The sequence below is a fragment of the Aliiroseovarius sp. M344 genome (assembly GCF_025140835.1).
Classification (GTDB): Bacteria; Pseudomonadota; Alphaproteobacteria; order Rhodobacterales; family Rhodobacteraceae; genus Aliiroseovarius.
The window spans coordinates 2508665-2564952 of sequence record NZ_CP081153.1; the positions used below are offsets into that span (position 1 = coordinate 2508665).

Annotated in this window: 60 protein-coding genes (2 of these 60 running past the window's edge); 20 read left to right on the forward strand and 40 right to left on the reverse strand. The window is 57.5% G+C overall.

Annotation, left to right across the window (positions count from 1 at the left end):
* On the reverse strand, positions 1 to 427 hold the start of the coding sequence (locus K3556_RS12265; protein ID WP_260517063.1) for an ABC transporter permease. It extends 2096 nt beyond the left edge of the window; the window shows 427 of its 2523 coding nt (coding positions 1-427); its start codon is at positions 425 to 427; the stop codon falls past the left edge of the window.
* Positions 427 to 1095, reverse strand: a complete 669-nt coding sequence (locus tag K3556_RS12270; RefSeq protein ID WP_260517064.1) for an ABC transporter ATP-binding protein — start codon at positions 1093 to 1095, stop codon at positions 427 to 429. Before K3556_RS12270 ends, K3556_RS12265 begins: the two co-directional genes overlap by 1 nt.
* Positions 1096 to 1176: 81 nt before the next feature.
* On the opposite strand from K3556_RS12270, the gene K3556_RS12275 reads away from it, so the two are divergent.
* Both K3556_RS12275 and K3556_RS12280 read left to right on the forward strand, forming a co-directional pair.
* Positions 1177 to 1776 (forward strand): arylesterase, encoded by a 600-nt coding sequence (locus K3556_RS12275; protein WP_260517065.1) that lies wholly within the window; start codon positions 1177 to 1179, stop codon positions 1774 to 1776.
* A gap of 209 nt (positions 1777 to 1985) precedes the next feature.
* Complete coding sequence (locus K3556_RS12280) at positions 1986 to 2588, forward strand: response regulator transcription factor (protein ID WP_260517066.1); 603 nt, start codon at positions 1986 to 1988, stop codon at positions 2586 to 2588.
* Positions 2589 to 2595: 7 nt separating this feature from the next.
* Here the strand turns inward: K3556_RS12280 and ccoS are convergent, their stop codons facing one another.
* From ccoS to ccoN, 8 genes are all read right to left on the reverse strand, one after another.
* The gene (gene ccoS, locus K3556_RS12285) at positions 2596 to 2757 is read right to left on the reverse strand and encodes a cbb3-type cytochrome oxidase assembly protein CcoS (protein WP_091428644.1); all 162 of its coding nucleotides are present in this window, start codon (positions 2755 to 2757) and stop codon (positions 2596 to 2598) included.
* Between the two features lie 3 nt (positions 2758 to 2760).
* The gene (locus tag K3556_RS12290) at positions 2761 to 4956 is read right to left on the reverse strand and encodes a heavy metal translocating P-type ATPase (RefSeq protein ID WP_260517067.1); all 2196 of its coding nucleotides are present in this window, start codon (positions 4954 to 4956) and stop codon (positions 2761 to 2763) included.
* Between the two features lie 32 nt (positions 4957 to 4988).
* Positions 4989 to 5474: a FixH family protein gene (locus tag K3556_RS12295; protein WP_260517068.1), complete on the reverse strand. Its 486-nt coding sequence runs from the start codon at positions 5472 to 5474 to the stop codon at positions 4989 to 4991.
* A gap of 4 nt (positions 5475 to 5478) precedes the next feature.
* Positions 5479 to 6891 (reverse strand): cytochrome c oxidase accessory protein CcoG, encoded by a 1413-nt coding sequence (gene ccoG, locus K3556_RS12300; protein WP_260517069.1) that lies wholly within the window; start codon positions 6889 to 6891, stop codon positions 5479 to 5481.
* 369 nt (positions 6892 to 7260) lie between these two features.
* Positions 7261 to 8133, reverse strand: coding sequence for a cytochrome-c oxidase, cbb3-type subunit III (gene ccoP, locus K3556_RS12305; RefSeq protein WP_260517070.1), 873 nt, complete (start codon positions 8131 to 8133; stop codon positions 7261 to 7263).
* Positions 8134 to 8166: 33 nt separating this feature from the next.
* Positions 8167 to 8343 (reverse strand): cbb3-type cytochrome c oxidase subunit 3, encoded by a 177-nt coding sequence (locus tag K3556_RS12310; protein ID WP_260517071.1) that lies wholly within the window; start codon positions 8341 to 8343, stop codon positions 8167 to 8169.
* Between the two features lie 12 nt (positions 8344 to 8355).
* A complete protein-coding gene (gene ccoO, locus K3556_RS12315; RefSeq protein WP_260517072.1) occupies positions 8356 to 9081 on the reverse strand; it encodes a cytochrome-c oxidase, cbb3-type subunit II in 726 nt (241 codons plus the stop codon).
* A gap of 14 nt (positions 9082 to 9095) precedes the next feature.
* Complete coding sequence (ccoN, locus tag K3556_RS12320) at positions 9096 to 10697, reverse strand: cytochrome-c oxidase, cbb3-type subunit I (protein WP_260517073.1); 1602 nt, start codon at positions 10695 to 10697, stop codon at positions 9096 to 9098.
* Between the two features lie 216 nt (positions 10698 to 10913).
* Between ccoN and K3556_RS12325 the strand changes: the two genes are divergently transcribed.
* Positions 10914 to 11753 (forward strand): universal stress protein, encoded by an 840-nt coding sequence (locus K3556_RS12325; RefSeq protein WP_260519250.1) that lies wholly within the window; start codon positions 10914 to 10916, stop codon positions 11751 to 11753.
* An 80-nt stretch (positions 11754 to 11833) separates the two neighbouring features.
* Here the strand turns inward: K3556_RS12325 and fnrL are convergent, their stop codons facing one another.
* A complete protein-coding gene (gene fnrL / locus K3556_RS12330; RefSeq protein ID WP_260517074.1) occupies positions 11834 to 12574 on the reverse strand; it encodes a transcriptional regulator FnrL in 741 nt (246 codons plus the stop codon).
* Positions 12575 to 12650: 76 nt separating this feature from the next.
* Here fnrL and hemN point away from each other — a divergent pair, with 76 nt between their 5' ends.
* Positions 12651 to 14006: an oxygen-independent coproporphyrinogen III oxidase gene (hemN, locus tag K3556_RS12335; RefSeq protein ID WP_260517075.1), complete on the forward strand. Its 1356-nt coding sequence runs from the start codon at positions 12651 to 12653 to the stop codon at positions 14004 to 14006.
* 12 nt (positions 14007 to 14018) lie between these two features.
* On the opposite strand, the gene K3556_RS12340 is transcribed toward hemN, so the two are convergent.
* The gene (locus tag K3556_RS12340; RefSeq protein ID WP_260517076.1) at positions 14019 to 14789 is read right to left on the reverse strand and encodes a triacylglycerol lipase; all 771 of its coding nucleotides are present in this window, start codon (positions 14787 to 14789) and stop codon (positions 14019 to 14021) included.
* A 78-nt stretch (positions 14790 to 14867) separates the two neighbouring features.
* Between K3556_RS12340 and K3556_RS12345 the strand changes: the two genes are divergently transcribed.
* Positions 14868 to 15329, forward strand: coding sequence for an NUDIX domain-containing protein (locus K3556_RS12345; RefSeq protein WP_260517077.1), 462 nt, complete (start codon positions 14868 to 14870; stop codon positions 15327 to 15329).
* A gap of 52 nt (positions 15330 to 15381) precedes the next feature.
* Here K3556_RS12345 and K3556_RS12350 read toward each other — a convergent pair whose 3' ends face one another.
* The 4 genes from K3556_RS12350 to K3556_RS12365 form a co-directional block, all read right to left on the reverse strand.
* Complete coding sequence (locus K3556_RS12350) at positions 15382 to 16518, reverse strand: hypothetical protein (protein WP_260517078.1); 1137 nt, start codon at positions 16516 to 16518, stop codon at positions 15382 to 15384.
* A 188-nt stretch (positions 16519 to 16706) separates the two neighbouring features.
* Positions 16707 to 18350 carry a chaperonin GroEL gene (gene groL, locus K3556_RS12355; protein WP_260517079.1) on the reverse strand — a complete coding sequence of 548 codons (1644 nt, stop codon included), beginning with the start codon at positions 18348 to 18350 and terminating at the stop codon, positions 16707 to 16709.
* Between the two features lie 40 nt (positions 18351 to 18390).
* On the reverse strand, positions 18391 to 18678 hold the full coding sequence (locus K3556_RS12360; protein WP_260517080.1) for a co-chaperone GroES: 288 nt from the start codon (positions 18676 to 18678) through the stop codon (positions 18391 to 18393).
* 315 nt (positions 18679 to 18993) lie between these two features.
* Entirely contained in the window at positions 18994 to 19647 is a 654-nt protein-coding gene (locus K3556_RS12365; protein WP_260517081.1) for a DUF2161 domain-containing phosphodiesterase, read from the reverse strand.
* A gap of 196 nt (positions 19648 to 19843) precedes the next feature.
* Here K3556_RS12365 and K3556_RS12370 point away from each other — a divergent pair, with 196 nt between their 5' ends.
* Positions 19844 to 20764 (forward strand): manganese-dependent inorganic pyrophosphatase, encoded by a 921-nt coding sequence (locus K3556_RS12370; RefSeq protein ID WP_260517082.1) that lies wholly within the window; start codon positions 19844 to 19846, stop codon positions 20762 to 20764.
* Positions 20765 to 20856: 92 nt separating this feature from the next.
* Here K3556_RS12370 and K3556_RS12375 read toward each other — a convergent pair whose 3' ends face one another.
* On the reverse strand, positions 20857 to 21504 hold the full coding sequence (locus K3556_RS12375) for a DUF924 family protein (RefSeq protein ID WP_260517083.1): 648 nt from the start codon (positions 21502 to 21504) through the stop codon (positions 20857 to 20859).
* A gap of 172 nt (positions 21505 to 21676) precedes the next feature.
* Here K3556_RS12375 and K3556_RS12380 point away from each other — a divergent pair, with 172 nt between their 5' ends.
* From K3556_RS12380 to K3556_RS12405, 6 genes are all read left to right on the forward strand, one after another.
* Entirely contained in the window at positions 21677 to 22549 is an 873-nt protein-coding gene (locus tag K3556_RS12380) for a TIGR01459 family HAD-type hydrolase (RefSeq protein WP_260517084.1), read from the forward strand.
* 197 nt (positions 22550 to 22746) lie between these two features.
* Positions 22747 to 23190 carry a MaoC family dehydratase gene (locus K3556_RS12385; protein WP_260517085.1) on the forward strand — a complete coding sequence of 148 codons (444 nt, stop codon included), beginning with the start codon at positions 22747 to 22749 and terminating at the stop codon, positions 23188 to 23190.
* Between the two features lie 76 nt (positions 23191 to 23266).
* A complete protein-coding gene (locus tag K3556_RS12390; RefSeq protein WP_260517086.1) occupies positions 23267 to 24205 on the forward strand; it encodes a bifunctional riboflavin kinase/FAD synthetase in 939 nt (312 codons plus the stop codon).
* A 9-nt stretch (positions 24206 to 24214) separates the two neighbouring features.
* Positions 24215 to 24508, forward strand: a complete 294-nt coding sequence (locus K3556_RS12395; RefSeq protein ID WP_260517087.1) for a Dabb family protein — start codon at positions 24215 to 24217, stop codon at positions 24506 to 24508.
* Positions 24505 to 24957 carry a YcgN family cysteine cluster protein gene (locus tag K3556_RS12400; RefSeq protein ID WP_260517088.1) on the forward strand — a complete coding sequence of 151 codons (453 nt, stop codon included), beginning with the start codon at positions 24505 to 24507 and terminating at the stop codon, positions 24955 to 24957. The genes K3556_RS12395 and K3556_RS12400 overlap by 4 nt, the downstream gene beginning before the upstream one ends.
* Complete coding sequence (locus K3556_RS12405) at positions 24957 to 26006, forward strand: threonine aldolase family protein (protein ID WP_260517089.1); 1050 nt, start codon at positions 24957 to 24959, stop codon at positions 26004 to 26006. Before K3556_RS12400 ends, K3556_RS12405 begins: the two co-directional genes overlap by 1 nt.
* Here K3556_RS12405 and K3556_RS12410 read toward each other — a convergent pair.
* Both K3556_RS12410 and K3556_RS12415 read right to left on the reverse strand, forming a co-directional pair.
* Entirely contained in the window at positions 26003 to 26833 is an 831-nt protein-coding gene (locus K3556_RS12410; protein ID WP_260517090.1) for an alpha/beta fold hydrolase, read from the reverse strand. The genes K3556_RS12405 and K3556_RS12410 overlap by 4 nt on opposite strands.
* Before the next feature lie 2 nt (positions 26834 to 26835).
* Entirely contained in the window at positions 26836 to 27432 is a 597-nt protein-coding gene (locus K3556_RS12415) for a 2-hydroxychromene-2-carboxylate isomerase (protein ID WP_260517091.1), read from the reverse strand.
* A gap of 105 nt (positions 27433 to 27537) precedes the next feature.
* Here K3556_RS12415 and K3556_RS12420 point away from each other — a divergent pair, with 105 nt between their 5' ends.
* Positions 27538 to 28551 (forward strand): ribose-phosphate pyrophosphokinase, encoded by a 1014-nt coding sequence (locus tag K3556_RS12420; RefSeq protein ID WP_260517092.1) that lies wholly within the window; start codon positions 27538 to 27540, stop codon positions 28549 to 28551.
* Between the two features lie 68 nt (positions 28552 to 28619).
* Here K3556_RS12420 and K3556_RS12425 read toward each other — a convergent pair whose 3' ends face one another.
* The 9 genes from K3556_RS12425 to K3556_RS12465 all read right to left on the reverse strand — a co-directional run bounded on the left by K3556_RS12425 (position 28620) and on the right by K3556_RS12465 (position 37252).
* On the reverse strand, positions 28620 to 28967 hold the full coding sequence (locus tag K3556_RS12425; protein WP_260517093.1) for an H-type lectin domain-containing protein: 348 nt from the start codon (positions 28965 to 28967) through the stop codon (positions 28620 to 28622).
* A 68-nt stretch (positions 28968 to 29035) separates the two neighbouring features.
* Positions 29036 to 30250 carry an MFS transporter gene (locus tag K3556_RS12430; protein ID WP_260517094.1) on the reverse strand — a complete coding sequence of 405 codons (1215 nt, stop codon included), beginning with the start codon at positions 30248 to 30250 and terminating at the stop codon, positions 29036 to 29038.
* Between the two features lie 91 nt (positions 30251 to 30341).
* Positions 30342 to 30752, reverse strand: a complete 411-nt coding sequence (locus K3556_RS12435) for a F0F1 ATP synthase subunit epsilon (RefSeq protein WP_260517095.1) — start codon at positions 30750 to 30752, stop codon at positions 30342 to 30344.
* 58 nt (positions 30753 to 30810) lie between these two features.
* Positions 30811 to 32235 (reverse strand): F0F1 ATP synthase subunit beta, encoded by a 1425-nt coding sequence (atpD, locus tag K3556_RS12440; protein ID WP_260517096.1) that lies wholly within the window; start codon positions 32233 to 32235, stop codon positions 30811 to 30813.
* Between the two features lie 18 nt (positions 32236 to 32253).
* Entirely contained in the window at positions 32254 to 33132 is an 879-nt protein-coding gene (locus tag K3556_RS12445; protein WP_260517097.1) for a F0F1 ATP synthase subunit gamma, read from the reverse strand.
* Between the two features lie 14 nt (positions 33133 to 33146).
* Entirely contained in the window at positions 33147 to 34685 is a 1539-nt protein-coding gene (gene atpA, locus K3556_RS12450) for a F0F1 ATP synthase subunit alpha (RefSeq protein WP_260517098.1), read from the reverse strand.
* Positions 34685 to 35245, reverse strand: a complete 561-nt coding sequence (locus tag K3556_RS12455; RefSeq protein WP_260517099.1) for a F0F1 ATP synthase subunit delta — start codon at positions 35243 to 35245, stop codon at positions 34685 to 34687. Before K3556_RS12455 ends, atpA begins: the two co-directional genes overlap by 1 nt.
* A gap of 489 nt (positions 35246 to 35734) precedes the next feature.
* Entirely contained in the window at positions 35735 to 36511 is a 777-nt protein-coding gene (locus tag K3556_RS12460) for a class I SAM-dependent methyltransferase (protein WP_260519251.1), read from the reverse strand.
* 96 nt (positions 36512 to 36607) lie between these two features.
* On the reverse strand, positions 36608 to 37252 hold the full coding sequence (locus K3556_RS12465) for a class I SAM-dependent methyltransferase (RefSeq protein WP_260517100.1): 645 nt from the start codon (positions 37250 to 37252) through the stop codon (positions 36608 to 36610).
* A gap of 78 nt (positions 37253 to 37330) precedes the next feature.
* Between K3556_RS12465 and gloB the strand changes: the two genes are divergently transcribed.
* Both gloB and clpA read left to right on the forward strand, forming a co-directional pair.
* Complete coding sequence (gene gloB, locus K3556_RS12470; protein WP_260517101.1) at positions 37331 to 38095, forward strand: hydroxyacylglutathione hydrolase; 765 nt, start codon at positions 37331 to 37333, stop codon at positions 38093 to 38095.
* 158 nt (positions 38096 to 38253) lie between these two features.
* Entirely contained in the window at positions 38254 to 40578 is a 2325-nt protein-coding gene (gene clpA, locus K3556_RS12475; RefSeq protein ID WP_260519252.1) for an ATP-dependent Clp protease ATP-binding subunit ClpA, read from the forward strand.
* A gap of 77 nt (positions 40579 to 40655) precedes the next feature.
* Here clpA and K3556_RS12480 read toward each other — a convergent pair whose 3' ends face one another.
* The 3 genes from K3556_RS12480 to K3556_RS12490 form a co-directional block, all read right to left on the reverse strand.
* Entirely contained in the window at positions 40656 to 42392 is a 1737-nt protein-coding gene (locus K3556_RS12480; protein WP_260517102.1) for a peptidoglycan -binding protein, read from the reverse strand.
* 3 nt (positions 42393 to 42395) lie between these two features.
* A complete protein-coding gene (locus tag K3556_RS12485; protein WP_260517103.1) occupies positions 42396 to 43595 on the reverse strand; it encodes a biopolymer transporter ExbB in 1200 nt (399 codons plus the stop codon).
* Positions 43596 to 43673: 78 nt separating this feature from the next.
* Positions 43674 to 44213: a gamma-glutamylcyclotransferase gene (locus K3556_RS12490; protein ID WP_260517104.1), complete on the reverse strand. Its 540-nt coding sequence runs from the start codon at positions 44211 to 44213 to the stop codon at positions 43674 to 43676.
* A 71-nt stretch (positions 44214 to 44284) separates the two neighbouring features.
* Here K3556_RS12490 and K3556_RS12495 point away from each other — a divergent pair, with 71 nt between their 5' ends.
* The gene (locus tag K3556_RS12495) at positions 44285 to 45286 is read left to right on the forward strand and encodes a DUF2125 domain-containing protein (RefSeq protein ID WP_260517105.1); all 1002 of its coding nucleotides are present in this window, start codon (positions 44285 to 44287) and stop codon (positions 45284 to 45286) included.
* Between the two features lie 3 nt (positions 45287 to 45289).
* Here the strand turns inward: K3556_RS12495 and K3556_RS16450 are convergent, their stop codons facing one another.
* From K3556_RS16450 to K3556_RS12520, 5 genes are all read right to left on the reverse strand, one after another.
* Positions 45290 to 45796, reverse strand: coding sequence for an extensin family protein (locus tag K3556_RS16450; RefSeq protein WP_312847262.1), 507 nt, complete (start codon positions 45794 to 45796; stop codon positions 45290 to 45292).
* A gap of 406 nt (positions 45797 to 46202) precedes the next feature.
* Positions 46203 to 47120, reverse strand: coding sequence for a prephenate/arogenate dehydrogenase family protein (locus K3556_RS12505; RefSeq protein ID WP_260517106.1), 918 nt, complete (start codon positions 47118 to 47120; stop codon positions 46203 to 46205).
* On the reverse strand, positions 47117 to 48256 hold the full coding sequence (gene hisC / locus K3556_RS12510; protein ID WP_260517107.1) for a histidinol-phosphate transaminase: 1140 nt from the start codon (positions 48254 to 48256) through the stop codon (positions 47117 to 47119). Before hisC ends, K3556_RS12505 begins: the two co-directional genes overlap by 4 nt.
* 184 nt (positions 48257 to 48440) lie before the next feature.
* On the reverse strand, positions 48441 to 49061 hold the full coding sequence (gene rpsD / locus K3556_RS12515) for a 30S ribosomal protein S4 (protein WP_260517108.1): 621 nt from the start codon (positions 49059 to 49061) through the stop codon (positions 48441 to 48443).
* 166 nt (positions 49062 to 49227) lie between these two features.
* Positions 49228 to 50289: a Hint domain-containing protein gene (locus K3556_RS12520; protein ID WP_260517109.1), complete on the reverse strand. Its 1062-nt coding sequence runs from the start codon at positions 50287 to 50289 to the stop codon at positions 49228 to 49230.
* A 227-nt stretch (positions 50290 to 50516) separates the two neighbouring features.
* Here K3556_RS12520 and K3556_RS12525 point away from each other — a divergent pair, with 227 nt between their 5' ends.
* Positions 50517 to 51683: an alpha-hydroxy acid oxidase gene (locus K3556_RS12525; RefSeq protein ID WP_260517110.1), complete on the forward strand. Its 1167-nt coding sequence runs from the start codon at positions 50517 to 50519 to the stop codon at positions 51681 to 51683.
* Between the two features lie 15 nt (positions 51684 to 51698).
* On the opposite strand, the gene fliP is transcribed toward K3556_RS12525, so the two are convergent.
* From fliP to fliF, 4 genes are read right to left on the reverse strand one after another with little or no spacing between them, the layout of a single operon-like run.
* Positions 51699 to 52460 (reverse strand): flagellar type III secretion system pore protein FliP, encoded by a 762-nt coding sequence (gene fliP, locus K3556_RS12530; RefSeq protein WP_260517111.1) that lies wholly within the window; start codon positions 52458 to 52460, stop codon positions 51699 to 51701.
* Positions 52457 to 52747 (reverse strand): FliM/FliN family flagellar motor C-terminal domain-containing protein, encoded by a 291-nt coding sequence (locus K3556_RS12535; RefSeq protein ID WP_260517112.1) that lies wholly within the window; start codon positions 52745 to 52747, stop codon positions 52457 to 52459. The genes fliP and K3556_RS12535 overlap by 4 nt, the downstream gene beginning before the upstream one ends.
* Entirely contained in the window at positions 52740 to 53345 is a 606-nt protein-coding gene (locus K3556_RS12540) for a flagellar biosynthesis protein (RefSeq protein ID WP_260517113.1), read from the reverse strand. The genes K3556_RS12535 and K3556_RS12540 overlap by 8 nt, the downstream gene beginning before the upstream one ends.
* Positions 53342 to 54970 carry a flagellar basal-body MS-ring/collar protein FliF gene (gene fliF, locus K3556_RS12545; RefSeq protein ID WP_260517114.1) on the reverse strand — a complete coding sequence of 543 codons (1629 nt, stop codon included), beginning with the start codon at positions 54968 to 54970 and terminating at the stop codon, positions 53342 to 53344. The genes K3556_RS12540 and fliF overlap by 4 nt, the downstream gene beginning before the upstream one ends.
* Before the next feature lie 127 nt (positions 54971 to 55097).
* Here fliF and fliL point away from each other — a divergent pair, with 127 nt between their 5' ends.
* The 3 genes in view from fliL to K3556_RS12560 are tightly spaced (at most 15 nt apart) and all read left to right on the forward strand, a layout consistent with a single transcriptional unit that may run on beyond the window.
* A complete protein-coding gene (gene fliL / locus K3556_RS12550) occupies positions 55098 to 55595 on the forward strand; it encodes a flagellar basal body-associated protein FliL (protein WP_260517115.1) in 498 nt (165 codons plus the stop codon).
* A 15-nt stretch (positions 55596 to 55610) separates the two neighbouring features.
* The gene (locus tag K3556_RS12555) at positions 55611 to 56030 is read left to right on the forward strand and encodes a hypothetical protein (RefSeq protein ID WP_260517116.1); all 420 of its coding nucleotides are present in this window, start codon (positions 55611 to 55613) and stop codon (positions 56028 to 56030) included.
* Positions 56027 to 56288: the 5' end (the start) of a MotE family protein gene (locus K3556_RS12560; RefSeq protein WP_260517117.1), read on the forward strand. Its footprint extends 347 nt past the window's final position; only the first 262 of its 609 coding nucleotides appear in the window; it begins with the start codon at positions 56027 to 56029; its stop codon lies beyond the right edge, outside the window. Before K3556_RS12555 ends, K3556_RS12560 begins: the two co-directional genes overlap by 4 nt.

Here is a 56288-nt window from a genome sequence, read left to right on the forward strand (position 1 = left end):
TAACTGCGCCCGGCACGCCACCCTGCCCCTCCAGCGCGGCAGCCAAGTCAATCGGCGGGTCCAACACGACTTCGCCAACAAGCGGATAGGCATCGTCGACGGCTTTGACCTGTGTCAGCCCGCGGTCGTCCCCCGTCACGACCATGGACCGGAAATCCGCGAGCATCGACATTTCCGCTTCAAGCGAGGCCAGCAAATCCGCTTCGGCGTCATCTGCAAACCGATAGGTGAACGACACGGACGCATCACCGCCAAGCAAAACGGCGCCCTGAGACGCTAGCCCGGCACGCAGCCCTTCGCGCACGCTGCCCACGCCCGCGATGGCCGCGACACCCAAAACGAGGCAGGCTAGAAAGATGCGAAACCCACGTGTGCCGCCGCGCATCTCGCGTCGTGCCAGACGCAACGCCATATTCAGCGTTTGCATCATACGAGCACCCCATCCTGAATCTGGATGATCCGATCACAGCGTTCTGCAAGCTCTGGCGCGTGGGTGACAAGGATCAGCGTCGCGCCGTGACGGTCCCGCAGCCCGAACAACAAATCCATGATCGCCGTGCCGGTTTCACCGTCCAGATTTCCCGTCGGCTCATCCGCCAACAGGATTTCAGGGCGTGGCGCAGCTGCGCGCGCCAGCGCCACGCGTTGCTGTTCGCCCCCCGACATCTGGCTCGGGTAATGATCCAGCCGATGCGACAGTCCAACCGCATCTAATTCCAAGGCCGCGCGCTCAAATGCGTCCGACGCGCCCGCCAGTTCCAGCGGTGTCGCGACGTTTTCCAGTGCCGTCATTGTCGGAATAAGGTGGAAAGATTGGAACACCACCCCCATATGATCCCTGCGAAAGCGGGCAAGGTTGTCTTCGTCCATAGTACTTAGATTATGCCCCAAGACGTTAACAGTTCCTCCGGTGGCTTGTTCAAGCCCCCCCAACAACATCAGGAGAGATGATTTGCCAGATCCAGACGGCCCCGTCAGCCCCAACGTCTCGCCTGCCAGCACAGACATGTCTATCCCCTTGAGGATCTCGGTCCGACCGGCATTATGGCCAAGGGTCAGGCGGGCGTCGGTCAGGGCAATGATCGGCTCGGGCATGGGACATCCTGTAGGGGGCAAAGCATTATGATATCATGTGGATATGGGGTTTTGACCCGACTTCTCAAGAGCTTGGGCATAATGGTTTTGTTGACAGGTGCGGCGCGCGCCGAAGCCGTGACAATCCTTGCATTGGGTGACAGCCTGACGGCGGGCTACGGATTGCCGCAAGATGACGGCTATGTACCCCAGCTTGAGGCTTGGTTAAACAAGAATAATGTCGAGGCGACCGTGATTAATGGCGGCGTTTCAGGCGACACCACCGCAGGCGGAGCAGCCCGGTTAGGCTGGGTTTTGAACGACGATATCGACGTTGTGTTGGTCGCGCTGGGAGCGAATGACATGTTGCGAGGCGTCGATCCACAGGAGACCTTTGACAACCTTGACCGCATTCTGTCCGAGTTATCTGCCCGCAATTTGCCCACGCTGCTAATCGGCATTCCCGGCCCCACCAATTTCGGACCGGATTACAAACAAGCTTTCGATGAAGGTTTCGTGAAACTTGCCGCAGCGCATGGTATCGCGCTGTACCCAAGTTTTCTGACCGGCCTGACAGATGTTGCCGGAACCGCAAACGGGGCGCTTCGATATTTGCAACCCGACGGGCTGCACCCCACAGCAGAGGGGGTTTCTCTGATTGTCGAAGCGATAGGTCCAGCCGTGCTGGACGTTTTGCCGTGATCGCGGACAGCGCGCGCGAGGCCTTTCAACAGCTATATGTTGCACTTTGCGTCGATCAATCTCGCCCACCTCACTTTTGGACAGGTTTAACAGCCCAAAACCTATCCCTAGTGACACCTGTTCCTGCCTCTTGGGCTGTGCGAATGTAACGCTCCATAAAAAATTAGCTCGGTCAAAACCGGGCAAAACACGCGATGCGGAGCGCTCCTGTGACAATCCTGTTGGTGACAGAGGATCTTGCGGTCCAGAACAGGTTCAAATCTGTTTTGGAACACGACAAGGATGCCTCGTTGCATGTCTGCGCGGCGGTGCAAGATGCCGAAAGCCTGCTGAACCAGCACGCTGGCACCAAAGTGATCGCCGTGGATTTCAGCACACCGGGCCTGGGCGGGTTGAAGACTATAGATCGCTTGGTCAAGGCTCGGCCCGCCGCACGGGTCGTGTTGTTGTTTCAGGTGCCGTCTTTCGAGCTTGCACGCCAAGCATTACGGCTTGGCGTGGCGGCTTGCGTTTCCGCCGAACTGCCGCCGGGCGATTTATCCACGGTTCTGTCACTGGCAATGGGCCCCAATGAATTGATCTTACTGCCTAGGGGAACATCGACCGTAAAGACCAAAGACCATTTGCTGTCTCGGCGCGAATTGCAGATCTTAGCGCTGCTTTGCGATGGTCAGCAAAACAAAGAAATCGCCCATAGCTTCGGCATTCAAGAAGTCACGGTGAAAATGCATATGCGGTCTGTGATCCGCAAACTGGGTGCCCGAAACCGGACCCATGCCGCGATGATCGCCCGAGACCTTGGGCTGGTCTGACGCGCCCTCAATCCTCGGGCGGAGCGTCATCCCAGCGGTCACTTAAGATGCGATGACTGTCCCCATCCGGATCCTCGTATTGCTCGCTTTTCAGCGTCCAGAAGAACGCGGCCAACCCAAGGCCACCCAGCAGAAGCGAGACAGGGATCAAATAGACAAGCACGTTCATAGATCAGCCTTTCTTCAGCCGCAGAGCGTTCAGCGATACGGTCACTGACGAGGTCGACATCGCAAGTGCCGCAGCCAGTGGCGTCGCCAGACCGATCAGAGCAATCGGGATCGCGATGGCGTTATAACCCGCTGCGATGGCAAAGTTTTCCTTGATACGACGTGTGGCTGCTTTCGACATGTCGATTGCACCTGCCAGTGGCTCCATCGACTTACCCAAAAGCACAATGTCGGACACCACCCGTGCAGCCTCAAGCGCCGAGGCGGGTGAGATCGAGACATGCGCAGCCGCCAGCGCCGCCGTGTCGTTCAACCCATCCCCAACCATCAAAACCTTCTTGCCGGCCTTGCCAAGCCGGGCGACATATTCGGCCTTATCTTCGGGCAACGTATCGGCTTGCCATTCGGAGATGCCGACACGTCCGGCAATATCCGCGACGGCGGCAGGCACGTCGCCTGAAATCAGGGTGATCCCCATGCCCTTGGCCTTCAGCGCGGTGATCGCTTCTTCAACCCCCGGACGCAGCGCGTCGGTAAATGTGAAGGCCACGGGTCGCGCGCCGGACACCGATAAATAGGTTGCGGTTTGCCCAACCGAGTTGGCCCCCAGCCATTCAGCGCGACCCAGCCGCACGATCTTGCCTTGCCAGTTTCCTTCGATGCCGCGCCCCGGCACCTCGTGAACCAGAATAACCACGGCGGGTTGCACACCTGCCGCGCGGGCGGTTTGCGTCAGGGATTGCGCCAAAGGGTGGCTGGACCCCGCGGCCAGTGCCAGCGCAACTTCAAGATCGCGGGGTTTGTGACGGGACAATTCGTCCAAAGCCGGCTTGCCCTCGGTTAGCGTGCCGGTTTTGTCAAACACCACGTGATCGACTTCGGCCAGCCGTTCCATCGCGGTGGCGGATTTCAAAAGCATCCCTTGTTTAAAAAGGCGCCCGGACGCAGCGGTGGTCACGGCGGGTACTGCAAGACCCAAGGCACACGGGCAGGTGATGATCAGGGTCGCCACAGCGATGTTCATCGCCACACGCCAGTCGCCGGAATACCAGAACCAGAACAAAAACGCTGCCAACGCCAACAGATGCACCACCGGCGCATAGACAGCTGCGGCCTTGTCAGCCAACGAGGTATATCGGTTGCGGGCAGTTTCCGCGATGGCCACCAGATCGGCCATGCGGTGCAACGAGCTGTCACGTCCAGCCGCCGTCACCCGCACGGTCAGCGGGCCTGTCAGGTTCACTTCGCCTGCTGAGACGATGCTTTCGGGCGCGGCTGCAACCGGCAGGCTTTCCCCCGTCAACAGCGAGCGGTCCAGTTCGCTTGCCCCGGTGACGACGATCCCGTCCACCGGCACACGCGCACCTGGCACGACGCGCACAATGTCGCCGGGCGTAAGGTCGGACACGGCCACATGCTCGTCCGCTTGCCCGTCAATCACACGCGCAGCCCGCGGAACTTCAAGCGCCGCCAACTCTTCGGCCGCAGACCGCGCCACGGCACGGGTCCGATAATCAAGGTAGCGACCCGCCAGAAGGAAGAAGGTCAGCGACAGAGCCGCGTCGAAATAGGCGTGTTCGCCAGAATGCATCGTCTCATAAAGGGACATGCCCAGTGCCAGCAGGATCGCGAGCGAAATCGGCACGTCCATGTTCAGACGCCCAACCCTGAGGGCAGACCAAGCCGACCGGAAGAAAACCTGACTGGAGAAGGCGATTGTTGGAATGGCAATACCGGCGCTGATCCAGTGGAACAGGTCACGTGTCGCATCCGTTGCGCCGGACCAGACCGCGACGCTCAGCAGCATCACGTTCATCATGGCAAAACCGGCGACGCCCAATCGCATCAGCAGGTCTTTGCCCTGCTTGTTGGTCGCGGTCGATGTCAGTTGACCCGGATCCAGCTCATACGCCTCGAACCCGATCCCGGTCAGATAGTCGGCAAGCGTTTGCGCTTCGACGCCCGGGTCAACATCCACGGTGGCGCGTTTCAGCGTCAGGTTCACCCGCGCTGCCCGCACACCGTCTTGCTTGGCCAAGCCCCGCTCGACCCCCGAAATGCACGCGGCACAATAGATTTGCGGCAGCGACAGAAGCACCCGCTCTGCCTCCATCCCGTTGCCGCGATAGCCTTCGCCCGCGTGCTCTTCCGCAAGCGGGGCCGCGGCACAAGCCGGGCAGGCAGAGATCGGGGTGGCCATAGGTGCGTTCCTTGTCGGCTGTTGGTCCGGCCTTATCTGGCCGAAATATAGATCGGAATGCGGCGTTGAAAGCTGGTGCCGTCTTCGGCAATCACGTTCAGCCGCAGGTTCCAGTTGCCTTCTCCAAGCGCACCGACCTGTGCCAGATAGACGCCGTTTGATCCCTGATCAAAGGTTGGCTCCTGATCTTCTTTCACATGGGTCGCGCGCCCCAGCAGACCATAGACGGATTTGACCACGACAGGGTCGCCGGCCTGATCCTTGATGTCCAACACAAGTATTTCGCCGTCCACATCAGCTGCGACCTCCCAGCCCAACGCATCTTGTGCTGCCTTCTGCACATCAAATTGCTGGCTGGCGACATAGGAGTTCTTGGTCTCGAGCCCCGGAAAGGTGCCGATTGCGGAATACGCCATGAAGAGGTTCACACCGATAATGACAGCAAAAGCCGAGACCACGATGGCCAGAACATGTTTGCCCGTCAGTTCGAACTCTTCTTTGTCGGTTGGATTGTTCATAATCCTAACGTCCTCTGCCGTTGAATACGGTGTCCAAGTGGACACGGTCCCCTGTTACACCATCCACGACCCAAAGGCGCAGCTCTGTGCGATCAGTGCGCGCTGCCTCGGACCCCGCCGGGGCAATGACATACACCCGCTGCTTTGCTTCAGTATCAGGTGGCGCGACCAGAACAAGCTTGTCGCTGCCTTCAAGCTCGATCACCATATCACTGCCATCGGACAGCGAAAAATAATAGGGCCATTCTTCGCCATGGCGGTTACGTACACCTACGTCATAGGTATTGCGGATCGCCCCGTCAGACAGCGTCACATAGGTCGGGTTACGCACCGGGCGCACCGTGACATCGACGCTCGGCCGGACAAACAACGCCACCGTCAAGGCAACGCCGACCAAAGCCCAAAGCGCGGTATACAGGATCGTGCGCGGGCGCAGCAGGTGTTTGATAACGGGTATCTTCTCGTTCCCGGCGCGTTCATACGCTTCGTCTTTCAAAGCCAGATAATCGATCAGGCCACGCGGCTTGCCGACTTTCTCCATCATCTCGTCGCAGGCGTCGATACACAGGCCGCAGGTGATGCATTCCAGCTGCTGACCGTCACGGATGTCGATCCCCATCGGACAGACGTTCACGCAGGCGTTGCAGTCAATGCAATCGCCCAGATCATCACGAGCCTTGCCTTTCCCACGTGGCTCACCCCGCCAATCGCGATAGGCAATGGTGATGGTGTCCTCATCCATCATAGCGGCCTGAATACGAGGCCACGGGCAGGCATAAATACAAATTTGTTCGCGGGCGAGCCCGCCAAAGATGAACGTCGTCAGCGTCAGCACCAAAATGGTCGAATAGGCCAGCGGATGTGCATTGCCCGTCACCAAATCAACCAGCAATGTGGGCGCGTCGGCAAAATAGAACACCCACGCCCCGCCGGTCGCGACCGCGATCACGATCCAGAGGACAAACTTAACTAGCCGCTTGCGGACTTTTTCGGCGTTCCAATTCTGTCGATGCAGGCGCAACCGCGCGTTTCGATCGCCTTCGACCCACCGTTCCACCAATATGAAAAGGTCGGTCCAGACGGTTTGCGGGCACGCATACCCACACCAGACACGTCCAGCCGCCGAGGTGAACAGAAACAACCCAAGCCCGGCCATGATCAGCAGACCCGCAATGAAATAGAACTCGTGCGGCCAGATCTCGATCCAGAAGAAATAGAAACGGCGGTTGGCCATATCCACCAGCACCGCCTGATCAGGCAGATTTGGACCGCGATCCCAACGGATCCAAGGGGTAAGGTAATAAATACCAAGGGCAATGCCCATGATCCACCACTTCAGGCTTCGAAACGTGCCCTTCACCCGTTTGGGGAAAACCGGCTCGCGTGCGGCATAAAGTTGTTCGGGGGCGTCAGACATGGACAGATTCCGATCCTGCGTTTCGAGTTGAACTTCGAATTAAGAACTATTCTACATTGCAGCCTTGATGTGGATCAAAGATTTTGCCACCGCTGCGAAACCCTTTTCGCGTTAGTCATTGATAATTATCAAGCTTTCAATATGTCGCAGTGCCATCGCGTCGCAGCATGTCAATTGGCCGCACCTATCCTAGCCCGTATGCCTTAGCTGCTTGGCGCATTTGTCGCAAATCACAAAGCCCCGAAACGCCTGGCGTCCGGGGCTTTTAAGAAGGTGGCACCGACCCCGGAGAAACGCGCGAACAGGATCAGGGGTCGGTGCCGTTGACCGGGGAGTGAGGCCCCGGAACTTTGTCAGTTGGCCGGTGGCTTATTCGCCGCCGCCCAACTGGTGGACATATGCCGAAACGGCATTGATCTGGCTGTCGCTCAGCTTGCCGCTCCAGGCTGGCATCACGCCGAAGGGGCCTTCCGCAACGATCTCGGTGATCGCGTCGGCAGTGTCGCCATAAAGCCAGATGGCATCCGTCAGGTTCGGTGCACCTTGGGTGCGGTCGCCTGTACCGTCTTCCATGTGACAAGACGTGCAGTTGTCGGCAAAGACGGTTGCGCCAGCTGCTGCCAGTTCCATATTGGCCTCTGCTTTGGTGACCGGTGAGAGTGACATCGCATAGGCCACGACCTGTGCAATTTCTTCGTCGCTCAGATAGTCATCCCCAAAGGCGGGCATTTCTGAATACCGGGTGTCGTCATCATCTTCCGACCGGATTCCGTGTCGAAGGGTCAGCTGGATATCTTCCATGGTGCCGCCCCACAGCCAGTCATTGTCCAGCAGGTTGGGATAACCAACGTTACCGGCAGCCCCTGATCCGTGACACTGCGAACAGAAGGTCGCAAATGTCGCGCGGCCCGACTGGATCGCATAGTTGTGCAGATCGCTACCGGGTTCCAGCGCTGTCAGATCAGCCGATGCCAGCTGGGTTTCCAACTCGCCATTCATGGCAGTAAAGCGATCAATCTCAGCGGCGACTTCAGCGCGGGTTGAATACCCAAGGTAGCCAGCCGTTGCACCTTTGATCAGTGGCCATGCGGGATAGGCGATGGTGTACCACACGCCCCAGATGATGGTCAGATAGAAGACCCACACCCACCAACGTGGCAGCGGGTTATTGAACTCCTGAATACCGTCCCATTCATGGCCGGTCGTTTCGGGCTCTTTCTTTTCAACAGGTTTTTTACTCATTGCCGCAACTCCTCTTGAGCTGAGCGCCCGGGGTCATTCCCGGTCACCGGCAGGTTTGTCTTCATGGCGGAAGGGAATGCTGGCCGTCTCTTCGTGGACCTTGCGGCTGCCCGGGCGAAAGGCCCAGGCAACAACTGCAAGAAAGAAGATAAACATGGCCAGAAGCACCCAGCTGTCTGCGATCTCGCGAAGCAGTGAATAGGTGTCCATCATCCCGTCTCCTTACCGGCTCGGGTCGGGCGTAAAGGTCGAGAAGTCGACCAAAGTACCCAACATCTGCATGTAGGCGATCAGTGCGTCCATTTCCGAAACACCCGGCGCGCCGTCGAAGTTGCGCACTTGCGCTTTCGGATAGCGTGCCAGAAGCCCATCATAGTCGCTGTCAGGATCTGCCTGTGCCAGCCAGTCGGCTGCGGCGTTTTCCATCTGCTCGTCGGTGTAAGGCACACCGACCATCTGATTGGCTTTCAACAGGTCTTCGATATATGTCGGCTCGATCAGGCGATCCGCCAGGAAGGCATATTTCGGCATCACCGATTCCGGCACGACCGACTGCGGATCTTTCAGGTGATCCACATGCCATTCATCCGAATACCGGCCACCGACGCGGGCAAGGTCGGGCCCGGTCCGCTTCGATCCCCACTGGAACGGATGGTCATACTGACTTTCCGCGGCCAGCGAGTAATGGCCGTAACGCTCCACCTCGTCGCGCATCGGGCGGATCATCTGCGAGTGACAGACATAGCAGCCTTCACGCACATAGATGTTCCGACCCTCAAGCTCGAGCGGCGAATAGGGGCGCATGCCTTCTACATCCTCGATCGTATTTTCGAGGTAGAAGAGCGGTGCGATCTCTACGATACCACCCACGGTGACAACCAGAAGGCTACCGACCAGAAGAAGCGTTGCGTTCTTTTCAAGAACAACGTGTTTGTCGAGAATTCCCATTGGTCCTTCCCTCCTTATTCAGCCGGAGCCGCTTGGGCGTCATCGGCAGTTTCAACTGCCGGCGAACGCTTAACGGTCATCCAAAGGTTGTAGCACATGATCAAGGCACCCGTGAGGAACAGAACCCCACCCATACCGCGCACCACATACATCGGGAACTTGGCGGCAACGGTGTCAGCGAACGAGTTCACCAGGAAGCCTTGCGCGTCAACTTCACGCCACATCAGGCCTTCCATGATCCCGGTCACCCACATCGACGCGGCGTAAAGCACGATACCGATGGTGGCGAGCCAGAAGTGCCAGCTGACCAGTTTGTTGCTATAAAGGCCCGCGCGGTTCCACAGTTTGGGGACCAGGAAGTAGAGCATCCCGAAGGTGATCATACCGTTCCAGCCCAGCGCACCCGAGTGCACGTGACCAATAGTCCAGTCAGTATAGTGCGACAGCGAGTTCACGGCGCGGATCGACATCATCGGACCTTCAAAGGTCGACATGCCGTAAAAGCCGATCGACACAACCATCATCCGGATGACCGGATCGGTGCGCAGTTTGTCCCAGGCGCCAGACAAGGTCATCAGACCGTTGATCATGCCGCCCCAGCTCGGCATCCACAGGATGATCGAGAACACCATGCCCAAGGTCCCAGCCCAGTCAGGCAGAGCGGTATAGTGCAAGTGGTGCGGACCAGCCCAGATATACAGGAAGATCAGCGCCCAGAAGTGAATGATTGACAGTTTGTAGGAGAACACAGGGCGTTCAGCCTGTTTCGGCACGAAGTAGTACATCATACCAAGGAAGCCAGCCGTCAGGAAGAAGCCAACCGCGTTGTGGCCGTACCACCACTGCGTCATGGCATCCTGCACACCCGAGAAGAGTTGCACAGATTTCGAACCGAACAACGACACCGGCATGGCCAGATTGTTGATCACATGCAGCATCGCGATGGTGATGATGAACGACAGATAGAACCAGTTGGCGACATAGATATGCGGCTCTTTCCGCTTCATGAGCGTGCCCATGAACAACAGCAGATAGGCCACCCAAACGATGGTCAGCCACAGGTCAGTATACCATTCTGGTTCGGCGTATTCTTTTGACTGGGTCGCGCCCAGCAGATAGCCGGTAGCGGCCAAAAGGATCACGATCTGGTAACCCCAGAACACGAACCATGCCAAGTTGCCGCCCCAAAGGCGTGCGCCCGAGGTGCGTTGTACAACATACATCGAGGACGTAATCAGCGCGGTACCGCCAAATGCAAAAATCACCGCAGAGGTATGCAGCGGGCGCAAGCGTCCAAAGTTTAGATATCCCTCGGCCCAGCCAAAGTTAAGGCTTGGAAACGCCAGCTGAAACGCGATGAACGTCCCAACCAGAAACCCAACTGCGCCCCAAAAGGCGGTCAGAGCAACGCCCACGCGCACGGGGCCATCCATATAGCCGGTTTCCACGACCTTCTCTTCACCCACACGGCGGAGTGAAAAGACAAACAGGCCGGCCGCGATCAACGTCACCAGGAGAGCGTGCACCTGATACGCGATGTCGCGGGCATAACTTGCGGCGATTGCGGCCATCACTGCGATGAGGCCGTAGATCGCCAATTTGAGGTAATCCCACATTTTTGCGTCCCTTCGTCTTATGCCATTCGCCCCCCTCCCACGACCGGATGGGGGCACTTCTTGACTTTTGTCGGTTTCTACCTATCTCCCCAAGCCCGCTTTGATCCATATCAAAACCGTGCCGTTGGGCTTGAAAAACCGGGATTGACCCATGTCAAAGCGTCGCAGGCGCGTCAGATGCACGCTGGTTGGCAGGCCAACCCGGAGGGCAATTCGATGAACTATCGCACCATCACCACAATCGTTACCGACACCAATTACAGCAAAGGCGCGCTTGAGGCCGCAAAAGTCATTGCAACACAGCACGATGCGCATCTGGAAGTGCTGTGTCTTGGCGTAGACCGATCTCAGCAGGGTTTTTACTATGCTGGCGCCTCGGCCATGGTCGTTCAGGACAATTTAGCGCAGGCGCGCGAAGAAGCCATCGAACTTGAGACATTTGCGCGTCAATCGCTCGCCGCTCACGCGCTGCCTTGGTCAAGCGCGGCCCTGACCGCGCAAATTGTCGCACTAAACGGCGTCGTTGCGCACCGCACACGGTTTGCAGATCTAACGGTTCTGCCGCGTCCTTATGGCGAAGGCCGCGGCCATGACGCCGAGGCTATTGTTGAAGCCGCACTGTTTGACGGCAACGTGCCGGTTCTGGTGATGCCAGACGGTGCCAGCTATCCACAATCGGTTGGCAACGTTGTGGTGGCATGGAACGAAAGTCCCGAAGCGCTGCGTGCTGTGCGTCAGGCTTTGCCGTTCCTGAAGCAGGCCGACACAGTGTCGATTGCAGTGATTGATCCGCCCCAGCATGGCCCAGAACGGTCGGATCCCGGGGGCGCGCTCAGCCAGCTGCTTGCCCGTCACGGCGTGCGCGCCGAAGTATCTGTTTTGGCGAAAACAATGCCCCGCATCTCTGACATCCTGAACCGGCACGCCCGCGATCGGGATGCCGATATGATTGTCATGGGGGCCTATGGGCATTCGCGGTTCCGCGAATCCATTTTAGGTGGGGCGACACGGCACATGCTGGAAGTGGCCGAAGTGCCGATCGTGCTTGCCCATTGAGCTTAGCTAAGAACGAAAACAAAGGGCGCCGTATTGGCGCCCTTGGACTTTTTGGTCACTTCTAGCTTAAGGCACGCCGATCAGGTGATTGGTGCACCATCAACATCGTCACCGGCTTCGGACACAAGCGCTTCAAGGTCCGGGATCAAAACACGGCGTTTGCCCTGAAGCTCGATCACACCCGACTTTTTCAAAGCTGACACCTGACGGCTAACCGTTTCCAGCGTCAGACCAAGATAATCCGCCATGGATTCGCGCGTCAGCGGCAGTTCGAAGCTCATCCCATCGCGCGGCGGTCGCTTATGAAGGGATGCATCGCGGCGTGCCAGAATGGTCAGCAAGCTGGCGATCTTCTCGCGAGCGGTTTTGCGGCCAAGCACAAGCATCCATTCCCGCGCACTGTCGAGTTCATCCAATGTCATCTGCAAAAGCCGCGTGCCGATCGCAGGCGTCTTTTCCATCATGTCTTCAAAGGGTTTTTTCCGAAAACAGCACAATGTCAGGTCGGACACAGCCACCACATCGAAAGGTGCGGTATTGCGCCCCGGTCGACCGATAAAATCGGACGGCAGCAGCAATCCGACCATCTGGGTGCGCCCGTCTTCCATTGTTTGGCTCAGCGTTGCAATGCCACTGACAACGCTGGATACGAATTCCATCGGGTCGCCAGACCAAATCACAGGCTGCCCCGCTTCAAAGGTGCGATAGTATTTGATCGCGTCCAACTGTTCCAATTCGTCAGGTTCGCAACGCGAGCACACGGCACGGTGGCGAATCGGGCATGTGCCGCAATCACGGGTGTTAAAACTGATGTCGTTCATTTTTTTATAACAAGAGAAGTATCTTGTTTGATCCTGATCAAGGTTGCGCGCGCAATACTGCGTAAACCCTATTCGAATGCAAACCTCTTCGCAACTTAAACGCCTTGGTCTTTTTGACGCGCGCGTGCCCCGCTACACCAGTTATCCAACCGCGCCTCATTTCAAGCCGGGCATCGGTGCTGAACTGTTGCCGGATTGGATAAGAGCCATCCCCGAGAATGAAGCGGTATCGCTCTACGTGCATATCCCGTTCTGCCGTCGGCTGTGTTGGTTTTGCGCGTGCCGCACCCAAGGCACCGCGACAGCCGAGCCGGTTGCCGCCTATCTGGACAGCCTGAAACAAGAGCTCGCCACGATCAAAGGCCTTCTGGCTCCGGGCATAAAAATTGAGCATTTGCACTGGGGCGGAGGTACACCAACGCTTCTGCAACCAGACATGATCACAGATTTGACCCACAGCATCTTGAATGCCGTGCCACTTGCTGATGCCGCCCAGTTCTCGGTCGAAATCGACCCGTCCGAGATCGATGAGGCCCGTCTTGATGCCCTGGCCGCTGCCGGTATGAACCGTGCCTCGATCGGGGTTCAGGATTTTGACCCAATGATCCAAGAGGTCATCGGTCGCCCACAAAGCTATGAGATTACAAAGCAAGCGGTCGATGGCCTGCGCGCGCGTGGGATCAACAGCCTGAACATGGATATTCTGTATGGGCTGCCTCATCAAAACACAGCGCGAATCATAGATTCGGTCGAAAAGCTGATCAGCCTTGGCCCGGACCGGGTCGCGCTGTTTGGCTACGCACATGTGCCATGGGTCGCGCGTCGCCAAACCCTGATCCCGACCGAAGCGCTCCCATCCGCAGAAGAACGGCTTGGGCTTTATTACACGGCCCGCGACCTGTTCCTTGCCGCCGGGTATGACGAGATCGGGATCGACCACTTCGCCCTACCCTCAGATGGTCTGGCCAAGGCTCACAAGGCTGGCACCATGAAGCGCAACTTCCAGGGTTACACCGAGGATGTTTCGAAGGTGATGATCGGCGTCGGCGCCAGCTCGATCGCGCGCTATCCGCAAGGGTATGCACAGAACGAGCCCGCAACGTCGAAATACCAAGCCGCAGCCCGTGACGGTCGCCTTGCAGGTGCGAAAGGCCATGTTTTCACAGATGAAGATATTGCGCGCGGCCGGGTGATCGAAGAGCTTCTGTGTTATTTTCGGGTGGATTTCTCGAAGCTGGCGGACGAGCTGTCGCGACCGATCGAATACTTCTTTACCATGGTCGACGGGCTGGAGTTGGCAATGCCCGGCACAACGGACCTGTCAGGCACCGTTCTTTCGATTCGGCCCGAAGCGCGGCCCGTGGCGCGCATGATCGCGCGGCACTTCGATGATTACGAGATGAATGAAAGCGGACACAGTCAGGCAGTGTAGTCGCTGTCTGACCTAACGGTCCTTGCGCAGGGTGCGGTTACGATATCCTGCTTCGGTGGCGATATCGTCCAGAACTGTCGCCAGCGTCATTTCGTGATCGAACTTACCGGTTTGCAGGAATTCCGTGACTTCAGCGATGACCAACGGGTTCACCATCATGAACGTGTGGGTCACAGGCAAAACAATGTGATCGTTCATCCCGCTAATCCGGGTGCTGCTCACCGATACTTTTCCGTCGTCTTCCCCTTCGATCACGGCCGAATAAATTGGGTTCAACGAGCGATTTCCCGCAATCACACCCAACTCAAAATTGGCACGATCAGTTTGGTTGGGGATCGAATCTTCGCCGGTCCCAAGTTGCAGTCCCGCCGGCCCATTCAGCCATTCAAAAGGCTCCAATTCACCAAACGCGTCAACAAGCTGCGAACCTTGGTTTGGGGGGGCGAGCATGACCACACGCCCCATGTCAGCAGGGCGATTGTCCTGCAACCACACCCGCGCAAGGATGCCGCCCATCGAATGGGTTACGAAATGCACCTTCTGATCTCCGCACAAGGCGAGCGCGGGGGGAATGGCCGCTTCGACCAACACGTCAATCCTTGCCTTGGTCGACGGGTATCCCAGATTGGCCACATCATAGCCGGCAGCGCGCAGGCTTTCTTCCATCACCCACATAGATGACGGCGATCGGGCGAGCCCGTGCAGAAGCACAACGCATTCCGCGCGCGCAGGCACCGACACGGCAGCCAAAAAGCCAAGGGCAAGGGTCAACGATCGCAACATGCCGATTAAATACGCTCCCCAAGCACCGGTTGCGAGAGGCAGCTTGTCACAGGGCCGTCGATAAGCAAGTCTTGGCGCATGTCGATATCCTTCAAAACACCACGGCTCGCTGTGCGAGGCCTGATTTTGCAAGACAATCACCTGTTGATGGTCAATGCCTATGGCGGAGGCGTCTCTGACCTTCTGTGCCTGCCAGGCGGCGGGGTCGAGCCTGGCACCAGCCTGCCCGACAATCTGATCCGCGAGGTGCATGAGGAAACCGGCCTAACCGTTTCAGTTGGCGTGCCTGCGTTGGTCAATGAATTCCACGACCCTGACACGGGCTTTCATCAGGTCGAAGTTGTCTTTCGCTGCAGGTTGGAAACCGGGCAGCTTGACCCTTCATGGCGAGACCCCGAAGACATTGTGACTGATCGACATTGGGTTTCGCGGGACCAGATTTCTGCTTTGCACTTCCGCCCCATTTCTCTACCCGAATTGGCATGGGGAAAAAGCCAGAGCGCGCCCACTTACGACGCTTTGGAAACCATCGTCAGATAGAAAACGCCCCCGTGCAATATGCCGGGGGCGTTTTCATCGTCTCTTGCTAGGCTCAGCGCACTTCGGTGTAGAACCCCGGCGCGAACCAGCGGATGATCAAAGCACCTGCGCCAGCCACGGCAACGGCCAGCGTAGCGATCCACCCGATATACGGGATCAAGGCCAGCAACGTGATCGCTACGGCGCCCACCAAAGCAGCAATTGCACGCTCTGACAGTGTTTCCGGCAACGGTCGGTTCACCGCGCCCATGACGCCAACTCCAAGGATATAGGTGCCGATAACATAGCCGGCGACAGCCAGAAGCAGGGCCAACACAATCGACGCAGGGATCAAAAGGATCCCAAACCCGGTCATTGCGAACAGGAACAGCGATCCAGCAAGCGCCGAGATGGTCAAAAAGCCCATCCAGAGTGCCCGAACTGGTGTCTCCAGCGTTCGCAACCGCAGAGCCAGCAGGAATGCAGGCGCAATCGCCGCGATCAGCGTCGCCAAGGCCGTCAGGATCAGGATTGATGTGATCTTGTCCCCAAGCCACGCGCCCCAGCCATAGCTTGAGCGATCAAACGTCGCGCCACCATCCGGGTCAGCGCGCGCGTCGAATTCTTCGGCACTGTGGCGCTCAATACGATCGGCCGGAATGACAGATGTGGGGATCGCAATCCCTTCGGGGTCGTCGGCATACAGATCAAGCTTGCCATCGATGCGGGCATTGTCGCCAAAGCTGATGTTATCGACCGCGAAGCTGGCGTCGCCCGAGATAACGTCCGTTAGCAAGATGTTTTCTGCCGCCACAAGCGCGCTGTCACCAACAGCACCGTTGATCTCAACCCGTTGGGCCGCGACGCGCAAATCGCCCTGGATCGCATCACCGATCAGCACCGTATCGCCCGCCAATTGTGCATCACCACCGACGGCGCCAGCAACGTTCACGTTCATACCGGCAGCATAAAGACTGTTCCCCACCGGGGCCGAAATCGACACAGAACGACCACCCACATGGGCGCTGCCGCCTACAGGCGCGGAAATAACCACTGTGTTGCCGATGACAAATGCGTCGTCCACAGCATCGCCTGACAAAGTAACATTATCTCCGGCGACATATGCGTCGCCGCCGAAGCGAAAGACCTCTTGCGCGGTGGCCGGCACCGCCAGAAGGGTCGTTATGAGAAGAGTAAGAATTCGTAACATGGCTGTCCCCGCCAAATGTTTATGTAATACCTATTAACATAGTGGATATTTCGGCAATTTGTAAGGGGCCATTCTGAAATTTCCATTACGAAAGAAAAGGGCGCTCGATTGAGCGCCCTTTCTAATACTTCTCTGAAAGACATTCGGCCATAAGGCCAGATGCAGCCGAATTCCTGACGGAATTCTTTTTACATCATGCCGCCCATGCCGCCCATGTCGGGCATGCCGCCACCGGCACCGCCGCCATCTTTTTGCGGCTTGTCCGCTACCATGGCTTCGGTGGTGATCAGAAGACCAGCGATAGAGCCCGCATCTTCCAGCGCAGTCCGAGTAACTTTGGCCGGATCAATGACACCAAACTTGAACATGTCGCCATATTCCTCGGTCTGTGCATTGAAGCCAAAGGTCAAATCGTCGCTTTCGCGAACTTTGCCAGCAACAACTGCGCCGTCAACACCAGCGTTTTCAGCAATCTGACGCAGCGGCGCTTCCAGCGCTTTCATCACGATGCTAATACCCGCGTTCTGGTCAGCGTTTTCGCCTTCCAGACCGATAAGGTGTTTACCAGCCTGAACCAGAGCGACACCGCCGCCAACAATCACGCCTTCTTGCACAGCGGCACGGGTCGCGTTCAGAGCATCGTCAACACGATCTTTACGCTCTTTCACTTCAACCTCGGTCATGCCGCCGACACGGATCACAGCAACACCGCCTGCCAGTTTGGCAACACGTTCTTGCAGTTTCTCACGGTCGTAATCCGACGTGGTTTCTTCGGCTTGCGCGCGGATCTGTGAAACACGCGCTGCGATCTCGGCCTTTTCACCAGCGCCATCGACGATGGTCGTTTCGTCTTTGGAGATCTGGATTTTCTTGGCCGAACCCAGCATGTCCATGGTCACGCTTTCAAGCTTCATGCCCAGATCTTCCGAGATCACTTGACCACCAGTCAGGATCGCGATGTCTTGCAGCATGGCTTTGCGGCGATCGCCGAAGCCCGGAGCTTTAACAGCAGCAATTTTCAGGCCGCCACGCAGCTTGTTGACAACCAAAGTCGCCAGCGCTTCGCCTTCAACATCCTCTGCGATGATCAGCAGCGGTTTGGTCGACTGGATAACCGATTCCAGAAGCGGAACCATCGGCTGAAGCGACGACAGTTTCTTTTCGTGCAGCAGGACAAGGCAGTCGTCCAGCTCGGCAATCATTTTGTCAGGGTTGGTGACGAAATATGGCGACAGGTAACCGCGGTCGAACTGCATACCTTCAACGACGGTGGTTTCGGTTTCGAGGCCTTTGTTTTCCTCAACCGTGATCACGCCTTCGTTGCCGACTTTTTGCATCGCGTCAGCGATCTGGCGACCGATTTCCGACTCGCCGTTGGCCGAGATGGTGCCAACCTGTGCGACTTCATCAGAATCTTTGACTTCGCGCGCCATCGCTTTGATGCTTTCGACGACTTTCGCAACAGCAGTATCGATGCCGCGCTTCAGGTCCATCGGGTTCAGGCCAGCAGCGACCTGCTTCAGACCTTCGCGAACGATCGCCTGGGTCAGAACGGTGGCTGTGGTGGTGCCGTCACCGGCTTCGTCATTGGTGCGGCTGGCGACTTCTTTCACCATTTGCGCGCCCATGTTTTCGAACTTGTCCTCAAGCTCGATTTCTTTTGCAACCGTCACACCGTCTTTGGTGATGCGCGGGGCGCCGAACGACTTGTCCAGAACCACGTTGCGGCCTTTCGGGCCGAGGGTCACTTTGACAGCGTCAGCGAGGATATTGACGCCACGCAGCATTGCGTTGCGGGCATCGGTGTCGAACTTTACGTCCTTAGCAGCCATTTAGCTTACTCCTGGAAATACGTGTAAATCGGTCAGACGATCAGGCAATGATGCCCATGATGTCGGATTCTTTCATGATCAGCAGCTCTTCACCGTCGATGGTGACTTCTGTGCCGGACCATTTGCCAAACAGGATTTTGTCACCTGCTTTGACGTCCATCGCGATGCGATCGCCGTCGTCGTCCTTTGCGCCTGCGCCAACAGAAACAACCAGACCTTCGGCCGGCTTTTCTTTTGCGCTTTCTGGAATGATCAACCCGCCGGCTGTTTTCTCGTCGCTTTCGACGCGGCGGACCAATACGCGGTCATGCAATGGTGTGAATGCCATTTCTGAGGCTCCCTAAGCTCAGTTTCATTTCGCTTAGCACTCACCGGATGCGAGTGCTAACGACGAAGAGTTAGGGAGTCGTACGAGGGGTGTCAAGCAATCGAAATAGTTTTCTGAGCTGCAACCATCTTTGGCCGGAACAAAGGCCTCTGCGTTGGCCCTAGCATGACGGCTTGGTCAGCCAGCCAATGCACATATCTGCCGTCAGCTATAAAACCCCATCGGGTAGAATTTCCAGTCGATGGTCCACCGCATCTAGCGAACAGTCGCGCGAAAGGCAATTCATCCAGTCGCGCGAAAGGCAATTCATCCGGATCAATCTTCCTGCGCCGCGCGTCCTTCCTCTGTCAGACCATAGACACCACGCTCTACCCGCACAAACCAGCCATAGTGGTTGATCGCCATCATCCGGGTTGCCGTGGTAACGCCGGTGGCTTTCACCAGTGCAGCCCCCTTCATCGGCCCCTCTTTCGCCAGAAACGCCGCCAGCTTCTCGGCGTCCTGCCGATAGGCCGTCACCACCTTGCCGCGCGTGCCGCCGGTGTTCGGGTCGCCCTCACGTCGTTCAAATTCAGACAAAAGACGCGCGGTTTTCACTTTTGATTTGCGGGGCCGGAACGGGCTGGGATCGGCGTGCAATTGGACAAATCCATCCTTCAGGCGAACCGACAGCACACCCAGCCCTAGCCGCTTGCACAATCCGACATTTCCTTTGAACGCCCGCCATCCCGGTTTCCCCGACCAACGCGGCACGGCGACATAGACCAAATCGGTTATCGCCTGCCGCGCCACGGCCTGTTGCAGAAGCGTCAGAGAAAACCCCGCCTTCAGCTCGACAATCGCCGGGTCTGCCCCCTCGCGCAGCGCCACAACATCCGCAGGTCCGACCTCGGATTTCACCTCATAGCCCAACCCTTCAAGCCAGGCCTTCACCGGGGCGTACAGCTCTGTTTCTGCGGGTTTGGCCACGGCGCGCGGTCTCCTGATCAGGGGCTTTGCGCAGTTTCGCGGCCCGGCGCGCCCTTCGCAACCCATTTACGAATTGACCTGCGCGCATGGCAAACTTTCTGCACTTGCATAAATGTTGGCCCTATCAGTGGTGACAAGCCTGATTTGCCTTCCTATAAGGCTCGCAACCTCGATGACACCAATACGGATGACGCACATGACCACGCTAGTTTTCGGCCACAAATCCCCTGACACCGACTCGACCGGATCGCCCATCATCTGGGCGTGGTACCTGAACGAAATAAAAGGCGGCAACGCCGAGGCCGTACTTTTGGGCGAACCCAACACCGAAGCCGCATGGCTGCTGAAGCGCTGGGACCTGCCCAAGCCGCGCATCATCGCCGACGTGGCCGACGACCAGCCCTGCGTCGTCGTCGACACCAACAACCCCGCCGAGCTGCCCGCCAACATCAACGGCGCCGACTTGCAGGCGATCATCGACCACCACAAGCTGGTCGGCGGCCTTGAAACCAAAGGTGCAATCGACATCACCATCCGCCCCTTGGCCTGCACCGCGACCATCATGTACGATCTGATGGGTGACGATGTGGCGAAGATGCCCGATTGGGTCAAAGGCGCTGCCCTGACCTGCATCCTGTCTGACACGCTGGAGTTCCGCTCGCCGACCACCACCGACCGCGACCGCGACGTCGTGGCCACGCTGGCCGCCGATCTGGGTGTAAACGTAACCGAATACGCCGCCGAGATGTTCGCCGCCAAATCGGACGTGTCGGAGTTTTCAGACGCTGAACTGATCCGCATGGATTCGAAAGAATACGAAGTCGCTGGCAAGAAATTCCGCGTGAGCGTTCTGGAAACCACCGCACCAGAAATCCCGCTGAACCGCAAAGCCAGCCTGATGGAGACCTTCAAAACGGTCGAAGCCGAAGACGGCGTCGATCAGGTCCTGCTGTTCGTCGTGGATATCCTGAAAGAGGAAGCCACCCTGCTGGTCCCCAACGATCTGGTGAAAACCGTGGCGGAGAAAAGCTTTGGGGCGAAGGTTGACGGCGACGCCGTTGTACTGCCAGGCATCATGAGCCGGAAGAAGCAGATTATTCCTAACCTGGCTGTGTAATTCCTTTGGATATAAAACGAGGAGGCCCGAGCATTCGGTTGGGCCTTTTTCGTTGAAAGCCGCTGGCGCACCGGCGCAGCGCAAACATTCACTTAAATATCTAAATTAATATCCACTTCGTGCGGGAATTCCCCTTTTGCGATATACTCGAGCTCTTCCGCGGTTGATTTGCGCCCCAGAACTTCATTTCGATGCGCGTGGCGGCCAAATCGCGCGATCACCGCACGATGTTTTCTTGGCTGACCAGCCCCGAATTTATAACCGTCCTTAAGGTGTTCCGGTGCTTCTTCGACGATCTTGTCGGCAATTTCGATGGCCCGATCCAAATTGGACATGTGCTGGGCGCATTCGCAATGCTCTAACGGCAGCTTGAACACGGATTTGTACCAAACGTTTTCAAGCGCATCGAAATGCCCGTTCTCTAAACCTTCAAGACACAACGCCAACGCTTTGGGGTCTTGCGAAAAAGCCTTGGGTGTTCCCGCCCAAACGGTCCTTGGGAACTGATCAAGAAGCACAATCAAGGCAAGCCGCCCAAGTGCTGACTTTGACCAATCATCATACTCACCCGAGGCCGCACGTTCTGTAACCTTTGTGTATTTCTTAAGAATCTCCTTATTTGCGCCACCGCGCATCCGCCACATCCACAATTCCATGTGCCGTTTCGGCTCCGGGTTGGGACCATCCGGGAACCAGAATTCGAGTATCTCGTCAGGCGTTACATCTGATTGGTTTGTCATCTCGAACCTTTCCTAAGCGCGGCAAACAATGGACAGCGAACCAACTCGGAAACAAGCCGACTTCTCTAGTGTAGCTGACAGAACGAAACACGCCAAATCTCAAAGTGGATTACCTCCCCCTAGCCACCTCCCGTTCCCTCTGCCATATCTGCGCTAATCAAGGAGCCTCCCAATGACCCATATCATCGAAAGCCTCAGCGACATTTCCAGCAACTACGACGCCTATTTCGTCGATCTCTGGGGTTGCGTTCATGATGGCGTGCATCCTTTCCCGGACGCTGTTGAGGCATTACGCAAAGTCCGTGCGAATGGTGGTTTCGTCGTGCTTGTGACCAACGCACCGCGTCACAGGACCTCGGTCGAGGCGCAGTTGGATCAGATCGGCGTACCGCTTGATTGCTGGGACACGATTGCGACCTCAGGCGACAGCGCGCGGGCGGCGATGTTCACTGGCGCAGTGGGCAACAAGGTCTGGTTCATGGGCGAAGCGCACGACCGGTCCTTCTTCGACCCGCTCGCCATCATCGACGATCCCGTCGACATCAAAGAAGTCGCGTTGAACGAGGCCGAAGGAATTATCTGTTGCGGCCCCTTTGACCCGCATGCCCATCCCGACGGGCTGCGGCCTCAGCTTCTTTTGGCCAAGCAGAACGGACTGAAGCTGCTCTGCGCCAATCCGGACATCGTGGTGGATCGCGGCGAAACGCGGGAATGGTGCGCGGGGGCCGTTGCGCAGCTTTACACAGAAATGGGCGGCGAAAGCCTGTATTTCGGCAAGCCGCATCCCCCGATCTATGACCTCGCGCGGCGTCGCATGGCGGCCGATGGTCGGCTCATCGATGATAGCCGCATTCTGGCCATTGGCGACGGTATCCTGACCGACATCAGAGGCGCACAGGGCGAAGATATTGATTCTTTGTTCATCACCGGCGGGCTGGCGCGTGCGGAAACACAGACAGATCGGCAGCCAGACTCAGAGGCGCTTGGGCGGTTTGTCGCAGCCGAGATGATCACGCCGACCTTTGCCATTGGCTACTTACGCTAGGGTTAACTCCTTTGTGAGCCTTACATAGAAGGATCAAACGGGCTGCCGAAAAGTCGCAACCCGCCTGTCTTGGATAATTCCAGCCCGACGGTGTCGATCAATCCAGATCACATTTCTTCTTGATTTTCTGCGACTGCAAAGTAATATTATTGCCAATCCAGAAGGCTATTGGTCTTTTTATAACCCGGAGGATCCAGATGTTGGACAATTTCCCGCGTGGCACGATCTGCATTGAAGAGCTGGAAATCGGCATGTCGCGGCATGTCACAAAGGAAGTGACAGATCGGGATATCGAGATGTTCGCCGAGATTTCGACAGACCGGAACCCGGTGCATCTGGATGACGATTATGCCAATGACACGATTTTTGAGGGGCGAATTGCCCACGGGATGCTGACGGCCGGCCTGATCTCGGCCGTGATCGGCGAACAGCTTCCGGGACATGGCACCATCTATATGGGCCAAAGCCTGACCTTCCTGGCCCCGGTGCGCCCCGGCGATACCGTGCGTGCAGAAGTCACCGTGATGGAGATTGACCACGCCAAACGGCGCGTGACACTCAAGACAGAATGTCTGGTGGATGGCAAACCCGTGCTGAAGGGTGAAGCCAAGGTTCTGGCACCGTCAGCCAAGTTCGACTGACGCATCCGAACAGTAAATCCAACCGCCTGTCGCCGCTGGGCTTGCACCTGTGCGCTGTGAGCGATAATGCCAGCACATGCGGATCATTCGAGATTATCAGTTTGTTGAAGAAGCAGATCGCGGCGCCTCGGCCGCGATTGGAAATTTCGATGGCGTGCATCTTGGCCACCAATACGTGATTGACATTGCGCGTGCGCAGGCCAAGACCAGCCAGACACCGCTGGGTGTCATGACATTCGAACCGCATCCCCGTCAGTATTTCGCCCCCCACTCTGCGCCGTTTCGGTTGATGGGGGTGGATGCCCGCGCGCACCGGTTGGAAAAGCTGGGGGTTGAGCGGCTCTATGAACTGAGTTTCAACGACACGCTCTCTGCGCTGACCCCGGACGAATTTGCGCAACGGGTGATCGTGGACGGGCTGGGGTTAAGCCACGTGGTCATTGGCGAAGATTTCCATTTTGGCAAAGGGCGTGCCGGAAAATCGGCCGATATGGTCCAATTGGGTGAACAGTTGGGTTTTGGCGTAACGGTTGCCCCGCTTATGTCTGACGAGGTTGGCGAGGTCAGTTCGACCGCAATCCGCGAGGCGCTGACCGACGGGCGCCCGCGCGACGCTGCACGCATGTTGGGGCATTGGCACCGGATCGAAGGCGAAGTCATTCGCGGCGACCAGCGCGGCCGCGATCTGGGTTACCCGACAGCAAACTTGTCCATCGCCGATCTGCACCCGCCCAGATTCGGGGTCTATGTTGTCGAAGTCGATATTCTGACAGGACCGCACAAGGGCAGCTATGGCGGGGCCGCGTCAATGGGCACACGACCAATGTTTGGTGAGAACCTTCCCAACATCGAAAGCTTCATTTTTGATTTCTCAGGCGATATTTATGGCGAGGAAATCTCGGTCGCCCTGATCGAATACCTGCGCCCGGAAGAAGTTTTTGACGGGCTTGATGCCCTAATCGCCCAGATGGACACCGATTGCGCCCGCGCGCGTGACATTCTGGCGAAGGTATGAGGTCGCAAAATGATCCGACACATCGTATTTTTCACCGCCAAGCGATCGGAGGATCGTGACACCATCCGCAGCGGTCTGGAGCTTCTGAAAGACATCCCGCACAGCCTGCGCCTTGAGGTCGCCGAAAATTTCGCGACAGACCCGATCCCCGGCCCCTCGCCCGATGTGGTTGTCTATGGCGAATTCGAGGATGAGGCCCAGCTTGCCGCCTATAAAGCCCATCCGCTGTACGAACAATCAATCGCGCGGGTGCGCCCCCTGCGCGAGTTGCGGATCGCGGCGGACTTCACGGCCAGCCAATGACAATGGGGTTGCGCAAGAAATTCTGGAACCTCCCGCTGGACAGCCTGACCAAGTCGGAATGGGAAGCGTTGTGCGATGGCTGCGGCAAATGTTGCCTGAACAAGCTGGAAGATGAAGACACCGGCGACGTGGTGTTCACTCGCGTGGCCTGCCGCTTGCTGGACGGCGATACCTGCCGTTGTTCGCAATATGACATCCGCCTGCAATTCGTGCCGGAATGTATCGTCCTGACCCCGGAAAACATCGGCGAAACTGCTTATTTCATGCCCGCCACCTGCGCCTATCGCCTGCGCCACGAAGGCAAACCGTTGGAGGATTGGCATCCGCTTGTGTCCGGCGATCCAGACAGCGTTCACAAGGCAGGTCGCAGCGTTATGGGATGGACTGTCCCCGAATTTGAAGTTCCCGAAGACGAATGGGAAGACCACCTGATTGAGGAACCTCACTGATGTTTTTTGCCTCTGACAATTCCGGCCCGGCCCACCCCAAGGTGATCGAAGCGCTGACCCGCGCCAACGAGGGATACGCCATGCCCTATGGCGCCGATGCTATCATGGACGAGGTACGCGCACGTATCCGCGAGATTTTCGAAGCTCCGGAAGCCGCAGTTTATCTGGTGGCCACCGGCACGGCCGCAAATTCGATCAGCCTCGCCACCCTGTCGAAACCATGGGACACCATCTTTTGCGCGACACAGGCGCATATCCACGAAGACGAGTGCAACGCGCCAGAATTCTATACGGGCGGCGCCAAACTGACCCTCGTCACGTCTGATCATGCCAAAATCTCTCCTGCCGCTTTGCGCCGTGCTGTTGAGGCCGAAGAAGGACGGGGCGTGCATGGTCCGCAACGTGGCCCGGTGTCGATCACCAACGTGACCGAACGCGGCACGGTCTATTCTGTGGCCGAGTTGACCGCGTTGTGCGACATCGCGAAATCCTTTGACCTGCCCACCCATCTGGACGGTGCGCGCTTTGCAAATGCGTTGGTCACACTTGGCTGCACGCCAGCCGAGATGACATGGAAGGCCGGCATCGATGCGGTCAGCTTTGGTGGCACCAAGAACGGCTGTATGGGCGTCGAAGCAGTGATCTTTTTTGACCCAAAACACGCGTGGGAATTTGAGCTACGACGCAAGCGCGGTGCGCATCTGTTTTCCAAACACCGGTATCTGTCGGCGCAGATGCTGGCCTATCTGACAGGCGATCTGTGGCTGGACCTCGCCCAGCGTTCAAACGCCGCCAACGCGCGGTTGGTGCGTGGGTTGAAGCAAATCGAAGGCGTGTCGTTCCTGCATGAACCTGACGCCAATATGAGCTTCGCTGGATGGAGCCGCGCGGGCCATCAGCGCCTGCACGACGCGGGTGCTGCTTATTACATCTGGGAAGGGACGCTGGACGGCCCCGACCCGGACGAAGTGCTGACCGCGCGCATGGTGACGGACTGGTCGATGACCGACGCCAATATTGATCGGTTTCTTGATCTGGTGCGCGGCTAAAGTCTGCGCGACTCGGTCTGGTTTAGGAACGCGGATATGGCGTCGCCGACCTCTTTGGCGTGCGTGATCGGGGCCATGTGCCCCGCATCTGCGAAGACGCGCCGCTGAACGTTTGGCAGGCGCGCGGACAGCACGTCATGCACCGCCCTGACCAGGGCTGGGGACCGCCCACCCTCCATCAACAGGACCGGGATGTTTAACCGTTCCAACGCACCAGGTGCAGCCTGCCCATGAATGTCGTCATGGGTCACCGATTTCCCGGCTGGGATCAGGTGAATCCGTCGCGCCATATCCTCGCGCAATGCCATCGGGAGCACTTGCCATGCCGCGTCACGACCCCACATCACGTTGAACAGGCGCGCAGCCTCCATCCTGTCACCGGCGCGCATCGCATCTGCGAAGGGTCCGTTCATATAGTCGAAATTCTCGGCGTATGCCGGATGGTCCTTCGCCGCCGCAAACAACACCGGTTCGAAAAGCGTTAGGCTTCGAACGCTGTCTGGGCGGCGTTGCGCAAGCCGAAGGGCAATCGTCCCCCCGAAACTGTGCCCGATCAGGTCAACCGGCCCGGTGGTTTCTTGATCCAACAATGCCTCGGCGATGTGCACGGCCGTGTCCTGATAATCACCAATCTTATCCCAATCTGCACTGCGCCCATGGCCGGGCAGATCAAGCGCCAACATGGTCAAATCGCCTGACAGGCGTTTTTCCAATCCGCGCCACGCTCCTGAATGGGCCAGGGAACAATGCACCAAAAGCGCCGTGCGCAGGCCATAACCTGAACGGTGCCAATAGGTCTCATGACCCGTAAATGTCTGTAGATTCATGCTTAATTGGCACTCAGATGGGCATCCAGCGCCTCCAGACGGTCCTGCCCCCAGAACCTTTCCCCATCATCACAGATATAGAAGGGCGACCCAAACACCCCGGCACTGACTCCATCTTCAAGGTTGCGGCCATAAGCCTCTGCGCCTGCCAGCAAGCCCCTATCGGCTAGGCTGGGGTCAAAGCCTGCGTCGGTTAAGCAAGCCTTGATGACTTCGTCCTGAGCGATGTCTTTTTCGCCTGCCCAACAAGCCCGCATGATCCCTTGAACCAGAGCGGCAACATCCCCGCCACCTGCCGATTGCGCCGCTATGATCGCATAAGAAGCAGGTGCCCCGTTGGTGGGCCAATGAGCCGGGGTGTGGTTCATCGGCATAGCGAGGGTTTTGGACCAGCGCTTCAGCTCCTGCATCCGATATTCCATGCGGGCGGGGTGGCGATCCTTGGGTAAGGTGCCCCCGGTTCGGGTCAACAATTGGCCGATATCCAGCGGCTTATAGGTGATCACCGCCCCGTGGCGCGATGCGATGTCTTCCAGTCGCGAACCGGCCAAATAGGCCCAAGGCGACAACACTGTGAAATAATAGTCGATCTGCTTCATTTTTCCGGTCCCTGTTGCGCCAATGCTGTTTCAAGGAATCTATCGCGATGGTAAGGGGTGTCAACGTCACGATTCTGTCATACTGACCACCCGGGGACCGCTGCCATGCCATCCATCACTGAACCGAAACTCATTTCGGGCAATGCAAATCGGCCCCTTGCCGAAGCGATTGCCAAACGCATGTCAATGCATCGCGGATCCGCAGTCGGATTGGTCGACGCCCGCGTTGAACGTTTCAACGATGGCGAGATTTTCGTCGAAGTCTACGAAAACGTGCGCGGCGAGGATATGTTTATCATCCAGCCGACCTCGAACCCTGCCAATGACAACCTGATGGAGCTTTTGATCATCGCCGACACGCTGCGCCGGTCGTCAGCGTCGCGCGTGACCGCCGTGATCCCCTATTTTGGCTATGCCCGTCAGGACCGCCGCACCAAGGCGCGCACACCGATTTCTGCCAAGCTGGTTGCCAATATGATTGCGGGCTCCAGCATAGAGCGGGTTTTGACCATGGACCTGCACGCTGCGCAGATCCAAGGCTTCTTCGACATCCCGGTCGATAACCTGTATGCCAGCCCGATTTTCGCATTGGACGTCAAACACCACTTCAAGGATTGCCTGGACGAGGTCATGGTGATCTCGCCAGATGTGGGCGGCGTGGCCCGCGCACGCGAACTTGCAAAACGTATCAACGCCCCGCTTGCGATCGTCGACAAACGCCGCGAAAAAGCCGGTGAGGTCGCTGAAATGACCGTGATCGGTAATGTCGAAGGCAAACGCTGCATCATCATCGACGACATTTGCGACACAGCTGGAACGCTGTGTAAAGCTGCCGAAGTGCTGATGGAAAACGGTGCGCAAGAAGTGCACTCCTACATCACCCACGGCGTCATGTCGGGCCCCGCTGTCGAGCGTGTGTCCAAATCGGTGATGAAATCACTGGTGATCACCGATTCAATCCAGCCGACCGACGCCGTGAAAAATGCGCCCAACATTCGCATCGTGCCGACAGCTCCGATGTTTGCACAGGCAATCCTGAACATCTGGGGGGGCACATCCGTGTCCTCATTGTTTGATCACGACACCTTGGGTCCGCTTTACGAAGGCATGTATTGGTAACTGCCAATCAGCAACTGGCACAACAAAAGGCCGCGCACTTGCGGGGTCTTTTTTTTTAAGACAGACGCCTAAACGTCCCAGTCTTCATCGCCGGGGACCTCGCCGATAGCGGTCCAGTCCACGCGTACCCGCGCAACGCGCGTGTCACCCCATGTGCGAAATACGATCTGAAAGCCGGTTTCGGTTATGGCGTCCGCAGAAATGTCGGCGCGCGCATTGGTGCGTTTATCAAGATCCCACATCGATACGCTGACATGCACAACTGGCGGAGTCAGAAATTGCTCCGAAAACTCGACCAGCGTTTCAAGCTTGCGCGGGCCGTTGCCGGTCCACATCTCGCCGTCATCCTCGAAATCAGAGAACAGCACTTTGTTGCCCTGATCGATTCCGACCAAGTGGCCTTTAATCCGTCGCATGCCGCCGGCCCCATTGAGACTCAATTCAGCATAGCAGACCCGAAACGTGGCCCGGTGACAACCCGCACTTACCGTCCAAGTTTCAGGAATAACGGGAAAATCAGCAAGACAAGCCCTCCTGAAAACAAAAATGGAGCCCCGGGAAGATAGATTGAAGCCTCGGCATCAGCGAAGATTTGAAAGATCCACGTTACAACCATGGGCGCGATCACTGCTGCGACCGACCCAAGGCTGGCAATCACCCCCTGCAAAAGTCCCTGTCTGTCTTCGGCGACCATGTTGGCCATCATGGCCGTCATTGTGGGTGGTGCCATATCTGCAAGCGCTGCAATAAGGATGACAGCGAACATGACATATGCGCTGGCGGTCACCCCAAAGATGAAGAGCGCGACAATGGCGCAAATCACCGAAAAGATCAGGGTGCGATACTCGCCCAATCGGGGGATCAAAAACCGCATGACGACGCCTTGCGTAAAGGCAACAGCGATGCCATAGGCCGCAAGCGTCAATCCAATCAACGCGGTGCTCCATCCAAAAACCTCGCGGGTCCAGAACGCCCAGAGCGTCGGATAGACCATGTTCGCAAATTCGAACAGGAAGATCAGAAGCAGCGGCAACAATAGCCCCGGCAATTTGAACGCATCAAGGATCGAGCCAAAAGGGTTCAAATCTCGGCGACGGAAGGCCCGTCGTTTTTCGGGTGCAAGGCTTTCCGGCAAAACAAATATCCCCAGCACCACGTTCATCCCTGCAAACGCGGCAGCGAGCCAAAACGGCGCGGTCAGGTGGAAGCTCGCCACAAAACCACCAATCGCAGGGCCCATCACAAAGCCGATACCGAATGTCGCCCCGATCAGTCCGAAATTGGCCGCACGATCCTCGGGTTTCGAAATGTCGGCCAGATAGGCCGTTGCCGTGATGTAGGTTGCCCCCGCAATCCCCGCGAGGATGCGCCCCAACAGCAACCACCAAAAGGTCGTTGCCAAGGCCATGACAATGTAATCAATGGTCAATGCCACCAGCGCCAAAAGCAATACTGGCCGCCGCCCCAAACTGTCTGAGATACCACCAATGATGGGGGCAAACAGAAACTGCATGGCCGCGTATGACGCCATCAGGATCCCGCCCCAGAACGCCCCATCAGCTGTGCTGATGGCCCCGACGCGCTGCATCAGGTCCGGCATAATCGGAAAAACGATCCCAATCCCCACGGCATCCAATAGGATGGTGGCCAGAATGAACCAGATCGCCGCGCGGTTGGATGTTTCAGGCTGCGAAGTCATGGGCTCATCTGTGCCGTGATTGCACGCTAAGCGCAAACGCAAAAAGCCCCGCCAGTTGGGCGGGGCTTTTGCAATCTCAAGAAACGCAGGGTCAGGCTTTTACTGACAGCCCCAGTTCGTTGGCCATCGCAGCGATGTCCACCGTGCGCTTTGCCAGTTCGTCCAGGTTCTCAGCAGTCGCATTTTCTGACGCAGCGGCGGCGTCAGACACGAACCCATCCAGTAACTCCTGCGTCATCTCAGACACCGGAACTGCGCGTTCGGCCAGAACCGACGTGCCGGTTGCGGTGACTTCAGCAAAGCCCCCGGTCACGGCAAATTCGGCATTGCCTTCTGGCGCTTCAACGCGAACGATACCGGGACGCAACGTCGTGATTGTCGGTGCGTGGTTCGGCATTGCTGTCATGTCACCATCCGTGCCCGGCAGTTGGACCGCCGTTGCCTGAAGCGAAGCCAGGCTTCGTTCGGGCGACACCAAGTCAAATTGCATCGTATCAGCCATTCAGGATCTCCTTCGAGGATGATCGGGGGTAGGTCGCCCTACCCCGTCCCGGTCCCAATTAGGCAGCGTCAGCCGCCATTTTTTCGGCTTTGGCCATCACTTCGTCGATGCCGCCAACCATATAGAAGGCGCCTTCGGGCAGATGATCATACTCGCCAGCCACAACAGCCTTGAACGACGCGATTGTGTCTTCCAGCGGAACCTGAACACCGTCAGAGCCTGTAAACACTTTCGCAACGTCGAAAGGTTGCGACAGGAAGCGCTCGATCTTACGCGCACGGGCCACGGTCAGTTTGTCATCTTCCGACAGTTCGTCCATGCCGAGGATGGCGATGATGTCTTGCAGCGACTTGTAGCGCTGAAGCACCTGCTGCACATCGGTCGCAACTTTATAGTGCTCTTCACCAATGATCAGAGGGTCAAGCAGACGCGAGGTCGAACCAAGTGGGTCAACAGCCGGGTAGATACCTTTTTCCGAAATCGCACGATCCAGAACGGTCGTCGCGTCAAGGTGAGCAAACGATGTTGCAGGCGCAGGGTCAGTAAGGTCATCTGCAGGCACATACACGGCCTGAACCGACGTAATCGAACCCGATTTGGTTGACGAAATACGTTCCTGCATCGCACCCATGTCGGTGGCCAGCGTTGGCTGATAGCCAACCGCCGAAGGAATACGACCCAACAGAGCCGAAACTTCCGAACCAGCTTGCGTAAAGCGGAAAATGTTGTCGACGAAGAACAGAACGTCTGAGCCGGTGTCGTCACGGAATTGTTCCGCCAATGTCAGACCCGACAGGGCCACACGCATACGTGCTCCGGGAGGTTCGTTCATCTGGCCGTAAACCAGCGCAATTTTCGACTTCTCCAGATCGTCGGGAACGATAACGCCCGATTCAATCATCTCGTGGTACAGGTCGTTCCCTTCACGGGTCCGTTCACCAACACCCGCGAACACAGACACACCAGAGTGCACTTTCGCGATGTTGTTGATCAGTTCCATGATCAAAACGGTTTTACCAACGCCGGCACCACCGAACAGACCAATTTTACCACCCTTGGTGTAGGGGGCCAGCAAGTCGATGACCTTGATGCCGGTGGTCAGAATTTCAGTCTCCGTCGACTGTTCGTCAAACGCAGGCGCGTCGCCGTGGATCGGGCGGCTGTCTTTCGACTTCACAGGACCTTTTTCATCAACGGGCTCGCCGATAACGTTCAGGATACGGCCCAGTGTCGCATTACCAACGGGCACCGCGATGGGTGCGCCTGTGTCAGTAACGTCTTGACCGCGCACGAGGCCTTCGGATGCGTCCATGGCGATACAGCGCACGGTGTTTTCTCCGAGGTGCTGTGCCACTTCCAAAACTAGTTTGTTGCCGTTGTTGTCAGTGGTCAGGGCGTTCAGAATGGCCGGAAGGTCATCCCCGAACTGAACGTCCACAACGGCGCCAATCACCTGCGTGATCTTACCTTTAGCATTAGCCATTGTCGTTTCTCCGGTTTCTTAGAGCGCCTCGGCGCCCGAAATAATTTCGATAAGCTCGTTGGTGATCACTGCCTGACGTGAACGGTTATACTGAATGGTCAGTTTCTCGATCATTTCGCCAGCGTTGCGGGTCGCGTTGTCCATTGCGGCCATCCGCGCGCCCTGCTCAGAAGCAGCGTTTTCCAAAAGCGCCGAGAAGACCTGAGTGGCCACGCCCGAGGGCAGCAGCGTTTCAAGAATGCCTTCTTCCGACGGTTCGTAATCATAGATCGTCGACGCTTCCGCACCTTCTTCCGGGGCATCAAAGCTTGCCGGAATGACTTGCGTTGTTGTCGGGACCTGCGTGATTACGCTTTCGAACCTGTTGTAGAAGATCGTCGCCACATCAAACTCACCTTCGTTAAAGCGGTGAATAAGGTCGTTGGCAACAGCCTGAGCGTTTTCATAGCCGACATTGCGCACGCCCGACAAATCCACATGGTGAATCATATGGCTGCCGTATTCGCGCTTCATCTGCTCGCGGCCTTTCTTGCCGACGGTCAGAATCTTCACCGTCTTGCCAGATGCCAGCAACTGTTCAGCCTTGGCGCGAGCCAGCTTGACGATCGACGAGTTGAAGCCACCGCAAAGGCCGCGTTCGGCGGTCATGACCACAAGCAAGTGGACTTGATCGGAACCCGTACCGGCAAGCAGTTTGGGCGCGCTATCGCCCCCGCTTGAAGCGGCAGCCAGCCCACCCAGAACAGCATTGAACCGTTCTGCATATGGGCGACCTGCTTCGGCAGCTTCTTGTGCCCGCCGCAGTTTTGCGGCGGCCACCATCTGCATAGCCTTCGTGATCTTCCGAGTGTTCTTAACACTCTCGATCCGATTTTTGAGATCCTTAAGGTTGGGCATCGTTTCCGGCCCCCTTAAGCGAAGTCAGCGGCGAACGCGTCCAGCGCAGCTTTGACCTTGTCCTCAAGCTCACCTTTGACCTTGCGATCATTGTTGGTGATATCGGCAAGCAGATCGGCGTTGTTCTGACGCAAGTGGTTCAGAAGACCCGTTTCAAAGCGACCAACTTCGCTTACGGCGATCTTGTCGAGGTAGCCATTGGTACCAGCATAGATCACGCAGACGATTTCAGCGTTGGTCAGCGGCGAATACTGAGCTTGCTTCATAAGCTCGGTCAGGCGTGCGCCACGGTTCAGAAGCTGTTGCGTTGCCGCATCAAGGTCGGACCCGAACTGAGCGAATGCAGCCATCTCGCGATACTGAGCCAGCGACAGTTTAACAGGGCCCGCAACCGAAGACATCGCTTTGGTTTGAGCGCTTGAGCCAACACGCGACACCGACAGACCGGTGTTCACAGCAGGGCGGATACCTTGGTAGAACAGTTCGGTTTCCAAGAAAATCTGACCGTCGGTGATCGAAATCACGTTGGTCGGAATAAACGCCGAAACGTCGCCACCTTGAGTTTCAATGACCGGCAGAGCCGTCAGCGAGCCGGAACCATAATCTTCGTTCAGCTTGGCCGAACGCTCCAGCAGGCGCGAGTGAAGATAGAAAACGTCGCCTGGGTAAGCTTCACGTCCGGGCGGACGACGCAGTAGAAGCGACATCTGACGGTAGGACACAGCTTGCTTTGACAAATCATCATAGATGATCAGCGCGTGGCGGCCGTTGTCACGGAAGTGCTCGGCCATCGCGGTCGCGGCATATGGGGCCAGGAACTGCATGGGCGCCGGGTCAGATGCGGTCGCAGCCACAACGATCGAGTACTCAATCGCGCCGCTTTCTTCCAGTTTCTTCACCAGCTGGGCAACGGTCGAACGCTTCTGACCAACAGCTACGTAGACACAGTAAAGCTTCTTGCTTTCATCATCGCCAGCAGCGTCGTTGTAAGACTTCTGGTTCAGGATGGCATCAAGGGCCACAGCTGTTTTGCCGGTCTGGCGGTCGCCAATGATCAGCTCGCGCTGGCCACGGCCAATCGGGATCATCGCGTCGACCGATTTCAGGCCGGTTGCCATCGGCTCGTGAACCGATTTACGCGGGATGATGCCCGGCGCTTTCACGTCGGCCACGCCGCGTTTCTTGGATTTGATAGGACCTTTGCCATCGATCGGGTTGCCCAGACCGTCAACAACGCGACCCAGAAGCTCGTCACCGATTGGCACGTCCACGATCGAGTTCGTGCGCTTGACGGTGTCGCCTTCTTTAATGTCGCGGTCTGAACCGAAGATAACAACACCAACGTTGTCGGCTTCAAGGTTCAAGGCCATTCCGCGGATACCACCGGGGAACTCGACCATTTCACCAGCCTGGACTTTATCAAGACCATACACACGGGCGATACCATCACCGACCGAAAGCACGCGGCCAACTTCGGCCACTTCGGCGTCTTGGCCGAAGTTCTTGATCTGGTCCTTCAGGATCGCAGAAATTTCTGCTGCTTGGATACCCATTATCCGACCTCTTTCATGGAATTCTGAAGTGCATTGAGCTTCGCGCGGATCGACGTATCAATCATGCGCGAGCCCACTTGGACGACAAGACCACCGATGAGTGTTTCATCGACGGACAGGTTGATGTTCACATCCTTACCAATAGTGGCTTTCAATGCCTTGGCAAGTTTGTCTTGTTGCGCCTTTGTCATGGACTTGGCAGCGGTCACCTTGGCGGTCACCTCGCCTTTGTCTTCAGCTATCAGCGCCTGCAGGGCAGCCACCAACTGAGGCATCACGAACAGGCGTCGCTTCTGGGCCATCAGCCCAAGCGTGTTCGCGATCATCGGCGATAGTTTCATTTGCTTGGCGATTGCGTTGATTGACGCGCCCTGTTCGTTCCGGCTGTAAACCGGTGAACTGATCAGGTTGCGTAGATCTTCGCTTTCGGCGAGAGCAGCATCAAGGGCGGTAACATCCGCCTCCACTGCTTTCAGGTTCTTACCCTCTTTGGCCAGGTCAAAGACGGCAGTGGCATACCGCTGGGCAATGCCAGTTGAGATCGAGACTGGTTCGGACACGTCCACCCTTCCGATGTCTTTAGCCCCTTTGTGATTTGCCTTTCGGCAAACCGGGGCGGCCTACAGATGCCGCATGTTCTCGCGTGTCATCTAAATCGATGAAGCATGTAGCAGGGATAAACGCACCTCGCAACAGGCTTGCAGGGGTTTAACGCCAACATCTGACCGCCTTTTTTGGGCGGGTCTTAGGCTAATTTGGGCCAGACCCTTTCACCAAAGGGGAAAATGGCGGTGCTGGGTGCTGAAAGCGTGAAGTATTTTTCTGGATACATTTGTATACCAAACGCTATGATTCCGTCCGTCGATCCCGAAAACCGCCTATTCTATGGCTGAATCCAAAGCCCCACTGGGGTTGATTCTGCCACTGCGAAATGAGCTAAAACGTTTCGCGTAAAACCTGACTTACAGGATGTTCGGGGAACGCCCACAATTTTCATATTTTGCGCAGCGCCACGCCTGTCCCCAGCCTCAAGTAAAAGGCGAGACGCTTTAGTTTGTCTTCGGTTTGGCAGATCGTGATGCACTTGGTTCGGGCACGCCCAAACCTTCTAGCACCTTCAACGGTCGTTTCACTGCCTGGGCCAAGCCGGGACGTTTTGGCGCAGGGATTTGCTTTGACACTTCGACCATCAAAACGCCCCCTGCCAAGATCAATGGCAGCTGAAGACCGGCACGTTCCCAGAAATTCCCGGTTTTAAGCCAGAAACGTCTGGAAGATGGCGGCTGATAAAGCGCCGACAGATGGCGTTCGACACGGAACCCATGCTCTTCCAACTGCGCTTCAAGCTGGCTCAGCGAATAGGGGCGACCATAGCCAAATGGCGTGTCGTCTGATCTGGCCCAAAGTCCGGCCCGATTGGGTGTGATGAACAAGGCCCGCCCACCAGGCCCAAGTACGCGATAGGCTTCGTCTAAAAGGAAGCTCGGTGTCTCTGAGGTTTCTAACCCGTGCATCACGACCAGCTTGTCGACAACGCCTGTGTCGAGTGGCCACATCGTGTCCTCAACCAAAACAGAAACATTCTTCAAACCAGCCGGCCAGGGCATCACACCTTGCGGCGCAGGCATTAAACCCAGCACCCTGCGCGCCGAAGACAGGTATGGCCGCAGTAGAGGCACAGCAAAACCAAAGCCCGCGACAGTCTGACCCTTGGCCTGAGCCGCGGGCCACATCGCTGTCACCTTGTCTCGGATAGCCTTCTGCGCCGCACGCCCAAGCATACTGCGATAATAGAAATTGCGAAGATCCTGCACATCCAGATGCATGACGCTAGCGGCCACCTGCTCGGTTTCGTTGCGCCAAGACTAACTGATCACTCGCAAAATGGAATGCGCGACGGGCTTGGCGTGAAGGGAAATCTGTCATGCGCGCGATTGGCGCATCACCAAGACCAGATTATTCGCCGGCATCTCGATCAGGTCGACACGATAAAGCCCGGCTTCGGTCGCCCATGCCTCGATCACTTCGATATCCTTATAGCCGATGGCGGGGTCATTCTCTGTGAGCGTGGCATGGAACGCGCGGTCGCTGTCTGACCGAAAATCACCTGCCGTCCGGAACGGACCGTACAGAAACCAATAGCCGCCCGGCAAAAGGTTGCGGGCGACACCTTTTACGACGGCTTGTGCAGACGGCGTTGCAATAAGATGCATCAGATTCACCGTTACCGCCATTTCGAATGGCCCAGTGCTCCAACTTGGGGCTGTCGCGTCCAGAACCTGCGCGACGCGCATATTCAGAAGCCCCTTTTTGGCGCGCCAGGCATCAATGCTGTTCAGGCGCTTTGGGTCAATGTCGGTCGGTTGCCAGATCGTGTCGGGAAACGCTTCAGCAAAGGCGACGGCATGTTCACCTGTCCCTGACGCGATTTCCAGCGCCACGCCCCCACGTGGCACATATGGCTCAATTGCGGACAGGATTGGGTCCATATTGCGCGCAGCGGATGGCGCGGATAATCGCCCGTCTTCGCGCGTTTGCGCGATGGAATTCGGCTTCTCTCCGGCCATAATAGCCCCCCAGTCTAATCGCAGTATTGAGCCTTGCCGACCTTTCGGCAAGAGTAGAGATAGAAACCGGAGATATGCATGCTTACACTGGTCACAATCCCTTGCCTCGCCGACAACTATAGTTTCCTGCTGCATGATGAAGCCACAGGCGAAACTGCGCTGATCGACGCCCCTGAAACCGGGCCGATCATGACCGCGTTGAAAACGCGTGGCTGGCAATTGTCCGAGATCTGGCTGACACACCACCACTGGGACCATGTCGAAGGTGTCGCAGACCTTGTGAAGGCCACCGGCGCAAAGGTGATTGGCGCGAAGGCCGACGTCCACAGGTTGCCTGACCTCGATCGCGCCTATGACGACGGGGATCACTTCCAGTTTTCCGGACACGACGTTCAGGTCATGGACGTATCGGGGCACACGGTCGGTCACATCGCCTTTCATGTGCCTGATACAGGTGCGGTCTTCACCGGTGACAGCCTGATGGCGCTGGGGTGCGGGCGATTGTTTGAAGGCACACCTGAACAGATGTGGTCCAGCCTGTCGCGTCTGGCGGCGCTGCCAGCTGACACACTGGTCTGCTCGGGCCACGAATATACAACCTCGAATGCCGCCTTTGCAGCAACGGTCGAACCGGACAACCAAGCGCTGAAAAAACGAACCGAGGACATTACAGATTTACGCGCCGCAGGCCAGCCCACTGTGCCGTCGCGCTTGTCTGACGAACTGGCAACCAACCCATTTTTGCGTGCCCACTTGTCCGGCGTAAAAGCCGCCCTACATATGGAAGCCGCCTCCGACACCGAAGTTTTCGCCGAGATCAGACGTCGCAAAGACAAGTTTTGACGCAGAAATTGGCCCAATCACGCCTTCGAGAGAAAAAATTGACAAGAAAAAGCTTGAAGATACGCCAGGAAAACCGAACTTTAAGAATATGAGGCGACGATAAAGGCGGGAGAACCGTCATGCGGCAGATCCCGCACCAGCTACGAGGAGTGTTCGACGTGCCATCCTTTTCAAAACCGCTCGAAGAAGCCATTCACCACGCTCTTGCATTGGCGAATGAACGAAAACACGAGCTGGCGACGCTGGAACACCTGCTTCTCGCGCTGCTGGACGAACCTGATGCGGCCCGCGTAATGCAGGCTTGCTCGGTTGATCTGGATATATTGCGCAAGGTTCTGGTCGAGTTTGTCGATGAAGAGCTGACGACCTTGATCACTGATGTCGAAGGCAGCGAGGCAGTGCCAACCGCAGCCTTCCAACGCGTCATTCAACGCGCCGCCATCCACGTACAAAGCTCGGGTCGCACCGAAGTCACCGGCGCGAATGTGCTGGTCGCGATCTTTGCAGAACGCGAATCGAACGCCGCGTTCTTCCTGCAAGAACAAGATATGACCCGCTATGATGCCGTGAATTACATCGCCCATGGCGTTGCGAAGGATTCAAGCTTTGGCGAAGCGCGCCCGGTATCTGGCGCCCCTGAGTTTGACGAGGATGTGCAGGACGCGCAGCCCGCCGAAGAAAATGACAGCGCGCTTGCGAAGTATTGTGTCGATCTGAATGCCAAGGCGCGTGAGGGCGACATTGACCCGCTGATCGGCCGTGAATCAGAGGTTGAGCGTTGCATTCAGGTGCTGTGCCGCCGCCGCAAGAACAACCCCCTTTTGGTTGGCGACCCCGGCGTGGGCAAGACGGCGATTGCTGAAGGATTGGCTGCCAAAGTCGTTGGCGGTGAAACCCCTGAGATCCTGTCCGAGACAACGATTTATTCGCTTGATATGGGCGCACTTCTGGCTGGCACCCGCTATCGCGGCGACTTTGAAGAGCGCCTGAAGGCCGTGATGAAAGAATTGGAGGACCACCCGGATGCGGTGTTGTTCATCGACGAGATTCACACAGTGATCGGCGCTGGTGCGACATCTGGTGGCGCGATGGATGCGTCGAACCTTCTGAAACCAGCACTGCAGGGTGGCAAACTGCGCTGTATGGGATCGACAACCTATAAGGAATTCCGCCAGCATTTCGAAAAGGATCGCGCGCTCAGCCGCCGCTTCCAGAAGATCGACGTGAACGAGCCGACAGTCGATGATGCGGTGAAGATCCTGCGCGGATTGAAGCCCTATTTCGAAGAACATCACGGCGTGAAATACACCGCCGAGGCCATCAAATCGGCGGTCGAGTTGTCGGATCGGTATGTGAACGACCGCAAGTTGCCCGACAAGGCCATCGACGTGATTGACGAAGCTGGCGCCGCTCAGCATCTGTTGATCGAAAGCAAACGCCGCAAAACCATTGGCGTTAAAGAGATTGAAGCCGTCGTTGCAAAGATCGCGCGTATTCCTCCGAAAAGCGTCTCGAAAGATGACGCTGAAACGCTGCGCGACCTTGAAAAGTCGCTCAAGCGGGTGGTGTTTGGGCAGGATAACGCAATCGAATCCCTCGCCTCGGCCATCAAGTTGGCGCGGGCCGGGCTGCGCGAACCCGAGAAGCCGATTGGCAACTACCTGTTCGCTGGACCGACCGGCGTGGGCAAGACCGAGGTCGCCAAACAGCTCGCCGACAACCTTGGTGTGGAGCTTCTGCGCTTTGATATGTCCGAATACATGGAGAAACACGCGGTTTCGCGTCTGATCGGCGCGCCTCCCGGCTATGTCGGGTTTGATCAGGGCGGCCTGCTGACCGATGGTGTCGATCAGCATCCGCATTGCGTGCTTTTGCTGGACGAGATCGAGAAAGCGCACCCGGACGTCTATAATATCCTGCTTCAAGTCATGGATCATGGCGAATTGACCGACCATAACGGTCGCACGGTCAGTTTCCGCAACGTGGTGTTGATCATGACATCGAACGCGGGCGCGGCTGAGCAGGCCAAATCCGCCATCGGCTTTGGACGTGACCGTCGCGAGGGCGAAGATACCGCCGCGATTGAACGTATTTTCACGCCCGAGTTCCGCAACCGTCTCGACGCTGTCATCAGCTTTGCGCCGCTGGGCAAAGAAGTAATCTTGCAAGTGGTCGAGAAGTTTGTGCTGCAACTGGAAGCCCAGCTTTTGGATCGCGGGGTCAGTATCGAGCTGACGCGCGCGGCAGCCGAGTGGATCGCCGACAAGGGCTATGACGACCGGATGGGCGCTCGTCCCCTTGGTCGGGTCATTCAAGAGCACATCAAGAAACCGCTGGCCGAGGAGCTGCTGTTTGGCAAGCTCACAAAGGGTGGATTGGTTCAGGTTGGCATCAAGAATGGCGAACTGGACCTGCGGATTGAAAAGCCGAAAAACCCGCAACTTGGGTCTCGCAAAAAGCCACCATTGCTGACCGCGGACTAAGGCCGGCAACCAGAAATCGGAAAAGGCCGCAGTTGCTCGCTGCGGCCTTTTTTGTTGATACGCGTAATTACGGGCGCCTAGCGCTCTGTCAGTTTCAATTCTATCCGTCGGTTTTGCGCGCGCGCTTCGGCTGTGTCGGCTGCATTCACAGGACGGTATTCGCCAAATCCCGTGGCCGCCAGACGATCAGGCGGAAAACCGAGATCGTTGATCATGTATTCGACAACCGACAGCGCGCGCGCCTGGCTTAGTTCCCAGTTGTTGCGATACCTGCCGGTGCCCGAAAGCGGTACGTTGTCGGTGTGACCGTCGACGCGGATGATCCAATCAACCTCGGACGGGATTTCGCCTGCAACCTCTGACAGCAACGCGGCCACATTGGCAACCTGCGCCTGCCCTTCCGGCTGCAGCGCTGCATCTGCGCTGGTGAACAGCACCTCGGAAGAGAAAATGAACCGGTCGCCGACGATCTGCACGCCCTCCCGATCCCCCAAAACCTGCTTGAGCTTGCCGAAGAACTCGGACCGATAGGCGGCCAGTTCCTTGGCTTCTGCTTCAAGCCGCTTACGTTCTGCTTCCTCAAGCGCCGCCCGCTTGCGTTCTTCCGACGCCACCCGCGCGAGCGCTGAGTTCAGCTCGGACCCCAGCTTTTGTATCTGGACCTGTGCTTCCTCATCACGGGCGTTTCCGTCGTCCAGTATCGACTGAAGGCTGCCAAGCTGCGTGCGCAATGCGGCGACTTGTTCATTGAGCAGCGCGATCTTTCGCTGGCTTTCGGCGCTTTGGGCTTCTTCCTCGGCCAGTGCCAGATTGGCCGCTGCCAACAGGCGGGCGCGTTCATCCGCCTCGCTCAACGTCGCATCTTTCTGGTCTTCAGCCGCAAGGCGGGCAGCCAGCGCGGCGGCGAGTTGCGCGCGCAAACTGGCGGCATCGGCCTGCGCGGCGTCCTGTTCGTCCAACTGCAACAAAGCGGATGCCAACCGCTGTTCCAGATCAACGCCAGCCGCTTTCGCCGCTGCAAGCAAGGTCAGCGTGTCCTCGGCCTGCTTGCGCTCTGCCTCGAGCGCCAGGGTCATCGCCGTCAATTCCTCATCCGCCGTTTTCAGCCGTTCGCGCAACGCCGCCGCTGCCGCAGCTTCAACCAGTCGACTGGCCTCTTCCTCGTTCAAAGCAGCGGCGCTGTCCGCAGCTTTGGTTTCCAGATCGGCGACCAGCGCCTCCAATGCCTCGCGTTTGGCCGCAGCCAATCGGGCGGCTTCTGCACTCGCGTCAACCTCGTCACGCGCCTTGGCCAAAGCCAAGGTCAATGCCTCTTGCTCGGATATCAAACGCCCCTGCGCGGCCTCCAGCTCTTCGACTGTCGCTGACAAGGCCGAGCCTTCGGCACGTGCCTGATCGCGTTCGGACAGCAAGGTCGCAACCTGCGCTTCAAAACTGGTAATTTTTGCGGCCTGCGCAGCAAGGTCATCAGCCTGCGCGTCCGTCTGGGCCGTCAGCTGCGTGATCAGCGCGGCTTGCGCGTCCGACACTGTCCGTGCCTCGGCCAATGTCGCATTCAGATTGCCCAGCTCGTTTTGCAGTTCAGACGTGCGGGACCGTTCAAGACCCAACGCATCTGCCAGCCCTGCGACCTGACTGGACAACTCATCCAACTCATCGGCTTGCCCAGATATGGTTTCGCGCAGAATGAATTGCACGATCATGAAGATCGTCAGCACGAACATCAAAACCAGCAACAGGGCCGTCATCGCGTCAACGAAACCCGGCCAGATCGAGCCGCTCATCCGTTGAACCGATCGACGCGTCAGGGCCATGGCTTATGCCTCGTCCTGACCGCTTGCGACCCGGATTGCATATGTCAGCGTCGCAAGATCGCTGCGCAGGTCGGCCAGACTTTCCTGACGTCCCGCCTGCATCTCTTCCAGAATACGCAAAAGCTGAACGTCAATGGAGCGAAGACGCATACGGCTTTCCGCATCGGGTTGCGCTTCAGCCTCTTCACGCTGCGCCTGCAATGTAACGATCAACCGTTCCTGTCCATCGGCCAGCCGGGTCAGCGCTTCGCCCTGACCGTTATCTTGCCCCAAATGGGTTGATACCGCGTCCAGCTTGTCGGCCAGCTGACGCAACCGATCATCAAGCATCGAGCGTTGGACATCTGTCTGTGTGAACAGCGTCTGCATCGCCTCGATCTGTTCGGCCAGCACGCCCATATAGGCACCGGCGCCCGTTTCATCCGCTTCGCTATCACCCGAGGCGAAACTGATCTTCGTGATGGTGGACAGCCATTCCTCGAGCTCTCGGTAGAACCGGTTCTGGCCGTGCCCGGCAAACAGCTCAAGCAAACCGACAACCAGTGACCCTGCAAGACCGAGGAGCGAGGAGGAAAACGCCGTGCCCATACCGCCCAACTGGACCTCAAGACCGGTCATCAACCGATTGAAGACTTCGACACCGCCCTCGCCTTCGCTGGGTGCCAGCGAACGGATTGTGTCGACGACTGCCGGGACGGTCGTGGCCAAACCATAAAATGTTCCAAGAAGTCCCAGAAAAATCAATAGGTTGACAATATATCGCGTGATGTCCCGCGCTTCGTCAATCCGGGTCGCGATACTGTCGAGGATCGACCGCGATGATGATGCCCCGATCTGCAAGTGAGACCCACGGTTCGACCGAAAAAGCGCGGCAAGAGACGCCAGCAATCGCGGCGCGCGGTCAGGATCGTGGCCGTCACGCTGCTGCACATATCCTTCGATCCAGCCAACGGACGAAAAGACCTGCCAGACCTGCCAAAAACAGGCCAGCAACCCAATCACGAAGACAAACAGGATGAAACCGTTCAGATAAAGGTTGGCCTGAAAGACGGGCAACACCCGTGGCAAGGCGATGAACACGCCAAACCCCACCAACCCAAGCACCACCAACATCACGAAGATCTGGCGGATCGGGTGGGTGAAGGACGGCTCGACCCCTCGTTTTTTGGGCGCAGTCAGCGTCCCGCGATCCAACTGATCCATGCGGGCAATTCCTTGTCGCCATTGTTGTTGTGCACAGGATAGGCGCAACAGCAGCAGGTGCCAAGCATTGTCTGAAGACTAGCTTTCGACCAGCGCGCGCACCTGTTGAGACAACCAGCTCAGGTCCTGATCCTCGATACCAAGCTCGGTCAGATGCCCGGCGGTGTTGTACAGGTATTCGGTGTTTGGCCCTCGCCCACCGACAGCGCGCGCGATAATCTTTGCCTGTTCATCAAGCTCGATCTGGCAATACTGCACGTGGTCCGGGTCAATGACATATGTCACCGCCTCAACTGAACGTCCGTCCTGCAGCGCGATGACCAACCGTTTTTCAAGATAGGCAGAGGACACAAGTTCGCGCTCGCGCAGCTCTGCCAGCGTCTTGTCATGGCTTTTGGGGCAGGCCCTAAACGCGAGCCCTTGGCAATGCGCACCGTCCATTTCATCCAGCGCAAGCACCAGCCCCGGCGCCTCCTCGGTTCCGCGATGGTGGATCGAACGCATACAAAAGCTGCGGTGATAGCCGGGCAATGTGGCGACAATAGCCTCGGTATGATCGAAGCCGGGGTTCCACATCAAAGAGCCGTATCCGAAAACCCAAAGATCTTGCGTGCTCATTTCACTCGCTCTTCATCACGTGCCGCTTTAGATACGCCAATAAGCACGCAAAACGACAAGAGGAAAGAGTGATGCGCAAATTGATCGTGATTGCCCTTGTGTTGGCGGGTCTGTGGGGTGGGTACTGGTTCGTTGGTTCAAAAGCCACAGAACGCGCATTCAGCGCATGGATCACAGATCGCCAAGCCGACGGCTGGGTGGCCGAGGTGGAGGACCTGTCCACACGCGGATTTCCCAACCGGTTCGATACGATTTTCACCGGTCTTGAGCTTGCAGACCCAGACACCGGATTGTCATGGATCGCGCCAGAGTTCCAAATCCTCGCTTTGTCTTACAAGCCGTATCACGTGATTGCCGCGTGGCCTGGCACACAGGTTATTTCGACCCCTGAACAACGGATCGAGATATCCGGCAGTAACGTGAAAGGGTCGATCGTGGTGGCCCCGACACCGGCGCTGACGCTAGAGCGCACCTCGATCGTGCTTGAAGGTCTGGAAATGTCGTCTTCGGCTGGTTGGGTTTCCGCGCTCGAGCGCGGGCAATTGGCGACCCGTCAGCTGGAAGATGGGCAGAACCGCCATGAAATCCACTTCGAGGCGGCCAACCTGACGCCCGCATCTTCGTTCGTGCGGACTTTGGATGCCGATGATCTTTTGCCACCGGTATTTGAAGGGGTCACGCTGAAAGCAAATGTCGATTTCACTGCACCTTGGGACCGCGCTGCCATCGAAGACGCGCGCCCGCAAGTGTCGCGCATTGATCTGACCGAGCTGAAGGCCAAATGGGGCGAACTAGAGCTTTGGCTGGCAGGTGCCGTTGATGTCGACGACCGCGGAAGGCCAAATGGCAACGTGACTGTAAAAGCGCGTAACTGGCGTCAGATGATCGAGATTGCGCGCGCGTCCGGCGCATTGGCACCGGAGCTCGTTTCAACCGTCACTGGCGCATTGCAATTCGTGGCGGGTTTGTCCGGCGATGAAAAAACGCTCGATGTGCCGTTGCGCTTGTCTGGCGGTACGATGTTCTTGGGGCCGATCCCGATTGGGGCGGCCCCTGTCATTCGCATTCGCTAAGCGTCAGCGACAATAAGACCCGCTGCGATATCGCGCGGTGTCCAAATGCAGATGGTCCTTGTGATGTCGGTCCGAGTTGGGGCCAAGAACCGTGCCAAACGGGCCACACGCAGCTTTGTGCATCTTTTTCAGCACATTACCCTTTACCGGATCGCGCCAACCTTTCAGGACAGATATCTCGGCCCCGTTTTTCAACCGGACACCGGCAATATCGATCGCCCGGCCACGCCCGTGTTCGCTGATCTTTGCGCCGGGCTTGTTGTTGCGGGTGCGGCAGGCGTAATGCGCCACCACGCGCAGCGAAGATGGTCCGCCGCCCAAGCGACCGACCGCTGGGAAAACGCCTTCGCGGACCCATGTGTTCAGGGCCTTCGCCGTTGTGCAATCCATCACCGCCGGTTGGCTCAGCTTGACGCCGGATACCTCAGTGACGCGCACGGGATCGGACACACCGCAGCCCCGGATCTTTCCCGGGATGGCAGAAATATTTTGGCCTTTGATATCGTTCACACCGCAAACCCGCCCCCGGCGACCAGACGTCGAAGGTTTGGGCGCTGATGCCGCGACTTTACGGACAAACCCTTTTGGCCGATTTTTCGGGCGCAACGATTGACGGACCGCCAGTTTAGTCGGTTGAATCCCAGTAACAGACGAAGCGGCGGCCAGCCTTTCGGTCGGGCGCGCCTGCGGTTGCACGGGGGTCCGCGCAGACGGTTTAGCGGCGGAGCTAAACGTGGTCACGATCACAGTGTCCGGACGGGGTTCCGGACGGGCGGACGTATCGGGGGCGGATGCAAAAGCAGTCACGCCAATCCCGCATCCCAGCATCAAACCTATCGCAACATTTAAACAATCACGACGCCAAACCTTTGCCGCCATCTTTACTGCTCCTTCAAACATACTCTGGCAGAACGGATCAATCGCGTTTGCCGGTTCGACCGAAATCGGGCGCGTCTGTATCTTGCCCGGCTTCGATAATACCACGACGGATCGCACGGGTTCGAGTGAAATAGTCAAAAAGGGCGTCTCCGTCCCCCGTCCGGATGGAACGTTGCAGTGCAAAAAGCTCTTCCGTGAACCGGCCCAGGATCTCTAACGTGGCGTCTTTGTTGGCTAAAAACACATCGCGCCACATGGTGGGATCCGATGCCGCGATGCGCGTAAAGTCGCGGAAACCCGCCGCCGAGTACTTAATGACCTCGCTGTCGGTGACCCGAGACAGGTCGTCAGCGACGCCCACCATTGTGTAGGCGATCAGGTGTGGCGTGTGGCTGGTCACGGACAACACCAGATCATGGTGTTCCGCGTCCATCATTTCCACCAGTGCGCCCATGGCTTGCCACAGATCGCGCAGCCGTTCGGTGGCGGTCGTGTCTGCACCGTTCGGGATCAGGATGGTCCAGCGATTATCGAAAAGCGCAGCAAATCCTGAACGTGGCCCACTGTGTTCGGTGCCCGCCAACGGGTGGCCGGGCACGAAATGAACATGGTCGGGAAGATGCGGCGCGACGGCTTCGATCACGGCGGCTTTCACTGATCCGACATCGGTGACGGTTGCACCATCTTGCAGGTGCGGTCCGATCTCGGCTGCCACAGCGCCCATTGCCCCCACGGGAACCGCCAGCACAACAAGATCCGCGCCCACAACCGCCTCGGCTGCAGTGTCTACCACGCGGTCGCAAAACCCGATCTCACGAGCAATGTCGCGTGTTTCTGATGAACGCGCTGTGCCGATAATTTCACCAGCAAGGCCAGCACGGCGCATGGCATGCGCCATTGATGAGGCAATCAGACCAAGGCCGATCAACGCAACGCGGTTGTATATCACACTCATGCCTGATCCTCACCGTCCAGCCGATCTTCGTCCAATAGCATTAACCTCGATCCCGGCGCGCCACCTTTGAACCGCCCAATCATATGCGCCACCCGGCGGCACGACGCTTCGTCACCTACGGTGATACGCAGGCAGTTCGGCAATCCGTATCCCGCAACCAGCCGCACTATGATCCCTTTCTCCTGCAAGAAATCGTTGCAAGCCGTTGCTTCATCCGCATTGGCAAAACGGGCAAGGATGAAGTTGGCGCAGGATGTGTCGGACGGCACCCCAAGTTCAGCCAAAGCTTCGGCCAGCCACGACCGCAGCCGTGTGTTTTCTGACAAGCAGCGCGCCACGTGGGCGCGGTCATGCAGGGCGGCTTCGGCCGCTGCCTGCTGGGCCATTGACAGATTGAAAGGGCCGCGCACGCGGTTCAACACATCAATCACCTCGGCCGCACCGTAGCCCCAACCGATCCGCAATCCGCCAAGCCCATACATCTTTGAAAAGGTCCGGGTCATGAATACATTGGCGTATTTCTCGACCAGTCCCGCGCCGCCATCGAACCCATCGACGTATTCTGCATAGGCGCCATCCAGAACCAACAGCACGTTATCCGGCAACTCGCGCGCCAATCTGGCCAACTCGGCGTGGCTGACCATCGTCGCCGTTGGATTGCCTGGATTGGTGACGAAAACCAGACTGGTCCGTTCCGTGACGGCTTTCAGAATTTCGTCGACGTCGACCATCCGCTCGCGCTCTGGCACCATGACAGGGGTCGCACCCACCGCCAGCGCCGAGATCTTGTACATCGAAAAGCCGTGCTCGGTGTAAATCACTTCGTTTTCAGGGCCAGAGTAGCACTGGCACAGAAAAGTAATAACCTCGTCCGATCCGACACCGCAGATGATGCGATCGGGGTCCAGCCCGTGAAGCTTCGCGATCGCTGCGCGCAGTGTGCTGTGATCCGTATTTGGGTATCGGTGCAACTCATGCGCCGCGCGCTGGAAGGCGTCGATGGCGTCGGGGCTGGGGCCAAACGGATTTTCGTTGGAGCTTAGCTTTATTACATTCGCCACACCGGCAATGCTCGAAGCACCGCCAACATAGGGCTTGATCTGCATGATCCCCGGCTGAGGTTTCAATTTGGTCATAAGTTTGCCCCCTAAGAAGTGATTTACAGAGGTGAAAGGCTCAGAGAAAGGCCGAATGCGCTCGACGGTGAATTGCTCATGACGCTGAGGCTTCACTGCACACACACTCGTTAACCTCACGCAAAAAGAAACCCGCCCAAAAACCTGGGCGGGTTCCAAAACTCTGCGATGTTATAAGCTTAGCTTAGTTTTTCGCGTAGAATTCGACGACCAGGTTCGGTTCCATCACGACCGGATACGGCACGTCCGAAAGGCCGGGCGTCCGGGTGAAGGTTGCGGTCAGTTTCGAATGGTCAACGTCCAGATAGTCAGGCACGTCACGCTCGGGCAGCTGAACAGCTTCCAGAATGGCCGCCATTTGCTTCGAACGGTCACGCACTTCGATCACGTCACCTTCCTGCACACGGTAGGAAGGAATGTTCACCTTCTTGCCGTTCACACGCACGTGGCCGTGGTTCACGAACTGGCGGGCAGCAAAAACGGTTGCCACGAACTTGGCGCGGTAGACAACAGCGTCCAGGCGGCGCTCCAACAGACCGATCAGGTTTTCACCGGTGTCGCCTTTGACACGCTCGGCTTCACCATAGATGCGGCGGAATTGTTTTTCGGTCAGGTCGCCGTAATAGCCTTTCAGCTTCTGCTTGGCGCGCAGCTGCAGACCGAAGTCCGACAGTTTGCCCTTGCGGCGCTGGCCGTGCTGGCCGGGGCCATATTCGCGGCGGTTTACCGGCGACTTGGGGCGGCCCCAGATGTTTTCGCCCATGCGGCGATCAATTTTGTATTTGGCAGACGTGCGTTTGGTCACGGCTGGTCTCCTTCATAAAAGTATCGAAGGGCGTTGTCCTTTGGCCGAAGCCCGACAGGCATCCCTTCGCAGGGGCCACCAACACCAATGAAAACCGGCCCCTTGCGGGACCGGATTTGGGGCTTATAGCGCCGTGAGTGGTGGTGTCAACGCCCCGATAAGTGCGTTATGCGATTTCTCCGCGCAAAATCGCGGCCTCGCCCCGGTTCAGACTGCGGCGGGCATAGCCGCCATAGGCCATGGGGTTGAAGTCCAGTTGCGGAAACATCTCGATCAAGCGGTTGCGTTGGTCGGGCTCCAACGAGTCCAAATTCGCATTTGCCGGATGAAAGCTTTCAGCGGGAACACCGTTTGCCCACACAACCTCGTGGTTTTCCAAAAGCACGTGGTAGTACGTGATCTCACGGATCGTGTAGTCGACAACAACCCGTCGTTCGTCCACCAGATCGCGCGCCGAGATCAGCACTTCGTCTTCGTTGAACAGCTCGCGCGCGCGTTTTCCGTTCAACAGAATCTGGTGCTGCCCCGACACAATCAGGTCCGCATCTGGCTGCCCAGAGCGGATCGCCCCGGCCCGCAGCCGGATCGGCCGCAGCTCTGGCATCGCAAACATCCGTGCGCCGGTGATGCGCTTGTTACCGATCCACAACACCTTCTGGGTGCCGTTGTCACGGGTTTGCAGCTCGTCACCTTCCCGCAGATCTTCAACAGGAACTTCGCCGCTATGCGTGCGCAGCCGGGTGCCGGGCGCAAAGCAAATCACCCCTGCCGGTTGCTCAACCAGTTCGTTCTTTGGGTTTGGCGACATACTGGCCCGCACCACCCAAAAATCCGTATTTGCCGGAGGGAGTTCGCCGACGAACATCAGAAGTGTCTGATCATCAGCGCCATCGATTAACGTCACGACATAGCTTGCATGCCCGTCCGTAATCTCGAAACCCATATTCAATTGATGACTGTCGACCGAATGCGACCCAAGGGGACGTGAGGGATCGATCGCTGCCCCGACGAGTTTGTGCACACTATGTGCGGCCCGCCTACGTTGGTCTTGCTCTCCGCTTGCGCTCTCTAAGTCGCGAAGTTCACGTGGCCCGTCGACGCGCAACGGTGTACCCGTCCAGCGCCAATTCGACCCTACGCCAAGTGACGTCACCGATGCCCCCGGCATTCCGTCTACTTCTGTCTGCGACCATGAGATGACAAACGTGCCATTAAAGCCCGTTTCCATGCCCGATAACCTGCCATTTTTTGTTTTTATTACGCGAAGGCTAGCATGGGTGATTCGCTTTGTTAAGAAATTTGTCTGCGCAGTCATCTCCGGCGGTCTGGCGCGATCAAATCGCAACAGTCACAACAGTTCCCGAAAATCTACGGTGCGACGCTCATTTCAACAGGATTGCAATGCCCGATCGCAACTGGTAATAAAATCTTACCAATTTTTGCGGAGCGTCCGTTATGCCGATCATCACTGAAATAGAAGACCTTCGTCGTATCTATGCCCGACGGGTGCCAAAGATGTTCTATGATTATGCCGAAAGCGGCAGCTGGACCGAACAAACCTTTCGCGAGAACAGCTCGGATTTCGACAAACTTTATTTCCGCCAACGCGTTGCCGTAGACATGGACAACCGCTCTACCCGGTCAACGATGATCGGGCAGGAGGTTGCGATGCCGGTGGCACTCGCTCCGGTCGGATTCACTGGCATGCAATGCGCGGATGGAGAGATAAAGGCGGCGCGCGCCGCCGAGAAATTCGGCGTTCCATTCACCCTGTCGACCATGTCCATCTGCTCGATCGAAGATGTGGCAGAGCACACAAACGCGCCCTTCTGGTTTCAGGTCTACACTTTGAAGGACGTTGATTTTATGCAGCGGCTGTTCGATCGCGCCCGCGCTGCCAAATGTTCGGCGATCGTTATCACCGTGGACCTGCAGGTGCTGGGTCAACGCCACAAAGATCTGAAAAACGGCCTGTCCGCCCCGCCCAAGCTGACACCCGCATCCATCGCCAACATGATGACCAAGGTGCAATGGGGTCTGGGCATGCTGGGAACCAAGCGGCGGTTTTTTGGCAACATCGTCGGGCACGCACAAGGGGTCGAGGATACATCGTCGCTCAGTGAATGGACGGCGCAGGCCTTTGATCCTTCGCTCGACTGGGATCGCATCCGGCAGTTCAAAAAGATGTGGGGCGGACCCTTGATCATTAAAGGGATCATGGAGCCGGAAGACGCGATTGAGGCGCTGAATGTCGGCGCGGATGCGATCATTGTGTCCAATCACGGCGGGCGGCAACTTGACGGGACGCTTAGCTCCATCCGTGCTTTGCCCGCGATCCTGGACGCTGTTGGTGACAAGATCGAGGTGCATCTGGACAGCGGCATCCGCTCGGGTCAGGACGCGCTAAAGGCTATCGCGATGGGCGCGAAAGGCACATATATCGGCCGCGCCTTCACCTATGGCCTAGGGGCAATGGGCGAAGAGGGTGTGACCAAAGCACTTGAGGTGATCCACAAGGAAATGGATATCTCGATGGCCTTTTGCGGGCACCGGGACATCAACACGGTCGATAGATCAATTCTGCATGTTCCCAAAGGTTTTTCTGGCGACTGGGAAAGCTGACGGCGTTGCAAATGGTCAGAAATAGCTTCTGACCAGCGCGCCCGAGATCAGCGTCCATCCGTCTGCCACAACGAAGAAGGCCAGTTTGAACGGCAAAGATACAATTGCCGGCGGCACCATCATCATGCCCATCGACATCAGGATCGCCGCGACGACGAGATCGATCACCAAAAACGGCAAAAACACCAGAAACCCGATCTGAAACGCCCGTTCGACTTCAGACAACAGGAATGATGGCACCAGAAGTGAAAGCGGGGCGTCGTTCCCAATCACCGTGCCCGCAGTCTGTTCACGCAAAGCTGCCAGATGTTCAAACGTCTCTGGATCGATCCGCGCGGCCATGAATACACGGAAAGGATCGATCGCCGCCATGAAGGCAGGCTCAACCTCGAGCACCCCGTCTGAGAACGGCTGACCACCTTTTGTCCAAGCTTCCAGAAAAACCGGCTCCATAATGAAATAGGTCAGGAAAAGCGCAAGGCTGATGATCAGCATGTTCGGGGGCGACTGCTGCAATCCGATGGCTTGCCTAAGGATCGACAGCACCGTCACGATGAACGGGAAACAGGTCACCATCACCGCGAGGCCGGGAACAAGGCTTAAGACGGTAACCAGCACAAACACCTGAATGGTCCGCGTGGCCAGCGACCCGCCCTCCCCAACAGAAAGGGTAATGTCTTGCGCGACTGCCGCACCTGAGGTGGCGACACAAGCCGCCACCGTCAGGGCCAATAGACCAATCCAACCAAGCCAATTCGCGCGAGACAAGTGCCTCATAGGCCGGACTTCAGGTCTGCAATTTCGGTTAGACGAACGGCCAGGCGTCCCTGAGAGTCACCTTCCAACTCTTCCAACTGGCCGCGCCCGATCAACTTGTCACCGACGTAAAGCTCGACCGGATCTTCGATCCGCTTGTCCAACGGCAAGACCGTATCTTGAGACAATTGCAGCAGTTCTTTCACCGTTGGGCGCGCCCGCCCGACCGAAATCGTGATCTCGATTGGAACCTGAACAAATGGGCTGGAATTGGCCTGGGTTTCAGGTGGGTTCTGGGGGTCAGCCATGATCAAATGCCTTTTCATTGATGTCATAAAGCGCGGTCACAGCACCTTTGATGCGCGACAAAGCGGATGTCAGATCGATGCATCGTTCGGACTTTGCTGAGCGCAAAAATACCTGACCGTCTGGCAAGGTGTCGTCTTCGAAAATTTCCAGCGGTGTCGCGTTCACCCGGCCCATCAAGTGATCCAGAACCCGGCGACTGCCAGCTGACACGCGCACCTCGATCGGGGTATCGGCAGCTTTTTCGGCAAGCGGCATGATTTCATCATTGATGACGTGGCCCAGCGCATCCTGCACAACCTCAGGCAACAAGGTGTCGACCATCGCGCGCAGCAGGGGTTCAAGCGAACCCAGAACATGGCTTCTTGCCTCGTGAAAGGTGAAACCGAGGTCTTCCAGGTTTCGGGCAAACTCAGCCTCGATCCGATCCTTGTCGCCATCCGCTTCTTTCAGCGCATCATCCCATCCGGCGCTATAGCCAGCCTCGTAAGAGGCAAGGCGAATCTTTTCCAGTTCGGCCTCTGCGATGCGGTGCGGACCAGCCTGTGAGGCGGGCAGATTGACCAGATCGAAATCCTCCAGCTTCAAAGGTTTGGTCATCGCGCGACCTCTTCATCTTCTTCCATCCAGCCGCGTAGGATTTCAACGGTGTCCGATTGCCGTTCGGCGATCAGGTTGCGCAGGCGCTCGACCGGGTCTGGGCCGGTCAACTCCGCTTGACTGGAAGGAATAATTTCAGTTCCAACTGGCTGGTCGAGAACCGCAGGCAAGTCTGTTGCAGCCGACGGGACAGACTGCGCCAATGCAGGCGCACCAGCCGATTGGTCAGCGTCGTCATCAGGCCCCGGAAGTGCTGCCGCCGTACGTGTGCCAGATGATGCCAAGCTTGATGCGAAGATCGGGCGCAACACAAACAGCCCGAGCACAATCGTGACAATCGCCAGGACGGCCATCTGCACCAACGCCATGACGTCAATCGCCAAGCTCGACAGCAGCCCGCCAGACGGTGCGCTGCCCGCAGCGGGGACAGGTTCGAACTGCAATGATTTCATTGTGATCTGATCGCCACGCGCTTCGTCGAACCCGACAGCGCCTGCAACCAGTTCGCGAAGGCTGGCAAGTTCCTCGGAACTGCGGGCCGTCCAGACCACGTCGCCATTTGCATCTGTTGCACGAATACCGTCGATCAGAACGGCGACGGTCAGGCGCTTGACAGCTCCGGGTCCGGTGACGACTTCACGCGTGGTTTCGGAAACTTCATAGTTGATCCGCTCCCGTGTTTCAGAGGTGTTCGACGACGAATTTCCACCGCCCGCAGCATCACCATCCGGAAGGTTCGATGCCACCGTCACCCCACCGCTTTCGCTGTCCTTAGCGGTGTTCGATGTCTCTAACGTATCCGTCGACACGGCCACACGGGCTTCAGGGTCAAACCGGCGTTCAAGAATGGACTCCTGCTCGGTCACCGTCTCTAGATTCAGTTCGACCACTGCATTGCCAAAGCCAACCCGCGCCTCCAACAATCGTTCGACGTTTTGCTTAAGAACCATGGCGCGATCCGAAGCGAGGCTGTTGAGATCTGATCGCTCGTCGGCACTTGCAATCAAGCCCCCGCGACTGTCGATGATCGAAACGTGATCGGGCGACAGCCCCGGCACGGCTGACGCCACAAGAAATTTCAGGGCTTTCGCTTGGGCGCCGGGTAAATCACCGCTTGCAGTCGTCACCGTCACGGACGCCGAAGGCTCGCTGCGTTGGCGAAACTGCTGAGTCGACATATTTCCAATGTGAACACGCGCGTTCTGGATCATCGGGCTTGCGACAATGGTACGCGCCAGCTCGCCTTCTTTTGCGCGCCAATAGGCCGCGTCAAACATCTGCGAGGTTGTTCCAAACCCGCTCAGCCCATCCAGAAGTTCGTAGCCCTTGCCACCGTTTGCAGGCAGCCCTTCGCTGGCCAAAGTCATGCGCAGGCTGTCGCGTTTGGACGTGTCAACAAAGATCGACCCGCCGCGAATGTCATAGGCAACGCCGCGCGCCTCCAGCGCCTTGACGACGTCACCCGCAGCACCGCTTTCCAACCCCGCGTAAAGCAGCGTCATTTGTGTCGAGGTCGCCATGCGCGACAACCCAATCACTGCGACAAACATGCCCAGCGTGGACGCAACCACAATCAGGCGTTTCCGCATATCCAAATTGGCCCAAACCTTGGCGATCTGCTGCAAGACGCAACTCCTTTAACCGAGCGGGCTTCTGCCCCCGTCACAGCCCACAGTCTTCCCCGATTGGCCTTAACAATTGGTTAGTGGCCGGCGGCTTATAACGATTCGAACGAAATTCTCTGGGTGCCCCATGGCAAATAGCAAATTGAACATCGAAGCCGACGAACAGCCGTCACAAAAGAAGTCCAAAAAGGGCCTTCTGATCGGTCTTCTGCTGGCACTTGCATTGGGTGGCGGCGGTTTCTTTGCAACCTATTCCGGATTGGTCGGCGGAGCCCCCAAGCAGGATGCTGAGGCTAAACAGGACGCGCCCGTCGCGGACCTGCCTGCGGTGGCCTTTGTCGAGTTGGAGCCCTTGGTCATTTCGCTCAGCAGTTCCGCAAGAAGTCGTCACCTGCGGTTTCGCGGCTCACTTGAGGTCGTGCCGGGTCACGAGGTCGAGGTATCCAACCTGCTGCCGCGGGTCATTGATGTGCTCAATTCCTATCTCAGAGCCGTCGAGGTCACGATGCTGGAGGACCCCACTGCGCTGATCAAGTTACGTGCGCAGATGCTGCGGCGCATCCAGTTGGTCACAGGTGAAGGTCGCGTGCGGGACCTGCTCATTCTTGAATTCGTCCTCAACTGAGAAGGAGGAGTACGTATGGATATTATCGCTGACATTATGCTGGGCATTGGCGCAATTGGCGCCGCTATTTATTGCATGGTTTTGTCCAGGCGTTTGCGCCGATTCAACAACCTACAAAACGGAATGGGCGGCGCTGTTGCCGTGTTGTCTGCACAAGTCGACGACATGACGACATCGCTAAACAGCGCAAGGGACGCGGCGGGACAAAGCGCTGCTGTGCTGACCGACTTGACCGAGCGCGCCGAAGCGTCAGCGCAGAAACTTGAGCTGATGATGGCCAGCCTGCATGACCTGCCTGACGTCAAGCAGGCGCTGGGCCCTGACGTGCCGCCACCCGATCCGCCCACCGACCCGGCACAGCATCAAAGCACTGACGTCGGCAACACTGCGCCGCCGATGTTTTTCAGCCATCGTGTAATGGAAGCAGCAGAATGAATCGCGTGAAAACAAAGCAAAAATCTGCCCGCCGCCGAGCCACCGGCCGCCGCACATTGCTTACAATCGCACTGCTGCTGAGCGCGTCGGGTCTAGTTCGTCTGGGCGGGATTGGATTTGCTGTTGCGGAGGATTTTAACGAACTTCTGCGCGGCACATCGGTTGGTAATGGCGAACGCCCGGCCTGCACAACCGAAGCTGACATAGAGACGGTCCTCTCTGCTCTTCAAAAACGTGAAACGACTTTGGTTGAGAATG

Bases quoted from the DNA above. Each gene is read 5' to 3' on its own strand.
- K3556_RS12410 (WP_260517090.1), bottom strand. From the start codon at position 26,833: ATGAATCTACAGACATTTACGGGTCATGAGACCTATTGGCACCGTTCA.
- hemN (WP_260517075.1), top strand. From the start codon at position 12,651: ATGCAAACCTCTTCGCAACTTAAACGCCTTGGTCTTTTTGACGCGCGC.
- K3556_RS12465 (WP_260517100.1), bottom strand. From the start codon at position 37,252: ATGGCCGGAGAGAAGCCGAATTCCATCGCGCAAACGCGCGAAGACGGG.
- K3556_RS12370 (WP_260517082.1), top strand. From the start codon at position 19,844: ATGACCACGCTAGTTTTCGGCCACAAATCCCCTGACACCGACTCGACC.
- K3556_RS12340 (WP_260517076.1), bottom strand. From the start codon at position 14,789: ATGTTGCGATCGTTGACCCTTGCCCTTGGCTTTTTGGCTGCCGTGTCG.
- K3556_RS12310 (WP_260517071.1), bottom strand. From the start codon at position 8,343: ATGGACACCTATTCACTGCTTCGCGAGATCGCAGACAGCTGGGTGCTT.
- K3556_RS12385 (WP_260517085.1), top strand. From the start codon at position 22,747: ATGTTGGACAATTTCCCGCGTGGCACGATCTGCATTGAAGAGCTGGAA.
- ccoP (WP_260517070.1), bottom strand. From the start codon at position 8,133: ATGAGTAAAAAACCTGTTGAAAAGAAAGAGCCCGAAACGACCGGCCAT.
- K3556_RS12325 (WP_260519250.1), top strand. From the start codon at position 10,914: ATGAACTATCGCACCATCACCACAATCGTTACCGACACCAATTACAGC.
- K3556_RS12345 (WP_260517077.1), top strand. From the start codon at position 14,868: ATGTCGATATCCTTCAAAACACCACGGCTCGCTGTGCGAGGCCTGATT.
- K3556_RS12490 (WP_260517104.1), bottom strand. From the start codon at position 44,213: ATGAGCACGCAAGATCTTTGGGTTTTCGGATACGGCTCTTTGATGTGG.
- K3556_RS12350 (WP_260517078.1), bottom strand. From the start codon at position 16,518: ATGTTACGAATTCTTACTCTTCTCATAACGACCCTTCTGGCGGTGCCG.
- fnrL (WP_260517074.1), bottom strand. From the start codon at position 12,574: ATGAACGACATCAGTTTTAACACCCGTGATTGCGGCACATGCCCGATT.
- K3556_RS12460 (WP_260519251.1), bottom strand. From the start codon at position 36,511: ATGCATCTGGATGTGCAGGATCTTCGCAATTTCTATTATCGCAGTATG.
- K3556_RS12395 (WP_260517087.1), top strand. From the start codon at position 24,215: ATGATCCGACACATCGTATTTTTCACCGCCAAGCGATCGGAGGATCGT.
- atpD (WP_260517096.1), bottom strand. From the start codon at position 32,235: ATGGCTAATGCTAAAGGTAAGATCACGCAGGTGATTGGCGCCGTTGTG.
- fliL (WP_260517115.1), top strand. From the start codon at position 55,098: ATGGCAAATAGCAAATTGAACATCGAAGCCGACGAACAGCCGTCACAA.
- fliP (WP_260517111.1), bottom strand. From the start codon at position 52,460: ATGAGGCACTTGTCTCGCGCGAATTGGCTTGGTTGGATTGGTCTATTG.
- K3556_RS12420 (WP_260517092.1), top strand. From the start codon at position 27,538: ATGCCATCCATCACTGAACCGAAACTCATTTCGGGCAATGCAAATCGG.
- K3556_RS12270 (WP_260517064.1), bottom strand. From the start codon at position 1,095: ATGCCCGAGCCGATCATTGCCCTGACCGACGCCCGCCTGACCCTTGGC.
- K3556_RS12555 (WP_260517116.1), top strand. From the start codon at position 55,611: ATGGATATTATCGCTGACATTATGCTGGGCATTGGCGCAATTGGCGCC.
- atpA (WP_260517098.1), bottom strand. From the start codon at position 34,685: ATGGGTATCCAAGCAGCAGAAATTTCTGCGATCCTGAAGGACCAGATC.
- K3556_RS12495 (WP_260517105.1), top strand. From the start codon at position 44,285: ATGCGCAAATTGATCGTGATTGCCCTTGTGTTGGCGGGTCTGTGGGGT.
- ccoO (WP_260517072.1), bottom strand. From the start codon at position 9,081: ATGGGAATTCTCGACAAACACGTTGTTCTTGAAAAGAACGCAACGCTT.
- K3556_RS12295 (WP_260517068.1), bottom strand. From the start codon at position 5,474: ATGAACAATCCAACCGACAAAGAAGAGTTCGAACTGACGGGCAAACAT.
- K3556_RS12275 (WP_260517065.1), top strand. From the start codon at position 1,177: ATGGTTTTGTTGACAGGTGCGGCGCGCGCCGAAGCCGTGACAATCCTT.
- K3556_RS12480 (WP_260517102.1), bottom strand. From the start codon at position 42,392: ATGGCCCTGACGCGTCGATCGGTTCAACGGATGAGCGGCTCGATCTGG.
- K3556_RS12380 (WP_260517084.1), top strand. From the start codon at position 21,677: ATGACCCATATCATCGAAAGCCTCAGCGACATTTCCAGCAACTACGAC.
- ccoN (WP_260517073.1), bottom strand. From the start codon at position 10,697: ATGTGGGATTACCTCAAATTGGCGATCTACGGCCTCATCGCAGTGATG.
- ccoS (WP_091428644.1), bottom strand. From the start codon at position 2,757: ATGAACGTGCTTGTCTATTTGATCCCTGTCTCGCTTCTGCTGGGTGGC.
- K3556_RS12430 (WP_260517094.1), bottom strand. From the start codon at position 30,250: ATGACTTCGCAGCCTGAAACATCCAACCGCGCGGCGATCTGGTTCATT.
- K3556_RS12415 (WP_260517091.1), bottom strand. From the start codon at position 27,432: ATGAAGCAGATCGACTATTATTTCACAGTGTTGTCGCCTTGGGCCTAT.
- ccoG (WP_260517069.1), bottom strand. From the start codon at position 6,891: ATGTCTGACGCCCCCGAACAACTTTATGCCGCACGCGAGCCGGTTTTC.
- K3556_RS12535 (WP_260517112.1), bottom strand. From the start codon at position 52,747: ATGGCTGACCCCCAGAACCCACCTGAAACCCAGGCCAATTCCAGCCCA.
- K3556_RS12540 (WP_260517113.1), bottom strand. From the start codon at position 53,345: ATGACCAAACCTTTGAAGCTGGAGGATTTCGATCTGGTCAATCTGCCC.
- K3556_RS12485 (WP_260517103.1), bottom strand. From the start codon at position 43,595: ATGGATCAGTTGGATCGCGGGACGCTGACTGCGCCCAAAAAACGAGGG.
- K3556_RS12445 (WP_260517097.1), bottom strand. From the start codon at position 33,132: ATGCCCAACCTTAAGGATCTCAAAAATCGGATCGAGAGTGTTAAGAAC.
- hisC (WP_260517107.1), bottom strand. From the start codon at position 48,256: ATGACCAAATTGAAACCTCAGCCGGGGATCATGCAGATCAAGCCCTAT.
- gloB (WP_260517101.1), top strand. From the start codon at position 37,331: ATGCTTACACTGGTCACAATCCCTTGCCTCGCCGACAACTATAGTTTC.
- K3556_RS12525 (WP_260517110.1), top strand. From the start codon at position 50,517: ATGCCGATCATCACTGAAATAGAAGACCTTCGTCGTATCTATGCCCGA.
- K3556_RS12290 (WP_260517067.1), bottom strand. From the start codon at position 4,956: ATGGCCACCCCGATCTCTGCCTGCCCGGCTTGTGCCGCGGCCCCGCTT.
- K3556_RS12425 (WP_260517093.1), bottom strand. From the start codon at position 28,967: ATGCGACGGATTAAAGGCCACTTGGTCGGAATCGATCAGGGCAACAAA.
- K3556_RS12390 (WP_260517086.1), top strand. From the start codon at position 23,267: ATGCGGATCATTCGAGATTATCAGTTTGTTGAAGAAGCAGATCGCGGC.
- K3556_RS12405 (WP_260517089.1), top strand. From the start codon at position 24,957: ATGTTTTTTGCCTCTGACAATTCCGGCCCGGCCCACCCCAAGGTGATC.
- groL (WP_260517079.1), bottom strand. From the start codon at position 18,350: ATGGCTGCTAAGGACGTAAAGTTCGACACCGATGCCCGCAACGCAATG.
- K3556_RS12520 (WP_260517109.1), bottom strand. From the start codon at position 50,289: ATGGAAACGGGCTTTAATGGCACGTTTGTCATCTCATGGTCGCAGACA.
- K3556_RS12435 (WP_260517095.1), bottom strand. From the start codon at position 30,752: ATGGCTGATACGATGCAATTTGACTTGGTGTCGCCCGAACGAAGCCTG.
- K3556_RS12505 (WP_260517106.1), bottom strand. From the start codon at position 47,120: ATGAGTGTGATATACAACCGCGTTGCGTTGATCGGCCTTGGTCTGATT.
- K3556_RS12375 (WP_260517083.1), bottom strand. From the start codon at position 21,504: ATGACAAACCAATCAGATGTAACGCCTGACGAGATACTCGAATTCTGG.
- K3556_RS12400 (WP_260517088.1), top strand. From the start codon at position 24,505: ATGACAATGGGGTTGCGCAAGAAATTCTGGAACCTCCCGCTGGACAGC.
- K3556_RS12360 (WP_260517080.1), bottom strand. From the start codon at position 18,678: ATGGCATTCACACCATTGCATGACCGCGTATTGGTCCGCCGCGTCGAA.